Genomic DNA, 55,952 nt, shown 5'->3' with positions numbered 1-55,952 from the left:
GCACATTGGTTCGTCTTGTTCAGTTTTCAATGGTCCTTGTCCCCTTGAGACAACTATATCAGTATATCACCTACTTAGTGCCTTGTCAATACTTTTTAACTCCTTTTTTTACTTTTTTTGAAATTATTAAGAAAAGAGCAGAATTTGCCAAATCAACCTCAATCGGGTTTCTGGGCAAACTCAGGACTCTTTACTTATTTTTCAAAAAATAGAGAAGTGAAAAACGAACTTATAGCTAAAAATTAACCTGTCTTCCAAAATAAAAACGAACGAGCTTTTTTAGAAAATATTTTTTAAAAAATTTGGAAGGCAAAAGAAAATTTGATAATAATCACCACTCCTTTAGACTGGTAAGATAAACCTCTTCTCCTTTTCCTCTTGCCTGCAAGCCTTCCTCTGCTAGACTCAAAAGTTCTTTTGAAAAGTTAGCAATAGCGATCCTTGCCTGGAAGTCTAATTCTTTTTGTGAAAAATAGCGACGCAGTTGCTTGTAATTCCGACCGTATTGTTCAAAGAAAGGAGCTTGCTTGAGGTAGCTTTTAAACTTATCTAGGTTGACTAACAAGCCTAAATGAAAGGCTGCCGGTGCAAAGCTTGACTTAAGCGGTTGGGTACAGACACTGCGAAATTCAACGGTGCCACGAGTCGTCAAGTCTTGATACTGGTAACTCCGATGTTGCTGGAAGTCCTTTTCCACAGGTTTGATCTGGGCTTGTTTACCATCAATGTCATAGGCCAAAATAGCCTCTTGTTGGAGATAGTCTTTGGCCTGAATCGGACGGAAGTAATAGGTCTTGCCCTCTCTTTCGGCAGTAAATATGGCTGAGTGATTTAAATAATCAAAGAAAGAATTTTCGTCCTTAAAATCAGCCGCATTCACTCCAACATTTTCTGGGTAAATCCCATGCATGGACTCTTCCCAAAAAAGATCCCGTGAGATTTTGGTGGGCCAATTTTGTCCCCAAAATTCTGAATTAGCAAATAAGTAGGCCTTGGCCGCCTCGATTTGATTGAAGGCATTGATAACTTCGAGGTAGTTGCTACGAGAGACATCTAGTTGGACTTGACTACCGCAGATAAAGGCTCCATACTCAGGATAGGTGTGGAGTTCTTGCTCGTTATCAGCCAACTTTAAATACTGCATCAACATCTGATAGCGGGGGGCTTTTACCGGCTGATTATCATTCTTGTCCCAGTAGGGATGGACTCCATAACCTTGGAGGGCGTGATTGGCTGGTTGCAGAATGGCCTGGATTTCTTTTAAATAATTGTTAAAACGCTCCTCTACCTCTTGTATCCTTCGAGCTCGCCCAAAGGCAAATTCTAGCGTATTATAGGATACTTCAAAGAGGATTCGATCTTGGCTTTGAGGACAATAGAGCTGAATCGGATTCCCATCTAAGTCCTCTTGCTCCACTTGCATCTTCAAAAGAGGGGCAAGCCTTTCTAAGAGGCTCTTTGCTAAGGACAAATCAGTGGCTTGGCCGGCCAAGTTGACGATTGGAAATTCTAACTCAATCCCAACATAAAGGTCAGGCTGGGGCTTGAGATTTTCTAGATAGCGTTCTTTTAAGAGCTGCAATGAGCGTGACATAGACTTCCTCCGATGAGACTTTTGTCTATTATAACAGATTTGCCAGTCTTTGAAAAACAAAATTTGAAGGTCTGTACAATTTTCCCCCAAATTTAGAGCAAACGGAAGAAGCAAGGGGGAGAGTTTTGGTATTCAATTAAATCAATCTCTCAGCCAGCCGCCTAGTGCAGCGAACCACCCAAAAAACGCCTGCTTACGAAATTGTTTTTAAAAAAAGCAATTTCGTAAACAAGCGTCTACGCTTATCAGATGATGAGTGTTACCGCTAGGAAAACCTAGCGGTAGACCAGAGCTAGACTAAGAATAAAGACTATTCCATCATCATAACACTCAACAAAATTGATAAAAATTATACTAATTCGATGATTGCCATTGGCGCAGCATCTCCACGACGTGGTTCGGTTTTCAGGATACGAGTATATCCACCATTGCGCTCTGCATAACGAGGTGCCAAGTCAGAGAACAATTTTTGAAGTGCAGTTGTTGCTGTGTACTTTTCAGTTGCTTCATCGTAGTTTTCTGATGCAATTTCATTGCGGACAAAAGCAGCTGCTTGACGGCGTGCATGCAAGTCGCCACGTTTACCTAAAGTAATCATTTTTTCAACTGTTTTACGGATTTCTTTTGCACGAGCTTCAGTTGTTACGATAGACTCGTTGATGATTAGATCAGTTGTCAAATCGCGAAGCATTGCTTTACGTTGTGAGCTAGTGCGTCCTAGTTTACGGTAAGCCATGTATTCCTCCTTTATTTATCGTTTTTTAACCCAAGACCGAGATCAGCAAGTTTAACCTTAACTTCTTCCAAACTCTTACGACCTAGGTTACGAACTTTCATCATTTCAGGCTCAGATTTCTCAGTCAGATCAAAGACAGTATTGATTCCTGCACGTTTCAAACAGTTGTATGAACGAACAGAGAGATCCAACTCTTCGATAGTTCGATCCAATACTTGATCATCAGAACTCTTATCAGCTTCCTTCATCACATCAGCAGCCTTGGCTACCTCGGTCAGATTGGTAAAGAGATCCAAATGTTCGGTAAGAATACGAGCAGAGAGACCTAGTGCGTCTTCTGGAATGATTGTTCCATTAGTCATGATTTCAAGGGTTAGTTTATCAAAACCATCATTGCTACCAACGCGAGCTGGTTCAACTTGGTAATTAACTTTTGTCACTGGCGTATAGATCGAATCTACCGCAAGTGTTCCCACTGGCGCATCTTCTCTTTTATTTTCATCAGCTGGTACATAACCACGACCGCTCCGAACAGTCATCTTCGCTTTGAGGCTAGCACCTTCTCCAATAGTAAAGAGATAGTGGTCAGGGTTTACAATTTCAATATCACTGTCTGTCAAGATGTCCCCAGCAGTTACTTCTGCAGGACCTTCGACATCGAGCTCAATCATCTTTTCGTCTTGGACGTAAGATTTTACAGCAATGCCTTTGACGTTGAGAATAATCTGCATAACGTCTTCACGGACACCTGGAATTGTATCAAATTCGTGGAGAACACCTTCAATATTGATGGATGTTACCGCAGCTCCTGGCAAGGAGGCCAATAGAACCCGACGAAGAGAATTTCCCAAAGTTGTGCCATAGCCACGTTCAAGCGGCTCTACCACAAACATGCCGTAATCTTTATTTTCATCAATTTTTGTTATATTTGGTTTTTCAAACTCAATCATTTATATACTCCCTCTGAAACGAAAAGCAGTGTAATAGGTAGATGATTTATACACGGCGACGTTTTGGAGGACGAGCACCATTGTGTGGCACTGGAGTCACATCACGAATTGCTGTTACCTCAAGACCAGCGGCAGCAAGAGCACGAATAGCTGACTCACGACCAGAACCTGGACCTTTAACAGTAACTTCAACTGATTTCAGACCGTGTTCTTGTGCAGATTTAGCAGCTGCTTCTGAAGCCATTTGGGCAGCGAATGGTGTAGATTTACGAGAACCTTTAAAACCAAGAGCACCAGCAGATGACCAAGCAATCGCGTTACCGTGCACATCAGTAATCATAACAATAGTGTTATTAAATGTTGCGTGAATGTGTGCAATACCAGATTCGATATTTTTCTTCACACGACGTTTACGTGTTGGTTTAGCCAAGACTTTTACCTCCTTATATTATTTTTTCTTACCTGCAATCGCAACAGCCTTACCTTTACGAGTGCGAGCATTATTTTTGGTGTTTTGTCCACGAACAGGAAGTCCACGACGGTGACGGATTCCACGGTATGAACCGATTTCCATCAGACGCTTGATGTTCAAGTTCACTTCACGACGAAGGTCACCTTCCACCTTGATGGCATCTACTTCACGACGAATAGCGTCTTCTTGATCGGATGTCAAATCTTTGACACGAACATCTTCTGAAATTCCTGCAGCAGCTAGGATTTTCTTGGCAGTTGGAAGACCGATACCGTATACATAAGTAAGTGAAACGACTACACGTTTGTCATTTGGAATATCAACTCCAGCAATACGAGCCATGTTTTCTCCTTTCTAATTAACCTTGACGTTGTTTGTGTTTTGGATTTGCTGGGCAAATCACCATAACACGACCATTACGACGAATAACTTTGCAGTATTCGCAAATTGGTTTGACCGATGGTCTTACTTTCATTTCTTAATTCCTCCAAGTTTTTCCATTATTTAAAGCGGTAAGTGATCCGTCCACGAGTCAAATCATATGGACTCATTTCGACAGTAACACGATCTCCCGCTAAAATACGAATATAGTTTTTACGAATTTTACCAGAAACTGTTGCTAAAATCTGATGTCCATTTTCAAGCTCAACCGTAAACATTGCGTTTGGCATGGTGTCAACTACCTTGCCTTCAACTTCAATCACATCATCTTTTGCCACGCAAAAGTACCTCCCTAAATTTTGATTTATCGCCTCTGAGCACAGAGGTAACAATTATAAGTCAGACTATTTCATTCTACCACTAGTTGTCAAATTTTGCAAGCAGGAAAAACGCTTTTATTTTAAATTTGTCAAGACAGTCTGGATAGCCGCAAAGACATCCTTAATATCTTGATTGCCTTCGATATCATGCACCAAACCTTGGGCGCGATAATGTTCGATAATGGGCTGGCCTTGGGCGATATTAACATCTAAACGGCGTTTCACGGTTTCTGGCTTGTCGTCTTCCCGCTGGTAGTAGTCTGCTTCATTATAATCACCTGCTGGTGGATTAAAGACCTTATGGAAGGTTTCACCTGTTTCTTTATGAATAATCCGACCACTTAGCCGCTCCAAAAGGCAGGCTGGATCCACTTGAATATTGATGACTCCATCTAAGCTCAAGCCTAGTTCCTTCAAGGTTTCATCCAAAGCGTGGGCTTGCTCAATGGTCCGAGGGTAGCCGTCTAAAAGGAAACCAGCTTCTCTAATATCTGCTTGAGCCAAACGCTCCTTAACGATACCGTTGGTTACTTGGTCAGGAACCAATTCACCCTTGTCGATATAAGACTTGGCTAGCTGGCCCATTTCGGTCTGGTTGGCCATGGCCGCTCGGAACATATCTCCAGTTGAGATATGAGCTACTTGAAAGTTTTCAACGATTTTGGCAGCCTGTGTTCCTTTACCTGCACCAGGTAAACCCATAATTAAAAGATTCATGATTCTTCTCCTTTTTGTTTTTCCATAAACCTATTAAACCGGTTAATAAACTTATCCAAAAACAAAATAGAGAGGTCGGGACAAAAGTCCTAACCTCTAAATCGTAGCAGAAGGGCCAAGTCCAGAGCCAGGGGCTCTTTGGACGGCCTCTCCCAACGATTCTATTCTGTTGTTGTATCCATAAAGCCGGTATATTTTCTTTTCAGTAAATATCCTTCCAATTGCTTCATTCCTTCAATACCGGTCGCAATAATAATCAAGAGACTGGTACCACCGAGAGCCACAGCATCGGACAAGCCGAACATATCCTTGGCTATGATTGGTAAAATAGAGATGAAACCGAGGAAGAGCGAACCTACGGTCGCTAAACGGCGGAGGAGTTTGGACATATAGTCTTCTGTCCCCTTACCTGGACGAACTCCTGGGATATAGGCCCCACTCTTCTGCAAGTTTTCAGCAGTCTTCTCTGGATTGATCTGTACAAAGGTATAGAAGAAGGTAAAGAGAATGATGAGGAGGGCATACATGGCAATCCCCGTTGGGGTTGTCGTAGCCATGAGATCCTGAGCCACCTTGACCCACGGGGCATTGTTGCCCATGGCACTGAGGAATTGTAGGATGGCTGCCGGAGCTGTCGTAATCGAACTAGCAAAGATAACCGGGATAACTCCTGCTGGGTTGACCTTCAAAGGAAGGTATGAGCTAGAAGGAGCACCTTGGGCAATCTTGGTATACTGGATTGGAATTTTGTATTCCGCTTGTTGGACAAAAGTTGTGAAGTAGATAATGATTAAGACCGCTACAATCAAAATGCCAACAAAGATGAGGGACGAGGTAAATCGTTCCTTTGGAATATTGACAAAATAGTCAACATAAATTCCTTTAATCATATCTGGGATAGAAGCCACGATACCTGCAAAGATAATCATGGAGACTCCATTTCCGTATCCCTTATCGGTAATCTGATCTCCCAGCCAGGTTACAATCATGGAACCGGTCGTGAGGATAGCCCCGATTAAGAGATAGGTCTTCCAGTTGGGTGTTGCCACCAGTTTTGCACTGGAGAGGGTGTTAAAACCAGCCGTAATTGCGACGGACTGGGCAAAAGCCAAGACCAGGGAAATGTAACGGGTTGCTTGGTTTAACTTGCGGCGACCTACTTCACCTTGCTTACCCCATTCAACAAACTTAGGAAAGATATCCATTTGCAGAAGCTGAACGACAATGGAAGCTGTGATGTAGGGGCTGACCCCCAGGGCAAAGACCGAAAAGTTTCGCATGGCATTTCCCGAAACCAGACTGAGCATGTTCAGGAAAGAAAGTCCACTAAGAGCTTCTAAACTCTTAGCATTGACCCCAGGTACGGTAATGGTTGTACCAATACGGAAAACTAAAATGATAAAAATCGTAAATAAAATTTTAGACCGTACTTGCTTAATTTTTAGGGCATCTTTTAATAATTTAAAAAACATTTAGCCACCTCGCTTAGATGACTTCCACTGAACCACCTTTAGCAGTGATAGCTTCTTCAGCTGATTTAGAGAATTTCGCTGCCTTAACAGTCAGTTTCTTAGTCAATTCTCCGTTACCAAGGATTTTCACACCTGATTTTTCAGCTTTTACAATACCTGCTTCGATAAGTACAGCTGGAGTTACTTCTGCACCGTCTTCAAAGACGTTCAATTGGTCAAGGTTTACAATCGCATATTCCTTGCGGTTTACATTCAAGAAACCACGTTTTGGCATACGACGGAAGAGTGGAGTTTGTCCACCTTCAAAACCAAGGCGAACTCCGCCACCGCTACGAGCTTTTTGACCTTTTTGACCACGACCAGATGTCTTACCGTTACCAGATGAAGTACCACGACCAACACGGTTACGAACTTTACGAGAACCTTGAGCAGGTTTCAATTCATGAAGTTTCATTATTTATTTTCTCCTTTTGATAAATGCTAGCGCCCATGCTGGGAAAAAGGTGTCCCCAGCATCAACTCGCCTTATATATTTAGTTTTAGGGGCTGAGAATTTTTCTCATCCCCTAATGTATTTTCAATCAAGTTTGATAAACTTTTGTTTATTTAACTTCTTCGACAGTTACTAAGTGAGAGACCGCCTTGACCATTCCACGAATAGCGGCATTGTCTTCCTTAACAACTGAGCTGTTTAACTTGCCAAGACCAAGTGCTACCACAGTTTTACGTTGTGACGGGATGCGTCCGATTGGAGACTTAGTCAAAGTAATTTTAATTTGAGCCATGATATCTCCTTTCTTATGCCAAATCTGATACTGAGATGCCACGAAGGGCAGCAACTTCTTCAGCACGTTTAAGCTGTTTCAAACCTTCAACAGTTGCGCGAACGATGTTGATTGGAGTGTTAGAACCGAGTGACTTAGATGTAATATCTGCCACACCAGCCAATTCGATGACGGCACGAACAGCACCACCAGCTGCAACTCCAGCACCCTCTACGGCTGGTTTCAACAAGACACGAGCGCCACCAAATTCTGATGTTACTTCATGCGGGATAGTTGTTCCAACCATTGGCACATCAATCAGATTTTTCTTAGCGTCTTCGACTGCCTTACGAATTGCTTCTGGTACTTCTTGAGCTTTACCTGTACCGAAACCAACACGACCATTACGATCACCAACAACTACAAGAGCTGCAAAACGTAGACGACGTCCACCCTTAACAACCTTAGTAACCCGGTTAATCGCAACTACACGTTCTTCAAGTTCAACTGCATTGTCTTTAAATGCCATTTTTTAGTGTCCTCCCTCTTAGAATTTCAATCCGTTTTCACGAGCTGCATCAGCCAAAGCTTTTACACGTCCGTGATATAGATATCCACCGCGGTCAAACACCACTTCAGAAATACCTTTAGCAACTGCACGTTCAGCAACAAGTTTGCCGACAACAACGGCTTGTTCAGTTTTTGTTCCCTTAGAAACTTCTTTATCAAGAGTTGAAGCGCTTGCGAGCGTTACACCCGCTACGTCATCAATCACTTGAGCGTAGATGCCTGTATTAGAACGGAAAACGTTCAAACGTGGGCGATCAGCAGTTCCAGAGAGTTTTCCGCGAACGCGTTTGTGGCGTTTTTGGCGGACTTTGTTTTTATCTGGTTTCGAAATCACAATTTTCACCTCTTAAATATTGATTACATGCTTATTTAAGCATAGTGGAAACATTTTGACGGCCTGGATAATCCAGTCAGCAAAATTATTTACCTGTTTTACCTTCTTTACGACGAACGTATTCGCCAACGTAGCGGATCCCTTTACCTTTATATGGTTCTGGAGCGCGAAGGCTACGTACATAAGCAGCAGTTTGACCAACTACTTCTTTTGAAATTCCGCTCACTACGATTGTAGTTGGGTTTGGCAATTCAAAAGTAATTCCTTCAGGAGCTTCTACTTCATCTGGATGAGATTTACCAACTGAAAGTACAAGTTTCTTACCTTGAAGTTGAGCACGGTAACCGACCCCACGCATTTCAAGTTCTTTCTTGAAACCTTCTGATACACCAACAACCATGTTGTTGAGAAGGGCACGAGTTGTTCCGTGGATTGTTTTCATTTCTTTTGAGTCGTTTGGACGGTGAAGGGTTACTTCTGTACCGTCGATACGGATTTCAATATCTTTTGAGAACTCACGAGTCAGTTCTCCTTTAGGTCCTTTTACAGTAACCACATTGTCCTTGTTGCTGATTTCAACACCAGCAGGCAAGACGATTACCTTATTACCAATACGTGACATGTTTATTTTTCTCCTGTTAGATTGTCAGGCTCTAAAGCCAGTTTTCACGGGGATATAGTAGGAAAATTGCCTCCGGCAATATTCTTACCATACATACGCAATAACTTCTCCACCAACATTCTTTTGGCGTGCTTCCTTGTCAGTCAGCAAACCTTCAGATGTTGAGATGATTGCAATTCCAAGTCCGTTCAAGACTTTTGGAAGGTCGTCGCGTTTCTTGTAGATACGAAGACCTGGGGTAGAAACACGCTTCAAGCCAGTGATAACTTTTTCACCATTTTGTCCGTATTTCAAGAATACACGAATGATACCTTGTTTGTCATCTTCGATGTACTCGACATTCTTTACAAAACCTTCGCGTTTAAGGATTTCAGCAATCCCTTTTTTAAGGTTGGATGCAGGTGCTTCAAGCACTTCGTGGTTTGCTTGGTTAGCATTACGAATACGTGTCAAAAAGTCTGCAATTGGGTCAGTCATAACCATTTTTATTTTCTCCTCTTACTAGTAGTTTGAATCTTCACTTGCTAGTTAATCATGATACAAAGGACGTGAAAAGCAAAGTAAAAATAGGAAAATCGGCAATGGCTCGACCGAGCCTAGGCGATTGTCTCTTTTTTACACGGCTTTTAGTCCGTGTTCAAATCATCTGAATGATTTTGTATCCTGAACATATTATTGGATATCGGATTTTTTACGCTCTTTGCGTCAGATCTTACCAAGATGCTTTGGTAACGCCAGGAATTTGTCCTTTATATGCCAATTCACGGAAGCAAACACGGCAAAGTTTAAACTTGCGGTAAACTGAGTGCGGACGACCACACTTTTCGCAACGAGTGTAAGCTTGCGTAGAGAACTTAGCTGGACGCTTGTTCTTAGCAATCATTGATTTTTTAGCCATTAGATTTACCTCCTATTTTATTTTGCAAAAGGCATTCCAAGGCCTGTAAGCAATGCGCGTGACTCTTCGTCAGTGTTAGCAGTTGTAACGATAACAATGTCAAGACCGCGAGTCTTGTCAACGTCGTCAAAGTTGATTTCTGGGAAAATCAATTGTTCTTTCACACCAAGTGTGTAGTTTCCGCGTCCATCAAATGATTTTGTTGGAACACCATGGAAGTCACGAACACGTGGGAGTGATACTGAAACCAATTTGTCCAAGAACTCATACATACGTTCACCACGAAGGGTTACTTTAGCTCCGATCGCTACACCTTCACGAAGACGGAAGCCGGCGATTGATTTCTTAGCCTTAGTAATCAATGGTTTTTGACCTGAGATAAGGGCAAGCTCTTCAGCTGCTTTTTCAAGATTTTTAGCATTTGAAACAGCGTCACCAACACCCATGTTCAAAACGATTTTATCTACTTTTGGCACAGCCATAACAGATGAATAGTTGAACTTCTCAGCCAAGGCAGGAACTACTTCATTCAGATATTTTTCTTTTAAACGATTAGCCATTATACTTCTCCTTTCCTTCGTGATTAATCAAGCACTTCGCCTGATTTTTTATTATAACGAACCTTCTTGCCGTCTACAAACTTGTAGCCAACTCGACCTGCAACTCCATTTTTATCAAGCACTTGTACGTTTGATACATGGATAGGTGCTTCTTTTTCCACGATAGCACCTTGAGGGTTTTCGTTATTTGGTTTTTGGTGTTTCTTGACGATGTTTACGCCTTCAACAACAACTTTGTTTACTTTTGGAAGTGCGGTAAGGACCTTAGCTTCAACACCCTTGTCTTTACCAGCAATCACACGAACTGTGTCGCCTTTTTTTACAAACATTGGTTTCTCCTTTGATTTCTTACGCCCATAAGGGCACCCTGAAAGCTTCTTTCAGGGGACTGTTGTTTGTTTAATCGACCGAGCTCTTTAAAGGTAAAGAGACGGCCAATGATTATTAAAGTACTTCTGGTGCCAATGACACGATCTTCATGAAGTTTCCTTCACGCAATTCACGAGCAACTGGGCCAAAGATACGAGTTCCGCGAGGAGTCTTGTCGTCACGGATGATAACAGCAGCGTTCTCATCGAACTTGATGTATGAACCATCTTTACGACGAGCACCTGATTTAGTACGTACGATAACCGCCTTTACAACGTCACCTTTTTTAACCGCACCACCAGGAGTAGCTTGTTTTACAGATGCAACAATGACATCACCGATGTTGGCGAACTTACGTCCTGAACCACCAAGAACTTTAATGGTCAAGATTTCGCGAGCACCACTGTTGTCAGCAACTTTCAAACGAGTTTCTGTTTGAATCATTTAAGTTTTCTCCTTTCTGGCTTGATTAGATGATAACCGCTTCTTCAACAACTTCTACTAGACGGAAGCGCTTAGTAGCTGAAAGCGGACGAGTTTCCATGATCCGAACGATATCGCCTTCTTTAGCGGTATTGTTTTCATCATGTGCTTTGTACTTTTTAGAGTAGTTAATACGCTTACCATAGACTGGGTGGTTACGCTTAGTTTCAACTACAACTGTGATTGTTTTATCCATCTTGTCAGAAACGACACGTCCAACAAGGGTCTTACGTTGATTACGTTCCATTTTTAAAAATGCTCCTTTCCCAATCTATTATTTAGCTTCAGATTGCACGGTTTTAATCCGGGCAATTTGTTTTTTCACTTCTTTCAAGCGAGCGGTCTCTTCTAATTGACCAGTAGCTGCTTGGAAACGAAGATCAAACAATTCTTTTTTCAATTCATTTTCGCGCTTCGCAAGTTCTTCTTGAGAAAGACCACGAAGTTCTTTAACAAATGCTTGGATTTCTTTAAGTTTCATGTCCTCTCCTTATTCTGCTTCACGTTTCACGAATTTGCACTTAACTGGCAATTTGTGGCTAGCCAAACGAAGGGCTTCGCGAGCGATTTCTTCAGATACGCCAGCAACTTCAAACATGACTTTACCACGTTTAACTGGTGCTACCCAACCTTCAGGTGCCCCTTTACCAGATCCCATCCGCACACCGATAGCTTTAGCGGTGTATGATTTGTGTGGGAAGATTTTAATCCAAACCTTACCACCACGCTTCATGTAACGAGTCATAGCGATACGAGCAGCTTCGATTTGGCGGTTAGTAATCCAGTGGCTGGTAGTTGCTTGAAGACCGTATTCTCCAAATGCTACTTCCTTACCACCTTTAGCTTCACCACGCATTTTTCCGCGGAATTCGCGACGGTGTTTAACACGTTTAGGTACTAACATTGGTTATTTACCTCCTTTAGTGTTTTTACGAGCTGGAAGAACTTCTCCGCGGTAAATCCAAACTTTAACACCTAGTTTACCGTAGGTAGTGTCTGCTTCTTCCCAAGCGTAATCGATGTCTGCACGAAGGGTGTGAAGCGGAACAGTTCCTTCAGAGTATCCTTCGCTCCGGGCAATATCTGCACCGTTCAAACGACCTGATACTTGAGTTTTGATTCCCTTAGCTCCTGCACGCATAGTCCGTTGGATCGCTTGCTTTTGAGCACGACGGAAAGCCACACGTTGCTCTAATTGACGAGCAATTCCTTCACCGACAAGGTGAGCATCCAAATCTGGTGATTTGATTTCGATGATGTTGATGTGGACTTGTTTTCCAGTCAATTTGTTTAATTTTGCACGAAGTGCATCAACATTAGCTCCACCTTTACCGATAACCATACCTGGTTTTGCAGTGTGAAGGCTAACATTTACTTTGTTTACTGCACGCTCAATTTCGATAGTTGAAATCGCTGCGTCAGCCAATTCTTTTTGAATGAATTTACGGATTGCAAGATCTTCATGAAGGTAATCCGCGTATTCTTTTTCAGCATACCATTTGGCATCCCAGTCACGGATGATACCGACACGCATACCTATTGGATGTACTTTTTGACCCACGATTTTACCTCCTTATTTTTCTTCCACAACCACAGTAATGTGGGATGTGCGTTTGTTGATTGGTGAAGCTGAACCTTTAGCGCGTGGACGGAAACGTTTCATCGTTGGTCCTTCATTTGCGTAAGCTTCAGATACTACCAAGTTAGCTTTTTCCAAACCAAAGTTGTTTTCAGCATTAGCGATTGCAGAGTTCAACACTTTTTCGATAATGCCAGCAGCCTTGTTTGGAGTGAATTTCAAGATTGCGATTGCGTCAGCAACGTTTTTACCACGAATATTGTCCAAGACTAGACGAGATTTACGAGGTGAAACGCGCACTGTACGAGCCATTGCTTTAGCTGAAGTAATTTCTGCCATGTTTTTCTCCTCTCTTATCTACGTGTCTTCTTATCGTCAGCTGCGTGACCTTTATAAGTACGTGTTGGTGCAAATTCACCAAGCTTGTGACCTACCATGTCTTCTTGGATGTAAACAGGTACATGCTTACGTCCATCATAAACTGCGATTGTATATCCGATAAAACTTGGGAAGATAGTTGATCTACGTGACCAAGTTTTGATGACTTTTTTCTTTTCGTCGTTAGCTTGAGCTTCAACTTTTTTCATCAAATGCTCATCGACGAAAGGTCCTTTTTTAAGACTGCGTCCCATTTTTTATTTTTCTCCTTTAAAGATGTACCACAGCGGCTTACCTGCTCAAGCGACTTGAGCAAGGTTACCGAGCTGGCGGAAGTTATTGTTTAGATTATTTCTCGTTACGACGACGAACAATAAGTTTGTTAGACTTCGCTTTTTTGTTACGAGTTTTAAGACCAAGTGCAGGTTTGCCCCACGGAGTTGATGGTGCCTTACGACCAACAGGAGCCTTACCTTCACCACCACCGTGTGGGTGATCATTAGGGTTCATTACAGAACCACGAACGGTTGGGCGAATACCTTTCCAACGGCTACGTCCTGCTTTACCAAGGTTAACCAGTCCATGTTGTTCGTTTCCAACAACACCAACGGTTGCGCGGCAAGTTCCAAGAATCATGCGAACTTCACCTGATTGCAAGCGAACAAGAGTGTATTTACCTTCTTGTCCCAATACTTGGGCAGAAGCACCTGCAGCACGGACTAATTCTCCACCGCGACCTGGTTTCAACTCGATGTTGTGAATCAGGGTACCAACTGGGATGTTGGCAAGTGGAAGAGCATTTCCGACCTTGATATCTGCTTCTGGTCCTGAAACGATGCGTTGACCAACTTCAAGTCCTTTAGGAGCAATGATGTAAGCCTTAACCCCGTCAGTATAGTGAACAAGAGCGATATTTGCTGAACGGTTTGGATCGTACTCGATGGTTTGAACAACTGCTTCAACAGCGTCTTTGTTACGCTTGAAGTCAATCAAACGGTAGTGACGCTTGTGGCCGCCACCTTGGTGACGAACAGTGATGCGACCGTTGTTGTTACGACCAGCTTTGCTCTTAAGTGAAACGAGCAAGCTCTTTTCTGGAGTGCTGGTTGTGATTTCAGCAAAATCCAAAGAAGTCATATTACGTCGACCATTTGTAGTTGGTTTATAAACTTTAATTCCCACGTTATTTCCTCCTTAGATTATTCTTCTTCAGCTTCAGTAGCACCAAACAACTCGATTGCCTTAGAATCGTCTGCCAAGGTGATGATAGCTTTTTTAGTTTTGTTGGTAAAACCAGTATAACGACCAACGCGTTTTGCTTTTGGTTTTACGTTGATTGTGTTGACATTAGCCACCTTAACTCCTTCAAAAGCAGCTTCAACAGCTTGCTTGATCAAAAGCTTATGTGCGCGAGTGTCCACTTCAAATACGTATTTACCTTCTTCATAGAGGGCCATAGAACCTTCTGTGATGATTGGCTTTTTGATTACGTCATACAAATTCATTATGCAAGAACCTCCTCGATTGTAGAGATAGCTTCTTTAGTAACAAGAAGTTTGTCGCTGTTTGCGATATCAAGAACACTTGCAGTTGCTGCAGTTGCAACCTTAACATTTGGAAGGTTACGAGCTGAAAGTGCAGCAAATTCATTTCCTTCTTCGAGAATGACAAGTACTTTTGAATCAATGCTAAGTGCTGCAAGCACTTTTGCGAACTCAGCAGTTTTTGGAGCTGTAAATGAAAGGCTTTCTACAGCTACGAATTTGTTGTCAGCAACTTTTTCAGAGTAAACTGATTTAAGTGCTAGTCTACGAACCTTTTGTGGAAGTTTGTAGCCGTATGAACGAGGAGTTGGGCCGAATACGACACCACCACCACGCCATTGTGGAGAGCGGATAGAACCTTGACGAGCACGTCCAGTTCCTTTTTGACGCCATGGTTTGCGTCCACCACCTGATACTGCTGAACGGTTTTTGACAGCGTGGGTACCTTGACGAAGGCTTGCACGTTGGCTGACGATAACGTCAAAAACAACCGCTTCATTTGGCTCGATACCAAAGACAGCATCGTTGAGCGCTAGTTCACCAGCTTCTTTACCAGTTTGGTCAAATAATTTTACGTTTGCCATTGTGACTGTTTTCCCCTTTCTTTATTATTTACCAGCTTTAACTGCTGATTTGATAGTGATAAGAGATTTCTTAGCACCAGGTACGTTTCCTTTGATTAAGATAACGTTTTTCTCTGGAACAACTTGTGCGATTTCAAGATTTTGAATAGTTACGCGGTTGCCACCCATACGTCCAGCCAAGTGTTTGTTTTTGAAAACACGGTTAGGCGCAACTGGTCCCATTGAACCAGGACGACGGTGGTAACGAGAACCGTGAGCCATTGGTCCACGTGATTGGCCATGGCGTTTGATAACACCTTGGAAACCTTTACCTTTAGATGTTCCTGTTACATCAACAACATCGCCAGCTTCGAATGTTTCCACTGTGATTTCTGAACCAACTTCCAAGCCTTCAATGTTTTTGAATTCACGAATGAAGCGCTTAGGAGCCGTATTAGCTTTTGCTACGTGACCTTTTGCAGGTTTGTTACTCAATACTTGACGAAGATCGTCAAATCCAACTTGAACAGCGTTGTAACCATCTGTTTCAACTGTTTTCACTTGAAGGACAACGTTTGGAGTTGCTTCGATAACAGTTACAGGAATTAGTTCGCCAGATTCAGTGAAGATTTGAGTCATTCCCACTTTTTTCCCTAAGATTCCTTTTGTCATGAGAAAATGTTTCCTTTTCTATTTTTTTATTCAAAAAGTTTTTAACGAGCGTTTTTTATGCTCCTAGATGAAATTAAAGTTTAATTTCTACGTTTACACCACTTGGAAGATCCAATTTCATCAAAGCATCAACTGTTTTTTGAGTTGGGTTGATGATGTCGATCAAGCGTTTGTGGGTACGCATTTCAAATTGTTCGCGAGAGTCTTTATATTTGTGAGTCGCACGAATGATTGTGTAGAGGCTACGTTCAGTTGGAAGGGGGATTGGACCCGCAACTTCTGCCCCTGTACGAGTAGCAGTATCTACGATTTTTGCAGCCGCTGTGTCAAGTGTACGGTGTTCGTATGCTTTCAAACGGATACGGATTTTTTTGTTTGCCATCTTTTTCTCCTTTTCGTCTATTTAAGATAATAGGCTAGCTCCACAAGAAAACCGAGACGCTTTTGCGTGGCAATGCAACCGAGCGTGTCGCAACCTCTTGCATCAAAGCTAAAGACTGTTTTTCACAGCACCATAGTATGATACCACACGCGCGGCAACATTGCAAGGGATTTTATCAACTTTTTAAAAGTTTTTCTCTGAAAATGCTTTCCCTGGAAAGCTGCTGATTTTTTAGAGAAAAATAACCTAATTTTTAGTAAACATTTATGGAAGAAAAAAGGGCGACAGTAGTCACCCTTAAAAAGAAATTCTTTCAACTTCTATACCTTTTAAAAATTCCTCTTAGAAGAATTGTAGCCGTAGCGCTCAAGGAAGTCCTCGCGGAATTCCAAGAGGTTGTCATCGAGAATGGCCTGACGCACCTTCTTCATTAAATTGACAAGGAAATAGAGGTTGTGATAGCTGGTCAGGCGGATACCGAAGGTTTCGTCAGCCTTGAGTAGGTGGCGAATGTAGGCCCGGCTGTAATTCTTACAAGTGTAGCAATCACAATCGTGGTCAAGGGCTGTAAAGTCTTCGGCGTATTGGGCATTTTTAATGACTAGACGACCCCTACTTGTCATACAGGTCCCATTTCGGGCAATTCTGGTTGGTAAGACGCAGTCAAACATATCAACACCTCGAATAACTGCATCAATCAAGCTATCGGGCGCTCCCACTCCCATGAGGTAGCGGGGCTTATTTTCTGGTAAGAGCGGAGTGGTAAAGTCCAGCACCGCATTCATCTCCTCATGGGTTTCACCGACAGCTAGGCCACCGATAGAGTAGCCAGGAAAGTCCATGCTAACCAAGTCCTGCGCAGACTGGCGGCGCAGGTCTTCAAAACCAGCCCCCTGGACAATCCCAAAGAGGCCTTGGTCCTGGGGACGACGGTGGGCTTTGAGCCCCCGTTCTGCCCAGCGACTGGTCCGTTCAATTGATTTTTTAACATAGTCATAGGGCTGATAAAATTGGGGGCATTCATCAAAGGACATCATAATGTCCGAGCCCAGATTGTTTTGAATGGAGATGGCTTTTTCTGGTGACAAAAACATTTTGGAGCCATTGAGGTGATTTTTGAAAGTGACCCCTTCTTCGGTGATGTTGCGGCTGTCCGCCAAGGAATAAACCTGAAAACCACCGCTATCGGTCAAAATAGCTTGATCCCAGTTCATAAACTTGTGCAGACCACCTGCCCGCGCAATCAACTCGTCTCCCGGCCGCAGCCAGAGATGATAGGTGTTGGATAGGATAATACCCGAGCCCATCTCCTTTAACTCCTCTGGCGACTGGGTCTTAACGGTAGCCTGGGTGCCGACCGGCATAAACATAGGGGTAGGGAAGGTCCCATGAGGGGTGATAATTTCTCCCAGACGGGCACCGGTGTGTTTTTCTTTTTTTATCAAGCGATATTGAATCGGTGATTCTGACATTTCTTAACCTCCAAAACTAGGAAAGACAGTCCTAGTTTGATAACGTCTTATTCTATCAAAAAAAGCGGTCCCTGTCATTAGTTTTATGATATAATATTTTCTATTGGAGGTGGCTATGAATCTAACCGAACTTCGCAATCATGCCCGATTGACTATGCGGCAAATCGAGGGATTCTTTCCCCTATTTCTTCCGCCTATTTTTATCAATTTTCTACACTTAATGCTGGCTCCAAGGGCCGCTACAGTAGAGGAAAATGCCCGACTGACTTGGGAGCAATTTTTACATCAGGAGCTTAATCGCCAAGCCTTTCCCCTTGTCTTAAGCTTTATTACCTCTATCTTTTTGATTTCAGCCAGTTTTGCCCTGCTGGATGTCATCCACAAAAAGAAAGAGAAGGTTGGGATTAGAGACGCCTTTTCAGGCTTTAGCAACGACAAACTCAGATACATCTTTCCAGCACTTATAATGAAAGAACTGGCCCTTATCTTATGGAATGGGCTGATTTGGTGGGGAAGTCTCTTGGCAGCCTTTTCCAGCTACAAGATTAGTTTGGTCTCCCAAAAACTGGGTATCGGTCAAACCAGCAGCGGCCTTCCCAAGGAACTAATGGAGGTCATCTCTGCTTATGGCCCCAACCTCTTTTTAGGTCTAGTCTTGCTAGCGCTTGGCCTAGCCCTACTCTTACCCCAACAGTATGCCTATTCCCAGCTCATCTATCTGGTCTATGACAAATCAAATGAAGCCAACTACCCAGGGAGTTGGCAGCTGCTGCGAGAAAGCCGGCAGTTGATGAGAGGCTACAAGGGCAAACGTTTTGTGCTGGATTTAACCTTTATTCCCTGGCAAATCCTAGCCTTTCTGACCATGGGGCTGGCTAATTTTATAGTTTACCCCTATATTGCCTTGAGCCAAATCTTCTTTTATCAGCAGTTAAAAATAGCTAAAAGCTTCGAAAACAAATAGGAAGGGCCACTGATGGAAGAAGGTAAAAAAAGGCTGGGACAGGGGACTTCAACCTCGAAGATAAGTTGAGAACTAGGCCTTTGTTTTTTGTCTACAAATTGAGCTGGCTCCTAGGAGCTGGGACTGTAAGGATTGCTTTTAGGAAGTGCTTTGTTCCACCTCTTTTTGGCTGTAAATTTAACCCTGCCTAGGAGTCTAGACAGGGTTCTTCTATTATAAGTCTATTGGTCCTTGCTAGGGAAGCCAACCAACTACCATTCGATGGGGTCCTCTTCTGGTCTGATTTGGTTAATGCTGGAGAAAAAATTATTTTTGGTGACGGTCAAGTAGGTCATACCGAAGTCTTCCTCCAACATTTCCATCAGTTGTAGGCAAGATTTGGCCGCCTCAATACCCCCTGCATCCTTTTGGCAGAGGGAAATAATGGCCGTGTAACATTTTAAATAAAGATATTCATAGGTAAAGGTGATGTATTTGGACTTCTTAAACTCCTCTGTCAAGAGTTGGATAAAATAGTTGGCGTCCTCGTAGGCTGCTAGAGTATGGAAATATTTAAGGGCATGAAAGATGCAATAAATAAAGACCCTGGCATCATAGGCCACCCTATCCGAATGATCCAACAGGATTTGAAAGGCCTGTTTGGTCCGAAAACGAACCATGTCAATAGAGCACTGGGGCAAGACAAAAGGGTAAATCGTCCATTCTAAATCGCCCCAGGTGTCAATCCGAGCCAGGTAGGTCTTGAGTTGATCAATTTCTTGCTCCAGAGAGGCTCCCTGCTTGGTTAAATTTTGCAGATGAATCTTGGTTAGACAAGCAAATAAATTTTTCAAGAAAGGGTTGTCTGAATAGCTAAGGCCTGCTGACTTTTTAGCAATTTGCGACATCTTATAAAAATCTTCGGTACTATAAATATTATTGATGTCCTCGCGCATTTCTCCCAGGAGACGATTGACGCTTTCTCCTTCAAAGTAATTGAGAAAATCATCCCAGCTAGCTCCGATACGAACCAGGAGCCGACCGAAATTTTCTAGCGTAATTCCCGATTGATTTCTTTCAAACTTACTGAGAAACTGGGGACTGATAATGTCACCAGCTGCTTCCTTGAGATTAAATCCCCTATCTTGGCGTAACTTTCTAAAAGCTGCACCATAAGTTGTCAATGAATTCGACATCCTAAAAACCTCCATTAAAAAAATTACTTTTCCATTATAAAATTTTAATGAGATTTTTGCGAAAAATTATGATAATACTTTAAAAAATAATCCTTGCACAGAATTTTTCAAATGATTTGACAACTTTAGATTAAAAAGGGAAAGTTTTTTACTTTAATAGCGGTAATGACGACTAAAAACTCATCAATTTTCCCCCAGCACCAGACGGCTGTGCTCTTGCTTGATGCAGCGGTTCATGACAATATCTTCTCGTCCTGCTTGGCGCAAAATGTCTTCTGCTTCTTGACTTTGAAGCCCCAGCTGCGCCCAGAAAATCTTGGCGTCCGTTTCGATAAAATCACGCGCCACATCTGGCAAAAACTCGCTGCGGCGATAAATATCAACGATATCCACCGCAAAAGGAATGTCCTGCAAGCGAGCATAGACCGTCTCGCCTAAAATTTGCTGCCCTGCCGCCCGCGGATTGACAGGGATAATCCGATAACCGCGCGCCTGCATTTCCTTGCTGACGCGGTAGCTAGTTGTTTCTGTCCGATCGGATAAACCAACAACCGCAATCGTTTGGCTGTTTTTCAGATAGGCCTTGATGACTCCGTCGCTAGGATTTTGAAATGAATAGGTCATATTTTCCTCCAGATAGCTACTTAGCTTCGTACCAAGTCTTGCCTGCATTTTCATCGACTTCTAGCGGTACCGCTAGCTCAATCGCTTCTTCCATGATTTGCTTAACTAGAGCACGAATAGCTTGGAGCTCCTTATTGGGCACTTCAAGCACAATTTCATCGTGCACCTGCAGCAGCATGCGCGTTTGGAAGCTTCCTTCTTCCAAGGCCTTATCCAAGCGAATCATGGCAATTTTGAGAATGTCCGCTGCGCTCCCTTGGATAGGTGAGTTGATAGCTGTCCGCTCGGCAAAGCCGCGCACGTTAAAATTGCGGGAGTTGATATCAGGAATTTCCCTGCGGCGGTGAAAGAGGGTCTCAACATAGCCCTTGTCGCGCGCCTCGCGGACCACATTTTCCATGTAATTTTTGATACCTGGATAGCGCTCAAAATAGGTATCGATGTAAGACTTGGCTTCCTTACGGCTGATGCCTAGGTTATTGGACAAGCCGAAGTCTGAGATACCGTAGACAACACCGAAGTTAACAGCCTTGGCATTACGGCGGTCGTTAGGCGTCACATCTTCTGGCTTTTCAATGCCAAAGACCCGCATAGCAGTCGAGGTATGAATATCTGCCCCATGCTTAAAGGCCTCAATCAAATGCTCATCCCCAGAAATATGGGCCAGAACCCGTAGCTCAATTTGCGAATAGTCCGAGCTAAGCAGGACACTATCCTGCCAGTCAGGCACAAAGGCCTTACGGATAAGCCGGCCCTGCTCCAAGCGGACGGGGATATTTTGCAGATTGGGGTCAACACTGGATAGGCGGCCAGTCTGGGTCAAGTCTTGCACATAGCGGGTGTGAATCTTCCCATCTGGCAAAATGGACTCTTGCAGACCAATGACATAGGTGGATTGAATTTTAGAAATTTGGCGGTATTCCAGGATTTTGGCCACAATCGGTGCAATCGGCGCCAGTTTTTCTAAAACATCCACTGCTGTCGAATAACCGGTCTTGGTTTTTTTGGTATAGCTAGTTGGCAAGGCCAAATCCTCAAAGAGGACGCCCCCCAGTTGTTTGGGTGAATTGATATTGAACTCTCGGCCTGCCAGTTGATAGATTTCCTGAGTCAAGTCTTTCAGAACTTGCTCATTTTGCTCCTGCATGGCTGCCAAGGTCTCTCGCTCCACCTTGATGCCAGCGATTTCCATCTTAGCTAGGACATAGGCCAGGGGCTGCTCCATCTCTAGTAGTAGGTCCAGCTGGTCCTGCTCTTCTAAGCGTTGGAGCATGACCTGCTCGGTCTCAACCAAGACAGCCACCTTTCTAGCCAGGTGCTCTAGCCAGACTTCCTTTTCTGGTAGGGCTCGCTTGGCCCCCTTGCCATAGATGGCCTCATCTGGACTTAGTTGGGTTTGACCGTAGAGCTTGGCAATGGTGGTGATTTCATTATTTTCAACTGTCGATAGGAGGTACTTGGCCAGGCGGCTGTCAAAGGCAGCTGGTGGCAAATCCACTCCCAAGTTGGCCAGCAAAACCTTGGCCCGCTTGTAGTCATAAACCTTGAGGGGCTGGCTTTCCAAAAATTCCTTAAAGAGGGGCTGGCTTAGCAGGCTCGAATCTTGGCTGACATAAATCTGCTGGGCATTGCCCCAGGCAAAGCCCAAGATTGGCTCGCTATGGTAGTTGTCTCCCAATATCTCAAAATGGAAAAAGCTATCCCCATCTAACATCTGCTCTTGGAGGGAGTCAACCTCCTGATAGGCAACTTTAACAGCTGCTACTGCTGCTTGATTTTCGGCAGTAGCTAGGTTTTGCTTGAATTGTTCAAAGCCCATTTCTTCATAAAATTGGAGGAGTTCCTCTAGCTGGGGACCTTGATAGAGAAGCTCATCCAGACCGATTTCAAGGGGAGCCTGGAGGTCAATCGTCGCTAGGGTCTTGGATAAGAAGGCCTGTTCCTTATCCTTTATCAGATTTTCCTTCATTTTTGAGGCTTTTAGTTGGTCAATATGCTCATAAATCCCTTCTAGGGATCCGTATTCTAAGAGGAGTTTGAGACCGGTCTTTTCACCGATTTTAGTCACTCCAGGAATATTGTCCGACTTGTCCCCCATAAGGGCCTTGAGGTCGATAAATTGCTGGGGCGTAAGACCCATTTTTTCCATAAGGTAGGCAGGGGTAAACTCCTCAAACTCGGCTACGCCCTTCTTGGAAATCTCAACCACAGTATTTTCATCGGTCAGCTGAATCAAATCCTTATCCCCACTGACAATGGTCACAACATAGTCTTGGGCCTCGGCCATCTTGTCCAGGGTTCCGATAATATCATCGGCCTCATATTGGGCCAGGTCATAGTAGGCAATCCCCAGCTTATCTAGCAGCTGACGAATAAAGGGGAGCTGCTCTCGAAACTCATCTGGGGTCTTGGCCCGTCCCCCCTTGTAGTCAGCATAGAGCTCTGTCCGAAAGGTGGTCTTGCCGGCATCAAAGGCCACCAAGATATGGCTGGGCTCGATGCGCTCCAAAAGGTGATTGAGCATGAGGTGGAAGCCATAGATGGCATTGGTATGCAGTCCTGACGGACTTTTAAAGCGATCAATTTGGTTGTAAAGGGCAAAAAAAGCCCGAAAGGCGACGGAAGAACCGTCAATCAAGAGTAATTTTTTCTTTTTTTCCATAGTCTTATTATACCACGAAAGAGACTCTAGCGACTCTTTGAAAATCAAAATGTCTGCCCTTAATCAATCCCCAACAAAATCTCTCCTAGCCTAAGCCAGTACGAGGCGGCTGACAGCCCCAAGAAGGAAAAGATAGGCTAGTCTAGAACTGTGGATAGCTGACTTGCAAGGACAAGAGGGCCCAACCTTCTCTTTAGAAGCTCTAAACCTAGTCTCCTTTAAGTAAAAAGCTGAAAATGGAGCAAAAAAAGACTACCTGATTGGGTAGTCTTTTAGGGAGATTTATTATGAAAAAGTTTGTAGTTTTTCAACTACATATAGAAAAGTTTAGGATATTGTCAGATAAAGTTAGGAGGTCTTCATCTGATGGTCTTAGTATAAACTCTCTAACTTAAAGAAAACTTAAGATAGAAAAAACTTAGACCAATTTTTTGATATCTAGCAGCTGGGAAATCTGCTGGCTCTCCTCTAACTTATAGGGAGCAAAATTGATGCTCTTAAGACCGCTATTGAGGGCGGCATCCACATCCAGAGGTCGATCCCCGATATAGTAGCAGTTTTCAGCTGCCAGCTGGTACTTGTCTAGCAGGTAAAGTAGGGCCTCGGGGTGGGGCTTACGCTTAAATCCACGGTCTGCCGTAACAATCTCCCGAAAATAAGTATCCAGCCCCAAATCCTTCATCAAGCGAAAGGCATTGTCCCCCTTATGGGTATAGATAAACTGCTCAATCCCCTCTTTTTGGGCCCAGGCCAAAATTTCTCTGGCCCCGTCTAGGACCTCAATCTCATGGTTGCGCGTCTCTAGGCTTGCTGCATAAAGGGGGTAGAGGTCCAATCCCTTTTCTTGCTGCAATTCTTTAAAGAGGCGACCGACCGAGGTTTCAAGGATATAGGCCTTGATTTGCTCGCGGTCAAAGGCTAGGTCATGAGCAGCATAGGCCACTTCTAGGCTATTTAAGATAGCACCGTAGGAATCAATCAGAGTTCCATCTAAATCCCAAATAAAAGTTTTTGTCATCATGTCCTCATCTATTATTTATTTTTTTAGATCCTTTAGGAAAAGGTCTTTAGGGTCTTTAACTTCTGGCGATAGTGGCTGGATAAAAAGAACCAGCGAAAACCATTATCCAGCAGGGTGGCCGTCCAAACCCCCTCTAGGCCCAAACCTAGGCTAATCCCCAGAACATAACCCAGCACTATCCGAATCAACCACATGCCAAGACTGGTGGCATAAAAGGGGAGCTGGGCCTGACCTAAGCCCTGCCAAAGGGCGGTATAAACCAGAGTCCCTGCCGTCATGGGAACGCCCAAGAGGGAAAAGAGAATGACCGATAAGCTGGCCTCAATAACGCTGGCCTTGCTTGTAAAAAGCAGGGTCAAGGGCTGGCCCAGGATAAAGACCGTCAGGGCCACCGCCAAGAGCAGAAAGAAGGTCAGGTAGTAGGCCTTGTTTTTAATGGTCTGAATGGCTGACCAGTCTTCCTGGCCAAAGGCTTGGGCGATTAGGATAACGGTGGCTGTGGCTACCCCAAAACCAGGCACATAGTTGAACTGACTGAGCACCTCACCGATAGCATTACCAGCCACTGCATCCGTCCCAAACTTCACCACAATAGCCACAATCACCACATCTCCTGCCCGCATCATCAGGCGCTCTCCTGCTGCCGGTAGTGATAGGGCTAACAGCTTAGAATCCAAGGACCAGGACCAGGGAGCTAAAGGGATATTAAGGCGGCGCCAGAGGAGCCAGGCCCCGATTAGCCGCGCTAAAATCGTCCCCAAGGCGACCCCAGTAATCCCTAGGCCCAAGCCAAAGATGGCTAGGCTGGAAAAAATCACATTCAAGATATTACTGATTAGACTAGCATACATGGGTAGGCGGGGATTATTGGTCACCCTGACCAGGGCCCCCAAGCTGGTCATCAAGCCCAGCAGGAAAATACTGCCACCAACCAGGGCCAAGAAGTGGCCTCCCGCCTGGGCTACTGCTTCTTCTGTCCCCAAGAGACTCAGGAAAAACTGGCCAGCAAAAATGGAGAGCAAACCCAAAACAAGGCTTAAAAAGAGGGTCAGTTTGAGGGCCTCGGTCGCTTGATAGCTCAAGGAGGCTGGATTTTTTCGCTCTAGATTTTTAGAAATTAAGCTAGAGACAGCAGCCGCCAGGGCGATAAAGATAGCCTGGTAGATGGTGATGATATTTCCAGCCACCGAAACTCCTGAAATGGCGACAACACCTAGGCTAGAGACCAAGTAGCTGTCAATCATATTCATAAACATTTGCAGAAAATTCTCGGCTATGGCTGGTAAGGCGATATTCATGATTTTCTTATAGCTGGTCATTGTCTGATTAGGACTTACTGGTACTGGTCTTTCCATATTCCTCCATCATCTACTAGATGAAAAAAGCTGGGATAGGGCTATCTCAACTTTTTCATGCTATGGGTTGGTCTTACTTACAGGCCTAGGTAGGCTTCAACCGCAGCCTGCATCTGGTCTGCCTGGGCCTGCGTTTTGTGTAAAACTGGCGCTGTTTCCAGGCCATCAACTGCCGGTGGCAGGCTGACACCAGAAAGCTCTTGTAACTTAGCTAGGGCCTCAAAGTCAGTCAAGTCGCTAGCGCCTGTCACAGCTTGGACAGCTACCCTAGGGAATTTATAGGGGCTGGCTGTGGAGGCGATAACCGTCGGACGCGAATCGCCCGTTTCCTTGAGGTACTTTTGGTAAACAGCTGAAGCTACGGCTGTGTGAGGGTCTTCAATATAATCAGAAGTTTGATAGACCCTCTTGATTTCAGCCAGGGTCTCAGCCTCGGTCGCATAGTCGGCCGCAAAAAGTCCAAGAATTTCTGGATCAAAGTCAGTCAATTCGTACTGGCCATGCTGGTTAAGAGTCTGCATCAGGTCTGCTGTTTTTTCAGCATTGTTACCCAAAAGGTGGAAAATCAAGCGCTCTAGGTTAGAAGAAACCAAGATATCCATAGAAGGACTGCTGGTGACCTTGAAGCTACGTTTTTTATCATAGACCTGGGTCTTGAAAAAGTCGGTCAAGACATTGTTTTCATTTGAGGCACAAATCAGCTTGCCTACTGGGAGACCAATCTTCTTGGCATAGTAAGCCGCCAGGATATTTCCAAAGTTTCCAGTAGGAACGGTGAAATTAACCTCATCTCCTGCCGCAATCTGGCCAGTCTTGACCAGCTGGGCATAGGCGTAAACATAGTAGACAATCTGTGGTACCAGACGCCCGATATTCATAGAGTTGGCTGATGAAAACTGCATCTTGTGGTCTGCTAGCTGCTGACGCAGAGCTGGGTCATTAAACATCTGCTTGACATTGGTCTGGGCATCGTCAAAGTTGCCGTCAATTGCGACTACATGGGTATTGGCACCCGTCTGAGTCGTCATTTGCAGCTCCTGCACCTTGCTGACTCCGTCCTTGGGATAGAAGACGATGATTTCTGTTCCGGCAACATCCGCAAAACCAGCCATGGCAGCCTTACCAGTATCACCGGAAGTGGCTGTTAGAATGACGATTTTATTTTCCAAACCATGCTTCTTGGCTGCTGTGGTGATAAAGTGGGGCAGAATGGACAAGGCCATGTCCTTGAAGGCAATAGTGGAACCATGGAACAATTCTAAATTGTACTGGCCATTTAGCTTGACTAGAGGAGCGATACGCTCATCATCGAACTTGCTATCATAGGCTTGCTCGATACAGTAGTCTAGCTCTGCCTCGGTAAAGTCATCCAAAAAGGCTGACAAAATCAATTTGGCAACTTCTTGATAGGAAGCGTCTTTCAGCTTGGCAAAATCCAAATCCACCTTTGGATAGGCAAGGGGGGTGAAGAGGCCCCCGTCGGTAGCTAGGCCCTCTAAGATTGCTCGACTAGCAGTCACCGTGTTTTTGGCATCACGCGTTGATTGATAAACTAAGGTCATAATTTCTTTCCCTTTCATGCTATATCTATCATCATACCATATTTTGAGCCAGAATTGTGAGAATATTGAAAATTCCTTAAAGTAAAAGCTTCTTTTTTAGCCTCTCCGACCATAAATTCATTGCTCAAACCATCAAAACATGATAGAATATGGCAAAACTAGGAAAGAGGAGGGAAGCCTGACAATCCAAAACAAGTAAATGACTGCTAGTGGTCAGGCCAGTGCTAGTCCAGCCAATAGCCAGCTCTGGTCTGGCTCTGCTGTAACCATGGACAAGGCCAGAGTTGGCAACTGCAAATCAAAGTTGCAAATAGGAATAATTGGCATAATTTTAATTAAGAGAGGTAGAAAATGACTAAAAAAAGTATGGGCTTGGGCGGTTCAGTTGTTTCAAATAATATTTTGACTGGTGCCGGAAAAATGAAATGGTTTATTCGAGAAGAATTTTTAAATAATCTTGATAACGGTTGGCGGATTTTATCGGATATTGATACTGATGAATATTTGTCAGACCCTGCAAACATGTCCATATGTGATTGGAGGACTGTTTTTGAGCTAGAACCTGCTGTTATGGCAATATTTGATTTGCCCATAGGGACAGAAGTAACTCTGATATATGGGGGCGAAGAGAAGTATTTTGTCGATAGTCGGACCGGAGAAAGGATTTTATAAGAAAAACGCAGATTAGTTTCTGCGTTTTTATGTTTTCTCCTTTTCCTGGCCCTTGTCATCTTCTTCTTGGGCTAGGGCTGAAAGGGTGGTGGTGAAGATTTGATTCCTAGTATCGCGATCCAAATCAACATAGTAGGCGTAAAAAATATCAATGACCACCAATACAGGAAACTGGGGCGAAATGTTATTGCCCTGGGCCAGCAATTTTTTCATGGCAACCAGGACCAACTCGTCGCACTGCTCACGCAGGTTTTCACTGTTATTGGAAGTGATAAGAACGGTCCTTGCTCCTGCCTTTTTGGCATTGCTGATGGCATTGACAATTATCTTGGTCTGGCCTGACATAGAAATGCCAATAACCAGACAGTCTTGATTGACCATCACAGCATTCATGCGAATCATATGGGCATCTGTAATGGCCTTACAGACCATGCCCAGCCGCATAAAGCGAAATTCCATCTCCTGGGCGACCAAGCCTGAGCTCCCCTGCCCGTAGATATAGACCCTCTGGGCGGTGTTGAGCATCTGGCCCACGCGCAGAAATTGCTCCTCGTCGATAAGAGAAAAGGTCTTGCTCAGCAATTCTCCATAGTCTGACAGGACATTTTTGGTCAGATTACGACTGACATTTTTATTGGTCTGGCTGGACTCCTGAAACTCATAGATAAACTGGCGATAGCCCTTGAAACCACACTTTTTAGCAAAGCGAGTCAGAGAGGGAACAGAGACATAGAGCCGCTCAGCCACTGCCTTGGCTGACAGATCATCATCGCCAAGGTCGCCTGATAAAAAGTAGCTGGCGATTTTCTTTTCCAGATGGGTCAGACTGCCTGAAACAGACTCGATAATCGGTAGAATATTTTTTTCCAAAGATACCATGGGAAACTCCTCAATAACTTGCTAGTCTTATTCTAGCATTTTACCAGCAAAATTTAGGGATGTTTGCTCTTAAAATGATAATAGGCCCCCAGCATACCAGCTGTATTTTGATAGTGGGCAAAGGCTAGACTGGTCTTGTCCGCAATGCTGGGCACCAGATTTTCCTCCAGGGCTTTTTCCAGCATGGGGCCTAAAAGAGCCTGCTGGGCCATGATCCCACCACCTAAAATCACGACTTGAGGATTGGCAACATAGCAGATATTGGCAATTCCCTTGGCCAAATAGGCCACCATGCGCTCAATCCCTTGAAGGCAGAGAGTATTGCCTGCGGCTGCTTCTCGGAAAATTCGCCGGCCGTCCCAAGAGGCTGGCCTATCACTATGCAGGTCGGCCACATACTCTACCAGAGCTGTGGTAGAAGCCAGGTCCTGAAATTCTCCGTCGGGAAGGTGGAGATAGCCCACCTCGCAGGCCGAATGACTAAAGCCATGAAAAACCTGGGAATTGATGAGCAAGCAACCACCGATGCCTGTCCCAACTGTCAGACAAAGCGCCACCTCTGCTCCCTGGCCACTGCCTGATTTGACCTCGGCTAGGCCAGCACAGTTGACATCATTTTCAATCTCACAGGGCAGGGAAAATTTCTCTTCCAAGACCTTTTTAAACTGGGTGCCAGCATAGTTGGGAATTTGCGGGCCAGCATAGAAAATCTCCCCCTTGTCGGGGTCGACCATGCCAGCCGAGGACAGACAAAGGCCTACTAATTCTTCCTTTTCCAAATAAGTGGCCACAATCTTCTCAACCTTGCGCAGAATTTCTGGGCCACCCTTATGGGCTTCTGTTGCCATTTCATGACTTTCCAGTAGCTGTTCACTTTCATCAAGTAAGCCATACTTGATACTGGTGCCACCGATATCGATTAGAACATACTTTTTCATCTTCTACCTCGGTTTTGCTTATAAAAATTTTTCTTTTGCCAGTCGAATCAAGCGGGCTGCTTCTTCAACAATTGGTCGATCAGCCTCGACAAGAGGAGCTAGCGGAGCTCGAACAGAACCAATATCCAGACCCTCATTGATTTTTAGGACCTCTTTAATGACGGCATACATATTTCCCTGAGCAGAAGTCAGCTGGCCAATAATGGCATTGATGCGATACTGCAAGAGTTGCGCTTGCTCCAAGTCCTTATCCGCAAGCAGCTGATTGAGCTTCAAGAAGAGCTCAGGCATGGCACCATAGGTGCCCCCAATCCCTGCGGCTGCTCCCATGATACGTCCAGCCAGAAACTGTTCATCGGGCCCATTAAAGACCAGGTGGTCTTCTCCGCCTAGACTAGCAAAAATCTCGATATCCTGGACTGGCATGGAGGAATTTTTAACACCGATTACCCGCTCATTTTTCAACATTTCCTGATAAAGACTGGGGGTCAGGGCGACGCCTGCTAGTTGAGGGATATTGTAGATAACAAAGTCTGTATTTGGTGCTGCATGACTAATATCGTTCCAATATTGGGCAACTGCATATTCGGGCAAGCGGAAGTAAATGGGCGGAATGGCTGCAATGGCATCCACACCCAAACTTTCTGCATGCCGGGCCAGCTCCATACTGTCACTAGTATTATTGCAGGCCACATGGGCAATAATGGTCAGCTTGCCCTTGGCAACCGCCATAACCTCTTCCAAGACTAGCTTTCTGTCTGCTAAGCTTTGATAGATACATTCGCCAGAAGACCCATTGACATAGAGCCCTTGGACTCCTTTAGCAATAAAGTACTCCGTCAAGGCACGCACGCGCTCTGGACTGACCTGACCAGCCTCGTCATAGCAGGCATAGAAGGCAGGGATAATCCCCTGATATTTTGTTAAATTTTTCATTTTTCTTTTTTCTCCAATCTTATTCTTGTCCGTATTTCTCAAGGATGGGCTCCAAAAATTTTAGCTGCAAGAAGGCTAGGCCAGCAAAGCCGATGAGAAAGAAAAGCAGGCTCAAAAGCAAGAAGCTAAGCACAGACCAGCTAGCTAAGAAGAGGATGACCCCAAGTAGGCCCACCATGGCAAAGGACCCTAGGAAATGAAGGCTAGCCATCAGCATACTAGCCTGGGCCAGGCCTTGAAAACTCATCTGGTAGCGAGCAGCCAGCGGATAGGCATATAAAAAGAGGATGGTCATAAAAACAAGGACCGCAATGGACAGGACCTTGATCAACTGAAAAGGTAGGTCCTCTATTTTTCTAAAAAGCAGGAGATTGAGTAGGCATAAAAAGACTACCAATAGCTCCAAACTTCCTACTTGCAGGCCTCGTTTCCAATTTTTTCGCAAGGCCCCTAGATAGGTCTTAAGCACACTGACCCTACGCCCCTTCTTAATGGCAAAGAGGCTTTGATACAGACTCATCTTAGCTATGCCAATAGTCACAAGAGGCAGACAAGAAAGGAGAAAAAGCAGATTCAGACTAGCCAAATCAAAGATTTTCTCCGCTATTCTCATCAGGAAATTGTCCGTATTAAAGACAGACTTGATTAGCTGGGCTCCCCTGTTTCTCATTTTTCTTCCTTTCTAAGGCTTAGTCTGACCAAGAAATCTTGACCAGACATTTCTTGACCCGCTGCTTGCCTCCTCCATAAAGGCTGGGTTGGTGGGCCTCCCCAGGCAGAAAGAGAACAAAATTTCCCTCCCTCAAAAGTAGAGGACAGGCCTCTTTACAGGTCACAAAACCGATGTCTGTTTCTGTATCATAGGCTTGAACGACTTCTTCTACAAGCTGACCGTAGTTCAGCTTCTCACTACCTGCCAGCAAAAAATGAAGGTCTGCATACTTCTCATGAAATTCATATTGCTTGCTGGACTCTTGATTGAGCTGGTTGTCCTGGATAAAGAGCAAGGCTTGCTTTCCATCAATCTCATACTTGCCCAGCTCATAGCTGGCCAAGTCATGCTCCGCAAGGTAGGCAAGCACCTTATCAAAAGATGACTGCAAGCCTCGATAGCGAGCAAGATTTTTTATCTCATCAAAAATCATTACAAATCCTTTTCTATTTCAATAGCTCCACCAAGAGACCACTCTCAGTAGAAAAAATTTTCTAACCGGCCAACAGGTAGCAATTTTTCACAAAGGAACTTTACCTGAAACGAGGCCTGGTGCTGAAGGATTTACTGACCTAGGACAAGGCATAGGTCCAAGGTGTTGGAAGTGTCGATTGCTCCAAGACAAGGCAGCTCGACGCTGCTTGTACTTGGGTACAGCAAGGAGAGCTAAGGAAGTATTGGAGCAATTGGGGATGATTAACCCTTGACAGCCCCCATAGTAATCCCCTGCGTAAAGGACTTTTGAAAGACCAGAAAGACCACGACAATCGGTACCGCCGCAAGGGCTGCTCCTGCCATAATCAGGCCGTAGTTGGTGGCCATTTCCGCCTGCATGGTCGCCACACCCAGAGAAATGGTCAGATTTTGCCGCGAAGTCAGCATGACTAATTGCATAAAGTAATCGTTCCAAGTGTTGATAAAGGTGAAAATCGCAAGGGCCGCAAAGCCGGGCTTGACGATTGGAAAGGCTACGCTCCAGAAGGTCCGAATCTCTCCACAACCGTCAATCTTGGCTGACTCCAGCAATTCCGTCGGGATATTTTCGGAAAATTGCTTCATGAGAAAGACCCCAAAAGGCCAACCGACTAGGGGCAGAATGACTGCCGCCAGCGTGTCATGAATACCCAAGAAATTGACAATCCGCACCAAGGGTACTAGGACAACCTGCTTGGGCAGGGCCATGGCCGCAATAAAGGTAGCAAAGAGGAGACGCTGCCCGTAAAAACGTTTCTTGGCCAAGACATAGCCTGCCAAAGACGAGGTAATGCAGACCAAAAACATGGTGGTCAAAGAGATAAAGACACTGTTCCACATCCATTGCAGGGCGGGATTTTGCACCATGAGCTGTTCAAAATTTTCCAGCGTTGGCATGCTGGGCCACCATTGAGGTGGAATGACGATGGTATCCGGCTGGGCCTTAAAGGCCCCCGTCAAAATCCAGTAGAAAGGGAAAATAAAAAGAATTGTCAAGACTAGTAAAACAATGGTTGAAACAACCGTAAAAGCGGTTAATTTTTTCTTTTGCATCTTCTTCTCCTTTCTCTAGTATTCGACATCATTGCCAAGAATCTTGAATTGGGCAAAGCTAATCAGGGCAATCATGACTGCTAAAAAGACACCCATGGTATTGGCATAGCCATATTCAGAGAGCTTGAAGGCTCTTTCATATAGGTAGTACATGAGGGTACTGGTTGAGTAGTTGGGCCCGCCAGAAGTCAAAAGCTGGATGAGGGCAAAACATTGGAAAGAGTTAATGGTGGTAATGATCGCAATGTAGAGGGTGGTTGGCAAAAGGCTTGGCCATTTGATTTTCCAGAAAACCTGAAATTCTGTTGCTCCATCCACCCGCGCCGCCTCCATTAGGGAATTATCAATATTTCCCATGGCTGCGATATAGAGGATAATGGGCTGGCCGACAGAGGTGGTCAGCAAAATAATGATAATGGCAAGCAAGGCCCAGTGCTTATCTCCCAGCCAAGATATGTTTTGCTCAATCACATGCCCTGACTTGAGCACAAAGTTGAGAATCCCTGATAGGGGGTCATAGATCCATTTCCAAACAACCGTAACCGCCACACTCCCTGTAACCACTGGCAGGAAGAAAACGAAACGATAAAAGGAACGCGCAATGGCATTTTGATGGTAGGTCTGGGAGGCTACAAAGAGCGAAAACAAAACAACAATCGGTACAGAGCCAATCACGATAATAATCGTATTGATTAGCGACTTGACAAAAACAGGGTCTTTGAACATCCGAATATAGTTGTCCAAACCGACAAAATTAAAGGAAGTCATGGAATAGTTAAAGAAACTAGTCACAAATCCCATAATCATCGGCGCCAATACAAAAATGACAAAGAAGAATAATATCGGTGCCAAAAACGCATAAGAGATTAAAGATTCTCTCATTCTTAATTTATTAACCTTCACATGAAACACCTCATTTAAGATACAAAGGGCGTCAAACGCAAAGTAAAAATAGGGAATGGGACGAAGGAAGCCCGGTTCCTAGGAGCATTCGTCTTTTTTACACAGCGTTTAGCCCGTGTTCAATTCTAAGATACAAAGCCCGTATAAAAAACGAGAGAAATTTAGGAAACCTGACGAAGAAGCTCTAGCTTCTAGGAAGGTTTGTCTAATTTCCGAAGTTTTTAGGGCGTGTTCAATTACAAGATACAAAGGGCGTTAAGAAATCCGTATAAAAATAGGCGGCCGAACTGGACTTGCTTGCAAGTCCCTAGTGAGACCCCCGCAAGGCTGACTAGACTGGTGACAAGTCACAAGGTGACGCCGATAACTGTCAGTCAGCTACTGCGCTTAGATGTTCACCAGTTTTTAGCTTGCGAACTTTTTACTAGGATTTTAGCCCGTGTTCAATTACAAGATACAAAGCTCGTTAGCAGACGCAAGCAGTATCGGAAAGTAAACTTCCTCGCTACTGAACGAAAATTCTGATAGGAATTTTCTATGCGCTGCATTAGCTCGAATTTCAAAAAATATCGTTTTGAAATTCTCACGTCAGCAGATACTTTCTGTCTAGCACTTTGTGTTGACAGGAAACGAAAGCCACTAGCGTGTCCTTGCTAAAGTCTGCACTAAACTGCCTTCTTTTGCAAAAGACCCTCTTTTCTTTCGGTTGGATGACTCTCAGAAAAGAGGGCTTTCATTTGATTACTTATGATTACTTACTTGATTTTTTAATGGTTTCATTTGCTTTTTCAGTAAAGGTCTTCAAGGCAGCTTCCACTTTTTCATCGCCATTGGAGACAGACTGAAGCATTGGGAACCAGAGTGTTCTCATTTCAGCAAATCCGTCAATCGTATTGTAGTATGGAGAGTAGTATTGGGTCCAGGAACTGATGGTTTCCATCCGTTTGTCGTCATAGAGTTTACCATAAGAGCTACGAACTGGGAAAGCTCCTGTCCGCAGGACATTTTTTGGTCCCCATTCCTTGTCGTCTGCGATAAATTTCACAAACTTCTTAGCTGCTTGAACCTTCTTTTCGTCCTTGTTATTAAAGACACCAAAGCCGTTTACCAAGTATTCTAGAGCAGGTTTGCCGTCTTCTGAAGGGAAGGGAACTTCCACCACTTCAACGCCACTGGCCTTGAGCAATTTTGCTTGGATACCGTTTTGTGCAGGGGCCCAAAGCAGGGTGTAGGAGGTTTGACCGTTGGCAAAGTTTTGAATATCTGCCCCACCGTCAAATTGGGAGCCGTTATTCATCAGGCCGTCCTTAATCCAGCCCACAGTTTTTTCTAGCCCCTTGACGTACTTGGCGTCGTCAGTTGTGTACTTGCTGACAGCGTCATCGGTTACAGAGCCACTGTAAAGGTTGGCTAGAAAGGCGCGTGTCCCTTGGTCGCCACCTTGACCATTACTGAAAAGAGAACCTGGTGTGTAGCCCTTGTCTTTCAGAGCTTTCAAGACTTTTTCAAAGTCATCTGTAGTCCAGCCCTCTTTGACCAGGTCTGCCACGCCAGCATCTTCTAGCATTTTCTTGTTCAAAGCCATGTAGAATGGGGCAGAGCTGATTGGATACATATAGGCCTTGTCGCCTGCCTTGCTGGACTTGATGATTTGTTCGTTATTGACATCTTTGACAAAGTCATCTGTAAACAAGTCGTTCAAGTCAGCCAATTTCCCATTTTTACCGTATTCGATAATCCGACCCGGTGCATCAAAGAGGACATCTGGTGCGGTTCCTGCCTCGACTGCGGTTGTGATTTTTTCTGGTCCAGACTTGAAGTCGATTGTTTCTAGCTTAACCTTAATATCTGGGTTGGCTTTTTCAAAGGCTTCAATAATTGATTTTTCATAGGTACCGACCCCGTCACTATCTTTCTCCTGAGTAAAGACAGGGAAGGCCCACCAGGTGATTTCTGTTTTGCCAGAAGCATCCGAGTTTTTAGCATTTCCGCCAGAATTTCCACAGGCTGCCAAAGATAAAACAGCAGCTCCTGTCAACAATGAACAAAATAGTTTCCTGAATTTCATTCTTCTTTCTCCTTAAAAATATTGTTAATTTAATTTACAAAACAATCCGTTTTTGACTGTCAAAGTCAAATAGATGGGCCTTTGGCAATTTAAAGGTGAAGCGAACCTTGCTGCCCGGTGCAGCATAGTAGCTGGCATCTACCTTGGCTGAAAATTCTTGCTGGCCTAGCTTACAGTAAAGGACCGAATCGCTACCCAAGAGCTCTGAAACGACCACCTCTGCTTCGACCACACTGGCTGGAAAGGCCTCTTCGACAATCAGGTCAGCAGAAATATCTTCTGGCCGCAGACCCAAGATGACCTTCTTACCTTGATAGCCCTTGTCGGTCAAGAGTTTTTGCTGGCCTTCTGGCAGACCAATGGTGAAGCCTTGAGCGTCTGTCAGCTGGCTCCCGTCCACTGTCACCTCGAAGAAGTTCATGGCTGGACTACCGATAAAACCTGCGACAAATTTATTGGCTGGCTCATTGTAGAGGTCTTGAGGGCTACCAACCTGCTCGATACGACCAATCGTTCCTGTCCCAGCATCATTTTTGGTGGCAGACATGATGACAATCCGGTCGGCTAGGGTCATGGCCTCGGTCTGGTCGTGGGTGACATAGATGGTCGTTGCCCCAATCCGGCGGTGGATTTTGGCAATTTCGGCCCGCATGGATACCCGCAATTTGGCGTCCAAATTGGACAGGGGCTCATCCATCAGAAAGACCTTGGCATCGCGGACAATCGCCCGGCCCATGGCCACCCGCTGGCGCTGACCACCAGACAAGTCGGCTGGCTTACGGTCCAAAAATTCTTTCAAGCCCAAAATATCAGCCGCTTCCTGAACCTTCCTGTCAATCTCGTCCTTGCTGTACTTGCGCAGTTTGAGGCCGAAGGCCATATTGTCGTAAACCGTCATGTGCGGATAGAGGGCATAGTTTTGGAAAACCATGGCAATATCCCGGTCCTTGGGAGCCACATCATTGACCAGGTCCTGGTCGATATAGAGCTCCCCTTCTGTGATGTCCTCGAGCCCTGCAATCATCCGCAGGGTCGTTGATTTTCCACAGCCTGAAGGACCGACAAAGACGATAAATTCCTTATCCTTGATGTCCAAGTCGAAATCTTCTACCGAGTAAAAGTCACTATTGGGATATTTTTTATAAAGATTTTTTAATGTTAAGCTGGTCATATTCTTCCCCTTATTCCTTTAGTGCCGCTACAAAGCGCTCCGTAATTTCTTTTGGTCTGGTAATGGCTCCGCCCACGACAATCCCTCTGACCCCCAGAGCATGAATTTGCTTGACTTCCTTGGGATAGTGAATCTTGCCCTCAGCAATGACATCTAGCCCTGCATCACATAATTTTTTTATCAAGTCTAGGTCGGGACCAGCCTCCTTGCGGCTATAGGAAGTGTAGCCCGATAAGGTAGTGCCGACAAAGTCCACTCCTGCCTCAACCGCTGCCAGGCCTTCCTCAAAGGTACTGATATCTGCCATCAAGAGTTGGTCAGGGTATTTGTCCTTGACCTGCCGGATAAATTCAGTCACACTCAAGCCGTCATAGCGTTCCCGCTTGGTGCAGTCCAGAGCAATAACGGCGATGTTTAAAGCGGCTAACTCATCCACTTCCTTCATAGTCGCTGTAATAAAAGGCTCTTGCGGTGGGTAGTCCCGCTTGATGATCCCAATAATGGGTAGAGCGGTCACCTGCTGGATTTCCTGGATATCTCTGACACTATTGGCTCGAATTCCAAGAGCTCCCCCCTCTTCAGCCGCCTTGGCCATGAGGGGCATGACCCCGCCCTCCTCGGTATAGAGCGGTTCATGCGGTAAAGCTTGACAGGAAACAATCAGGCCGTCTTTAATCTTGGTGATTAGCTCAGTCTTACTTATTTTTGACATCTGCATTCTCCTTATCTCTGCTGACCCCAATATATAAAGCGCTTTCATTTTAGGCAAAATTTTTTAGCCCTGGCATTTTATAGGGACTGGAATCAGACTTAACATCTTCCTTTCATCAAGGGAGATAGCCTCCTTTTTATATTTTTTAGAAATGTAAGCCCTTACATATTCACATTTTAACATTATAATTATTTATTTTCAATAAGACCCGTCCATAAAGAAAGTATTTTCAGCAAAAAAGGGCCATCTGTATATTTTTGGCCCATCTCTTTAAAATTTATTTCTTAATCTGAAAGTATTTTCAGGCCCAAGCAAAAAGAGGGGCTCCCCCCTTCCAGCCTTCTAACCTCGTCTTGGAGCCGCTAAGCCAGCTAAGAACTAGCTTAAATCCTTGATAAGCTCTAGCAGAGCCAGCATGTCCTTGGCCCGATAGTCAGCCTGACTCTGGTCAATCTGCATTCGCTCCTCCTCATAGGCAATGACCCTTAGACCCGCTCTTTTGGCCGCCAAGATACCATAGTAGGAATCTTCGATAGCCAGGGCCTGACTGGCCTCAAGTTTGGCCTCTTTAAGGGCTGCCAGATAAACCGCTGGATGGGGCTTGCTGGCGGTAAAGTCAGCCCCACTAATCAGAAAATCAAAGGAATCCGTCAAACCACAGGCTGCTAGCACCTCCTCAATATGCTCTCTTGACGAAGAGGAGACCACCGCTAAGATTAGGCCCTTCTTCTTAGCGTAGGCAATGATTTCTAGAATATCCTTACGAAAAAGGGCCTCATAGTCTAGCTGGTAATACTTCTGCTGGGCTATCTCTGCTAGCCTAGCCTCAAGCTCCGCAAAGGAAAGCTCTGTCTGGCTCAAATTCTTGATAGCTTCTAGCAGGTCTTGCTGACTCCGGCCCACCAGCTGAGAAAAATCCTCATGGGTCAAGCTATCCGGCTCCTTGGCAATAGAGCGAATCATCTGGCTTTGCAGCTGAAAGTCCAGATATTCTGTATCAACAATCACTCCGTCCATATCGAAAAAAAGGGCTTTTAACATTCCATCCTCCTCATTATCTTTCTACTAGTATAACACAAGAAAATCATAATCTCCTTCTAAGGGCTAGTCTAGCCAGTTCCTAGACCAGGAACTAGACCATTATAAAACCCCACTCAACAATGAGTGGGGAGGCTGATAAGCGTATTAAGTCCTTACAAGGGCTAGCTTACTTAAGCCGGCCTGGGCGTTCCTTATAGCCATAGTAGGCATCCTCAATGATTTCTTGCATGTGGTCAACCATTGGCAGACGTGGGTTGGCTGGAGAACATTGGTCCTCATAGGCTAGGAAGGCCAGATGACGGGCTTGCTCTTTCCATTCTTTCTCGTCAATACCTTGGTCCTTGAAGTTCATCTTGATACCAACACGCTCACCCAGCTCATAGACAGCCTTGGCATAGGAAGCCACACCTTCTTCTGGTGTAGAGGCTGGTAGACCTAGCAGTTTGGCAATATCTTGATACTTCTCATCTGCCCGGTAGTAGTTGTACTTAGGCCAGGTAGCTGTCTTGGCTGGACGGGTACCGTTGTAGCGGATAACGTAAGGCAAGAGAATGGCATTGGTCCGACCGTGAATGGTATGGAACTGGGCCCCAATCTTGTGGGCCATAGAGTGGGAAATTCCTAGGAAGGCATTGGCAAAGGCCATTCCCGCCATGGTAGAGGCATTGTGCATCTTCTCGCGTGACTCGAAATCGGCATTCTTGACCGAACTTTCCAGATGTTCAAAGACCAGCTTAATGGCTTGGAGGGCCAAACCGTCAGTATAGTCATTAGCCATCTGCGATACATAGGCTTCTGTCGCATGGGTCAAGACATCCATTCCTGTATCGGCCGCCACAAAGTCAGGTACGGTCATAACCAGCGCTGGATCGACAATGGCCACGGTTGGAGTCAAGCTGTAGTCAGCAATTGGGTATTTACGGTTATTGGCCTTGTCAGAGATAACGGCAAAAGGTGTCACCTCAGAACCGGTACCAGAAGTGGTTGGGATACCGATAAACTTGGTCTTTTTGCCTAGTTCTGGGAATTTAAAGGCCCGTTTACGGATATCCATGAACTTTTGAACCAGGTCATGGAAGTCGACTTGGGGTTGCTCATAGAAGAGCCACATAACCTTGGCCGCGTCCATCGGTGAGCCCCCGCCCAAGGCGATAATGGTATCTGGCTTGAAGGAGCGCATAATCTCTGTACCACGGTAAACCGTTGTAATATCAGGGTCTGGCTCAACATCGGCAAAGATTTGGTAGACCACCTTATTGCGGCGGAGCTCCAACTGCTCGAGGATTCTTTCTAGGAAACCAAGCTCAACCATAGAATGGTCGGTGACAATCATGACCCGTTCAACATCGCGACATTTTTGGAGATACTGAATAGAGTCACGCTCAAAGTATGTTTTTGAAGGAACTTTAAACCATTGCATATTATTTCTACGTCTTCCTACTTTCTTGATGTTTAAGAGATTGATAGCACTAACATTATCACCAACTGAGTTGCGACCATAAGAGCCACAGCCCAGAGTTAGGGAAGGTAGAAAGGCATTATAAACATCACCAATTCCACCAAAAGTAGAAGGTGAATTGCAGATAACCCGAATGGCCTTAACAATTTTACCAAATTCCTTGGTCAGGTCTTGGTCTGCTGTATGGATAGCTGCGGAGTGACCCAGACCATCAAACTCGACCATTTGACGGGCTTTTTCTAGGCCGTCGGCGCGTGAGTCAGACTTGAGAACAGCGATGACTGGTGAGAGTTTTTCACGAGTCAGAGGCTCTTTAGGACCGACCTCCTTACATTCAGCAGCCAGGATATTGGTCCCTTCTGGCACTGAAAATCCTGCCTGCTCGGCAATCCAAACCGCTGATTTCCCGACAATATTTGGGTTCAATTTAGCCCCAGCACAGTTTTTGCTGCCAGCCTTGGCTCCAAAGCAGAATTCCTCTAGGAGGGCCTTTTCTTTTTTATTGACGAAATAGGTATGATAGGATTTAAACTCGGCCACAAAGTCATCATAGATTTCCTTATCGATAATGACAGCCTGCTCAGAAGCACAGACCATTCCATTATCAAAGGACTTGGACATGACAATGTCATGAGCGGCCTGACGGATATTGGCAGATTTCTCAACGTAGGCAGGGACATTTCCCGCTCCAACACCCAGGGCTGGCTTCCCACAAGAGTAGGCCGCCTTAACCATGGCATTTCCCCCAGTCGCAAGGATAGTGGCAATCCCCTCATGCTTCATCAGAGCATTTGTTGCTTCCAGAGACGGGGTCTCAATCCATTGCACACAGTTTTCAGGTGCTCCTGCCGCTACAGCTGCATCTCGAACAATCCGAGCCGCATGGGCAGAAGACTCTTGGGCAGATGGGTGGAAGGCAAAGATGATTGGATTACGAGTTTTGAGGGCAATCAGTGATTTAAAGATAGCTGTTGAGGTTGGATTGGTAGTCGGAGTAATCCCACATACCACCCCAACGGGCTCAGCAATCAAGGTCAAACCGGTTACATCATCCTCATCAATAATCCCTACGGTCTTGGTGTGACGCATGTTATTGACCACATGCTCACAGGCAAAGAGGTTTTTAGTCGCCTTGTCCTCAAAGACCCCCCGACCCGTTTCCTCTAAGGCATGCAGGGCCAGCTGTCCGTGGGCATCTAGCGCTGCTACCGAAGCCTTGGCCACGATAAAATCGACCTGCTCTTGGTCTAACTTGCGCATTTCCTCTAGGGCCTGGAGACCCTTTTGCACCAGCTCATCAACGTGCTTTTCAGCAGCCAGTACCTTGTCTTCTTGTGTTACAGTTTTCTTATCAGCCATATATTCCTCCATGAGTTGTTAGCGATTAACAAAGACTGCTTCTCCTTTTTATCTTTGTTAACTTTTTCACAAATTCATTATACCCTATTTCAGTAGCTTTGTAAACACTTTCAGCTATATTTCACAAACTTTACATCTTTTGATTGTGAATTTTTTATCAATCTTTTGATTTCCCTAACTTTTTAGAGCTAGTTTGTGAAATAGCCGATAAAATTTTTTTATTTCACAAGGTTCGGCTTCCAATCCTTTCCAGACAATGAGAGGTAAATTCTCGCATCAAACTGAAAAATGATTTGAGAGGGGAATCAGAGAGTAAGAAAGCGGTTGCATAAAAAATACAAAAATAGAGGACTGAATAAAAGTCCTCTATTGAAGGCTAATCCTCTCCAACCACCAAATCATAGGGGAAATAATCTACTTCTTTGAAATCATCTGGATTTAATCCCATAATCTTACAAATAGCGCCTGCTTCAAAGCACCAATAGCCAAAAAAGCTTTTAATGTTTATCTTATGCAAATCATACCAACCTGAGTCCCGCTGTCCTTGATACCATTCTTTTTCCAGATAAAACTGTAATAATTTAGTCGCTTCCGCCGAACTATCCGCTTGTGTGATTTTCTCAGTGAAAACATAAGGGCGCGGAAACATAAAATCATTACGAATTTCCCAACTAGGCTGGCGATAATGAATCAAATAGTCAATCAGATAATCCACAGGGTCATCTTTTCTCACCAAGTCAACCAGTTTATCAAAAACCTCATCATCAATCTCTAAGAGAATACCAATGGATAAAGCCCAAAGCATACTGTCATATCCACTGTTACTGTACCAGATTGGTAGTAAACTTTCCACAAATTTAAGATATTCTTCTTTAAAAGTTTCAAGTGGAAAACCTGCCGAATAAGTGGCTAACATAACTTCTCTCGCATACAAAGAAATCGTCCTCTGAGTATTTTTAACAATTTCTTTATTAGAGAGAGAATACCGACTAACTCCTTCTGCCTCATCTTGTTCTAAATTCTCAATTTTTTTCTCTCTTATCAATAAATCCCTTTGTCATTTCAATGAGATTTAAATATTTTTCTTCTGTGCTGCGTCTATCTCTTATTTCCATTTCTTCCTCCTAAGGCCACAGAGCCCTTTCTTTTACGCGAATGACTTTACCGGTTTCGTTTAAGACTTCCTGCATCTGAAAGGTCTGGGCCTTGGAGATGAAATGATAAAATTTGTTATTAAGGGTTAATCCTCTTCCACCACCAAATCATAAGGAAAATAATCTACTTCTTTGAAATCATCTGGGTTCAAGCCCATAATCTTACAAATAGCGCCGGCTTCAAAAGACCAGTAACCGTAGTAATTGTCAATATTGACCTTATGTAAGTCATACCAACCTGTGTCACGGTGTCCTTGATACCATTCCTTTTCCAGATAAAACTGTAATAATTTAGTTGCTTCTACCGCACTTCCTGTCTGGGTGATTTTCTCGGTGAAAACATAAGGGCGCGGAAACATAAAATCATCGCGAATGGCCCAATCTGGTTGGCGATAGTGAATCAGATAGTCTATCAGATAATCCACAGGGTCATCTTTTCTCACCAAGTCAACCAGTTTGTCAAAGACTTCATCATCAATCTCTAAGAGAATACCAATCGATAAAGCCCAAAGCATATCTGTATATCCACTATTACTATACCAAGTGGATATCAAACTTTCCACAAATTTAAGGTATTCTTTTTTAAAAGTTTCAAGTGGAAAACCTGCCGAATAAGTGGCTAACATAACTTCATTTTGATGTAATGAAATCGTTTGTCGAACATTTTTAATTACTTCTAAATTGGGTAGCCTATTCTTTGGAGTACCAGCTTCTTCATCTTGTTTCAACTCTTCAATATATTGAAAGTCTTCTTCAATAAATCCAGAATAAACTGTGATAAATTCTGTTAATCTTTCTTCTGTACTGCGTCTATCTCTTATTTCCATTTCTTCCTCCTAAGGCCATAGAGCGCCTTCTTTTACGCGAATGACTTCACCGGTTTCATCCAGAACTTCCTGCATCTGAAAGGTCTGGGCCTTGGAGATGAAATGATAAAATTTGTTATTCAGGGTTAATCCTCTTCCACCACCAAATCATAAGGGAAATAGTCCACTTCTTTGAAATCATCTGGATTCAGTCCCATAATCTTACAAATAGCGCCGGCTTCAAAAGACCAGTAACCGTAGTAATTGTCAATATTGGCTTTGTGTAAATCATACCAACCAGAATCACGGTGTCCCTGATACCATTCCTTTGCTAAGTAATCCACTAACAATTTTGTAGCTTCTTCCGAAGTGGTCGTTTCAGTGACTTTCTGAAGAGTACCGTAGTGCATAGGAAACATAAAATCGTCGCGAATGGCCCAATCTGGTTGGCGGTAGTGAATCAGATAGTCAATTAAATAGTCCACTGGATCATCTTTTCTCACCAAACCAACTAATTTATTAAATACTTCATCATCAATATCTAAAAGAATACCGATAGACAAGGCCCAAATCATTTCTATATAGTCACTATTGCTTTCCCAAATTAGTATTAAACTATCCACAAATTTAAGGTATTCTTTTTTAAAAATCTCTAGTGGATATCCTGCTGAATAAGTACCAATCAAAATACTCAACTGATAAATACTAATATCATTATAAGTTAGTTTTAGCACTTGTTCTGTGGGATTTTTATATTTTTGGATTCCAGCACTTAAATCTTCTTTTAGGTCTTGCACTTCTTCTTGTAATTCATTAAGGAATTCTTTTCTAATAGTTATACTATGAACAAGCTTTTCTTCTGTACTGCGTCTATCTCTTATTTTCATTTCTTCCTCCTAAGGCCATTGGGCACCTGCTTTTACACGAATGACTTTACCGGTTTCATCAAGCATTTCCTGAACATGATAAGTAGTAATATTGCCAGAATAATCTACTTTAGAGACAACCATATCTATATCACCTTTTCTCAATGCTCGTCTGATTTTCATTTGTTCAACTTCATCTAAACCGAATAATCTCTTTTCAATCCATTTTTTAGACATCTGTGGCCCTGTTTCTGTATGAGCATTCAACTGGCTGCTGCCAAACTTAGCCTCATTGATGACATAAGAAGGTGGTGGGGTGCTGTTCTTATAAATCCCGTCAATCCCCTTGACCGTCGCTTCGTTAATACTTTCTGGCGCTGGGCGACCAATCCGCTCCAGGTGGTAGCTCTCGCCATGAGGGCCAACCTTATCCCGTACTTGGAGTAAGTGCTGGTCGGCCAGGATTTCTCCCACATTCCCCTTTTGGGTCGTGGTCGCAACCTCAGGGTCAAAGTCCTGAATCCGCTTGTCCAGCTTCTGGAAGTGTTCAACTGTAATCGGACTAGGACTTCCAGCCCCTTCCAGCAGGCCGTCTATATAGACCTTCTCCACTCCTTGGGCATTCTTATAGCGCCAAGTCTGGGTCCCGTCGCTCAAATGCTCGATAGAAAACTCATTGCCCTCCACCTTGAGCCATTCTCTAGGGTGAGGAGCACCGCTGGGCCGGTTGGTGGCCACAAAGTCCGTCACTGTCTGCTTATGGTTGAGCTTCATCTCCTCCCACTGGCTGTAGCGTTCGATTTTCTCCACCTTAGGCGCTTCGACATCGATGTTGGCCTTGGCATAGAGCTTCTTACCGATAGCGCCTAAGCCGTGGGTCAGGGCCCGACTACCAACAAACTGGCCTACAGCTCCCAGGGGGTCGTCCTGGGCTAGCCGGACCGTCCGAGCTACGTCCACCACATCATCTGTATAGTTGGCTAGCTTGGCTACGGTCTGCATGGTGGTGCTCATGGTCTGGCCCTTATTAGCTAGGGACAGGGTTCGGGTCGCTAAGCCTCCGGTCAGACCGGTCAAGACAGCATCCGCCGCTGCCCAGGCCCGCTCTTCTGGGGTCAAGACCGTCCCTGAAAGGGTCTCCCCGCTAATGGCCTGGATGCCCGAATCCGTAGCTACAATAATAGTCCCAGCTCCTGTTAACCAAGGAGCTAGGGCAGGGGCTGCTGTACCTCCACTGGCGATAACGCCTCCAATAATCAGGACACCACCGACCACCTTGACACCTAGAACCACCCAGCCTAGCCAGTCCTTATTGGCTTCCTTAAAGGTCGAACGGGCTTGCTCATACTCGCCCAACTGAGTCGGAAATAGGGCCTCTACCAGCTCGGGCTCTTTCAGCTTCTTGAGCTCCTCATATTGCTTGCGACTCTGTTTTTCAATCGTCTTCAAGTGCTCCTTGGCCAGCTTGAGCCGGCCATCATAGAGGCTCTTAGCTGCCTGAATAGGAGACTGGGGACTATTGATAATGTCCTTCAGCGTGTAATGCTCGGTAACCTTGACCTTCTTTTCCTTGGCGGGACTGTAACCGTTATAGTCATAAGTGGTGACCGTCGTTTCATAGGTTAGGTGCTTACTCTTATAGGTATTCTTACCCTCATTGACTTGGTTAAGCTTGGTTAAGGACTTATCTAGACCTTCAAAGAACTTCCCATCAATATTCTGCATGATTTCCCGATGGGCCCGTTTGGCCGCCTCCAAACGATGTATAGCATGGTGCTCCGCATCAAGAAAGGTCTTCTCGGGCATGTCCTTGCCCAGAGTAGCCTCCCCAGTTGCGATATAGAGGTCGGACAGGCCTGCTGACTCCACGATTTGGGCCAGCTCCTGAGCATTCTTCAAAATATTAGTCACACAGCTGACATTGTTCCAATTTCCCCCAGAACCTGCGCCAGTCCGAGACCCCTTCTCAAAATCGGGCTTGTGGGAATAATACTTGGTCATCTGGTCCCCTCCTTTTGTCCATTGCGCATGAGGAGCTCGCTCGACTTGGCCCCCTGCATCTTATCCTTGATTTCCCCACCCTGAATGGACTCCTTAAAAGCAGAGACGGCTTGGCTAGGGTGGGCCTTAATGTAGGCCCGCTCTTCTGCACTTATCTCTGGGCTGGACAGGTAGCTATTGGCAATGTCCAAAGCTAGGAGCTTATCGGTATCGATAAACTTGCTATAGGTCTCTTGGGTATGGCCATAGATAACCTCTGTCAAGGTCTGAAAGGTCTGAGCCTTAGAGATGAAGCGGTTCAGCTTGTTGGCCCCTTCTGAGGCCATGCGGTTGTGGACTTCCCCTTGAGAGGTCAATCCAGGGAGGCCCTCGACCACAGTCTTGAGCTTGGTACTGAGTTCGTTAGCTGTCGTCGTCAAGGAACGAATTTCTAGCAGCAGGGCTTCCTGCTGGGTCAGTTCGATACTGATTTTTTCTGCCATCTTATAGCCTCACTTTCAAGTCTTGGACCAGTAGGTCTCGTAATTCCTCACCATCGATGGAGCGAATCTGCTCCTCAAGAGGGTCAAACTCATAAAGGCCAGAAGGTGCCTCAAAAAAGAGGCGGTCTTTTATAAGCTCATCTCTTCGATAGCTTTTAAGGTGCAGGGCTTCTGCCTGCCCATAGTAGGTCTCTAAACGAAAAGCGGAAAAAGCTTCCCAGCTATAGTAGCTGTAGTTCTTGTGCTTCTTCTCCAAGTCCTGCAATAATGGGTGACCGTCTTTCAAATGAGCCAAAAAAGCCACACTATGCAAGGTCTCCATGACATACTGGTTATCGTCCAGTCGCTGGATAACTGTCGTCAACCACCGATTACCATCAACTTCCTGGGCACAAAAATAGTGATTATCTACCTGACAATGGTAAAGGGCCTTCTGATAACCCTCTAAAAAGGCGCCATAAGTAGCACACTCCTCGCTAGGCTCATTGTCAACGATAAGGCCCATTTCTGTCAAATCCTGATAGCCCTTTTCTAAGGTTCTACGCAAGCTTTCCAGACGAGAAGCTCCTGCTTCTTGCGGCAAGGGTAGAAAGAAAAGGTCGTCCGACTCCTCGTTCAGGATATGTAAGGCATAGAGAGCCTCTAAGGTAAAAGTTCTCACCCCTGCTCAATCTCCTTAATGGCCTTGGCTTCTGCCGTTGAGTTAAGGAGGGTTTCAAGACCCGCAATCGTCGTCTCCAGCTCTGCAACAGCTTCCGCAAAGTCTCCTTGATATTGTTTGAGCAAGTCCTTTAGTCCCAGATATTCTTTTTTGGCCTTGCCCTTCCAGAGCTTGTCTTGACTCTCCATTTGGGTGATATGGTTGGGAATGCTGGTTTGAATCAAATTTTTGGCTGCCTTAGCCTCAGCCAAAAGATTAGCTAGATTGCTATTGTCATAGACCACTGTGTCTGCTGTATAGCGGTCTTGATAATCGTTAATATTAGTATTCATCTCTACTCCTTACCAGTACAACTTCTCCAAGAGGGGCTTATCCTTATTATACTCATCCCTAGCTCGGCTAATCTTACTATCTAGACTAGCAATTTTAGACTCTAGCAGATTGTAGAGATTGATAAAGGAGGTATTGGCATCACGCGCAAAATCTCGGTACTGCTTCATGGTTTTGACATCTTTTTTTAAATTGCTAGGTAGGACATCAATATAGTGGTATCCTTCTTCTCCTTCTGCAAGTTCAATGATGTCCTCACAGTAATCTAGAAAACTGTTAATCTCCTTCAAATTTTGTCTAGTGCTTAGAGAATGATTGACAATCTCATTTTTTACCTTTTCATACTTAGCTTTATCCGCCTTATAGCCAGAAATCGCACTTTTTAAAGCTGCATCACTAGTCATTCCTACTCCTCTCTTTATCACAAGTTACCAGACCCAGCATGCCCTAGCCTTGGATTTTAAAAAATTAAAGGAAAGTTTCATTATCAACTGGGGCTCTCTTTGCTGCTTTCGTCACAAAAAGACTAAGCCAACTTAGAGCAAATCCCTCCTTCTTGATAATCAAACTCCCCTTAGCTGTTCCTGTTTACAGAAGCTAGTCTTATTTCTGTAAAAAAACTGAAACATTCTAAATCTATCATAACACGCTAATAAAGAATATGCAATCTCAAGCCGAATTTTCACAGCTAAGACAAAATAAAAGTCCCATCCCCTTGGAAAAACAAAAACGGTAGAAAAAACTACCGTTTGCTTATCTTATGGTTTTACTGGGCCCTGGCTGGCCTGGTCTAGGGCCTCCTTGATGGTCTGGGCATAGAGCTGGCCACCTTGGGCGATGGAGTTGCTCTCAGAGCCAAAGTGGACCTGGTCTGTGCCCTGCCAGATGTCTGGATTATCCTGGGCCACCTGGTACCAGTCGGCCAGATAGACATAGTCATACTTCTTGGCTAGTTCCTGCTCATACTGGCGGGTCTTGGCCAGGCTACTATTTTCATCGCTAGCCACTCGGCCGTCATAGGGGGTGACTAGGATGAGGCGGTGGCCCTTGGGTAGCTGGTCTATCAGCTGATTAAGGGCCTCCTCATAGTTATCAACGGTATTGGCTCCTAGGGCTAGGACCACATCTTGTAGGAGGATTTTATTGCTGATAGCCGTTTGGTAGACTTCCAGACCAGAGGCTAGGTTACGGCTGACAACCGCATCTAGCTGAATCCCTGGTATGGTGGTCTCCAGCCACTGACTTGCCCGCAGGGCTACCGAATCCCCAATCAGGCTGACCCCGGCTGTCACATTGTACTCCGTAGCCTGGGCCTGGTCAATCTGACTGCGGGTCAAATCGAGCTTGTTCTTAGCCTGGTTGAGGCCATTGACCATCAAGCTTTCTTCAAAGGCCCCAATCTTAGGGGCGGTCGCCATAATCAGCAGGGTCAAGAGAGTCAAAGGCAGCAGGCTATAAAAGATGGGCCGGCTAATCTGAGTGGCATCTAGCTTGAGGAAGGTCAGCTGGGGCCTGCGTCCTGCTAGGCTAGGCTCTAAGACATAGTAGGATAAAGCCGCTAGGCCAAAGGACAAGATGGTGGTTAAAATAACCGCCAAGAGATTGTTCATCAGCTGGCTAAAAATAATATAGAAGGGCCAGTGAAAGAGGTAGACCCCGTAGCTAGTATCCGCAACAAAGCCCAGCCAGGCTGGTTCTTGTCGATTGGGAGTCTTGTCATGGAGAATCCTAGTCGCTAAAATCATCTCTAGAGCCAGGACCGTAGCCAGCAAGAAGCCAAAGAGATAGGTCCAAATCTGGTCAAACTTAAGCAGGAAACTTAAGACGACTAAAAGAGAAAAACTCAGGGCTAGACGTAGCCAGGCCTTCTTAATCGTCCAGGCTTCTTCCATCTTCTTGAAATTCACTCCGACACTTGCAACCCCCGATACCGTAGCCAGGGCAGCTCCGGCAAAGAAAGGAAAGATATGGGTCCAGCTAGCAAAATAAATGCTCGTGAAGTTCTTGGTGAAAAAGGCCCCTAAAAACATGGCTAAAAAGCTAGCCAGAAAAAGACCGGTGGATAAGAGAAAGATAAAGCCCCGCAGTTGGCTGATGCTCTGACTTTTTTTGGCCAAAAACCAAACTCCCAAGCCCCAAAAGAGGTAGAAATGAACCTCTAGGGCCAAGCTCCAGCTATGAATAAAGAGGTGGGGGATAAACTGGCTCTCGTAATTTCCCCCGGACATGATTTCAAAGAAATTAGTCACAAAGCCAAGGCTGGCTGCGATTTGACTCCCAATCCCTGCCACAAAGTCCTTGCGGACCAAAAGGGTAAAGGGCATGATAAGCAAAATCATAAAGACCAAGGGGGGAACAATCCGATAGAAACGCCGCTTGAAAAATCCCAGCAAATCAATAGCTGAACTCCTGGCAAACTCATCAATCAGGAGGGAGGTAATCAGAAAACCTGAAAAGGCAAAAAAGATATCCACGCCAATAAAGCCTCCAGGAAAGAGACCCTGGAAGAAGTGATAAAGTAAGACCAGGATAAGACCTGTTATTCTGACTAGTGAAAACCACTTAATGCGCATTTTGATAAATTCCTTGCTTGAATGTTCCTTCATAGACGACCTTGTTTTCTGTCGTCAGCTTGCCCTGCCCTTGGGCCTGGCCATTGACAAATTCGCCCTCGTATTTCCAGCCGGCAGCCGAGTTAAAGGTCCCCTGGCCGTGAAAGAGGCCATTTTGGAACTGCCCGCTGTAGCTATCCCCATTTTTAAAGGTCAGATGCCCCTGACCATTCATCTTGTCCCGAACCAGGCTCCCATCATAGTGGATGGCCCCATTTTCTAGGCTCAAGACCCCCTTACGTGGTAGGCCAGAGGTGAAGACAAAGATAGCCGATAGGACGATGACGGTTAGGGCTAGCCATTCCAAGTGCTGTCTGATGATATAGACCCTGTAGCGGTCATAAAGTTTTCTTAGTTTATCCATTTCTACTTCATTTCTAACTTGGTCAGCCAGGCCTGGCACCCCTTGACAATCAAGTCATAGGTCTCATCAAAGTCCCCTGTGTACCAAGGGTCTGGCACACTTCGATCCGCAAATTGGTAGAGCTTATCCTGGCAATTCTTGGGTAGCATAGCCCTTAAATCATTGAGATTGGACTCGTCCATGGCGATAATATAGTCAAACTTGGCAAAATCCTTGGCCGAGATTTGCTGGGAGCTTTTATGAGGGTCATAGCTGATTCCATGCTTTTTAAAGATTGCTTGTGTACCTCGGTGGATGGGATTGCCATGTTCCCAACTAGAGGTGGCCCGGCTTTCGACCTCAATCTGATCGGTCAAGCTTTTCATTACAAATTCAGCCATGGGGCTCCGGCAGATATTGCCTAAACAAACAAAAACTATTTTCTTCATTAAAAAATACCTCCCTTCTATTATAACAAAATAAAGAAAAAAACCAGCTTTGGACTGTCTGTAAATCTCAAGTTTTTCCCCAAGGCAAAAAAAGCAAACATCAAAGAGAGGCCAGTCAGCTTTTTAAAAGCCCAAAAATAAAGACCGCAAGCCCTGCCATAAAACGGCCATGCTTTGTTTAAAACTGCTGATTTTTGTCTGAAAGGGGGTATTTGAGCAAGAATTTTTATACAAAATATCTCGGCCTGTCCGACTTGGGAACTCTTTTATTGACGGGCTTTCAAGCCTATATTACAATATTTTTATTAGGGAGAAAATCAAGCTGTTTATAGGCTAGATTGATAAGAAGGATTTTATGAAAAAGTTAAAAAAAGTTAAAAAACACTGGGTCGCTGTGTCTGTGGGGCTTGCTGCTTCGACATTCATGGTTGCCCCTGTTTCTGCTGACCAAGAGGGACCGATCGAGTCTGACTCGACCACAAGGGACCAGCTAATAGGAGAGCTGGAAGCCCTGCCCCAAAAGGCAGAAACAGAACTTTCCAATCAAGACAAGGCTTCTGACCTAGACCAGGCAGGGGCTTTTTCTGCTGCTTCTGAGCCAGCTGAGTCTGGCGACTCTGCTCTAGAGGAGCCCCTAGCCAAGCCAAACCTGGCTCTGACCAAGGAGTCTGATTTGCAGCCTGAGCTAGAAGCAGAAGGAATAGCCGACCAGGCCGACGAAAGTAGGCAGCCAGAGTCGAGCGACCAATTGAGTGATCTGGAAGCCCAGCTCAAGGAAAAGGCCCTACCCCAGCTGACTGTTGACAACCAGTCCAGCAAGATGCAGGCGGCAATAACAGATGACAACCGCCAGCTGGTCAGCAAGGCCCAGATTGAAAACTACGACTATGAGGTCAAATACGACCAGAAAAACCGCTGGTACTATGTAGATGCCCTGGACTTTGGCCTTGATAGTTCCGACAATGACGACGATTCAGCCGCCATCAATCGGGCCCTTCAAGCGGCCAATCAAGTCCTGATGGCTGACTCGGCAGGCAAAGAATACCGGGGCGTGGCTGTCAAGCTGAGCGGCCGAGTCAATATTGCCCGCGATCCTGGCCATATTGACCATTATGAGATTCGGACCTTCGGTCCTGGCGTGGCTGAGATTGCCAAGGGTAGCCTGGGAGATTTGACTGATTTGGGAAAAATTTCTGTCCAAGATTACCAAAAACTAAACATTGACTCCGACGGCTTAATCAAGTATCAAAACAGTAAGGGCCAAACAGTGACCGGCCTTATCCTGCCTATCTATCGCAAGGAAGGACGCTGGGGGCAGATTAAAATCGATGCCAGCCTGGCCCATGTGACCGGCCTCTTTGGTGATGGCATGGGGACAACTAGTATCGAAACCGAGCGGGTCCAGCTGGGCCAACCCTGGGACAGCAATGAAAATGACACCGACAACCGCGACCATGCCCTGCTTTTAGTCGAGGAGCAGGAGGGCTTTCTTATCAAGGACCTTTCCGTCCACATCAAGCCCCCCAAGGGTAGCCTGGCCCAGGAGGAAAAAAACTTCTACCTGCGTGGCATGCCCTACTATGGGAAGATTGACGGAATTTTGGTCAATGACTCCAGCTACGTGACGGTAGACGGGGTGGAGGCCAGCGGGGCTAATAAGGCCGGTATCCGCTTTGGCTCTAGCCACAACAGTGTCTCCCACATTTACAAGTGGGGGCGCTTCCGCTCTATCAGCAATCTGCTTGCTAACAAGGCCGAGGGTTATAGTTTTGATAGCCTCAAACTAGGCCGCTATAATAAGGTCATCAATAGTAACAGCCATAACAATCGAGTGGCCGGAGTCAACTTTTCCTATCAGACTAATTTTCTCATTCAGTCAACGACCGCCTCAGAAAATGGCCACCCAAGAAGTGGAGGCACCGGCTATGGCTTTGCCTCCGAAGCTGGCTCTTATAATAAGGGCATTGTCTTTCGCAATAATCTGACTAGCCATAACTACCGCAAGGGCATGGACATTCATGATGGAGACCAAATCTTAATCGAAAACAATGTCTCCCATGGCGATCGCCTGCTGGGTATTTCGGTCTATAATCGGACCTTCCCCATGGAAAATGTCATTATCCGCAAAAATCTGATTAGTCAGGATAAGGGCAATCGCATGGCCTTTAACGATGTCGACCTGGAAGGGCGCTTCGATCGGGGCAGTGATTACATCCAGTACGAGGCCATCCACCTCCAGACCAACGAGAAGTTTCGCGACCTCAGTCCCGAAGGGACTACTGGTTATTTCGAAATCAGTGCCAATACCATTCAGGGCCTGGATACGAGCGGTCAGACCCTCAGCCAGCAAGCCTATACCACCAATGCTATCCTAGTCCGCATGCAGGAGCCCTATCTCAACTATTTCTTAAATATCAAGCAAAATACCATTCTCGGTGACTCGGTCCACTCCATCATCAAGATGATTAACAATGCCAATGACAACCTCAATGGCAGTAATAGCCAGACCGAGACCAGCAAGTTTGCTAACGGCCTAGGCTATGGGGCTGGAGCAGTGACGATCAGTCAAAACCGGATCCAGGTCAAATCGGTCCTGGGATCTCCAGATAGCTACATCTCACCGATTTATCTGGCTGACTCCACCTCCAACCGCCTGATTAAGGATAAAAATCTAGTAGCCTACCAGGATAAATTCCGCGGTTCTCTTCTAATAACCGAGAATCAATTTCACTTTGGGGAGTCTAGGATGAGTGGTGCAAGCAACAGCATGCCCCTGATTTATCTGACGACCAATGCCGAGGGCATCATCATGCGGGACAACCTCTTTGACTTTGGCCAAATCTATCGAGACAGCAAGCAGCAGGCCAAGCCCTTGATTTACGCTACGGGAAATACCGGGCCAACCATTCAGGCCCGCCCAGATGGCTTTGTCCTTAACTTGACCCAACAGCCCTCCAACCTGCCCAATAGTCTGCGCCAGACCCAGCCCTTTGTCTTTTTAAATAATCAGCTAAAAATAGCCGGGATTAAGCAAGAGTCTGACCTCAAACTAGAGGCCCTAAGGACAGAAAATCTGGTCCGCTACCTCTACAACAATCTCTTTACTAGTCAGGACCAAGTCCCTGTCGGCCAAGTCCAGGGACAAAAGCTAGACGCTAATGGCAATAGTCTCTACCAGAACCAGGCGCAAAAGATTCAGGCCCAGGACCTAAGAGATAGTGCCCAGCTCAACCTCCAGGCTAGTCGTTTTAGCAAGGACCAGCCCAGCTTGATTTCCTCTAGCGAAAGGGCCCTCTCCTACAGGACCGACTACATCATGGATGACCAGCTCCTGGCTGGTGTCGTCCTTGAGGAGAAAAAGGGCAGTCAGGGTCGGATGCGGGTCCAACTCCAGACTGCCAAGATCGAGCATGCTCCTCTAACGGCTGACGGGGAGCTGGAAGCCTATCAACCCTATCCCAATCTGAAAAAGCTCTTTAGCCTGAAAAATCTCAAGGAGGCGACTGACAATCCTCGTATTCCTGGCCTCCTGCGGGGGGACTATGTCACCGGCAAGGGCGAGGTTCTGACAGCCTCCAAGACCTACCATTATAGTGGTCCCCGCTCGACAGAGGCTAGCACCCAGATTAGCCACCGCTATGAGCACCTACCTGTGGCCCTTAAAACCGGTAGCTCCTATCTCTTTCAAAACCAGGACCTGCTTAGCCCGGCCCAAAACCGCATCCTGCGGATTGGAACCCGAATCCCGACAGCCTCTAGCACCAGCGAAACCCTGCCCCTAGACTTTGAGACCGAATACCGGCCTAGCCAGAATCTCCAAGTAGGGGAAAGTCAGGAACTTCAGGCTGGAAAACCAGGACTAAAACAGGTCCTCTACCGAGTCTTGAAGGATAATAAGAGCCAGGAACTAATCACTAAAGAAGCTGTCTCTAGCAAGCTTTTACAGCCAGCCCAAAAACGGATTGTCCTGGTCGGCACCAGGCCTACTACTAGGACCCAGGAAAGGACCGTAACAGAGGAAATCGACTTTGAAACAGCCCGCATTCTGGATGAAAAGCTGGAAAAAGGACGAGAAATCGTCCAAACCCCAGGAAGCAAGGGACTTAAAACCCTGACCTATCTAGATACCTTGGACGCCAACGACCAGGTCCTGGAAAGCAAGAAAATCTCTGAAAGCATTAGCAGACCGGCCGTCAACCAAGTTATCCGAGTTGGGAATAAAGAAGTCCTGACTACGAGGGAAAGAACGGTAACAGAAGAAATCGACTTTGAAACAGCCCGCATTCTGGATGAAAAGCTGGAAAAAGGACGAGAAATCGTCCAAACCCCAGGAAGCAAGGGACTTAAAACCCTGACCTATCTAGATACCCTGGACGCCAACGGCCAGGTCCTGGAAAGCAAGAAAATCTCTGAAAGCATTAGCAGACCGGCCGTCAACCAAGTTATCCGAGTTGGGAATAAGGAAGTACTGACCACCAGAGAAAGGACCGTAACAGAAGAAATTGACTTTGAGACAGCCCGCATTCTGGATGATAAGTTGGAAAAAGGACGAGAAATCGTCCAAACCCCAGGAAGCAAGGGACTTAAAACCCTGACCTATCTAGATACCCTGGACG

The 55,952-nt window shown here is 45.2% G+C and carries 64 protein-coding genes (1 of these 64 cut by a window edge); 4 read left to right on the top strand and 60 right to left on the bottom strand.

What is annotated here, in order from left to right; all coding sequences use genetic code 11:
• A partial coding sequence (locus C4K46_RS09975; protein WP_209629068.1) for a hypothetical protein occupies positions 1 to 212 on the top strand: 212 nt, incomplete at its 5' end.
• Positions 213 to 331: 119 nt separating this feature from the next.
• Here the strand turns inward: C4K46_RS09975 and C4K46_RS09970 are convergent.
• The 31 genes from C4K46_RS09970 to tgt form a co-directional block, all read right to left on the bottom strand.
• Complete coding sequence (locus C4K46_RS09970; protein ID WP_209629066.1) at positions 332 to 1,594, bottom strand: glutamate-cysteine ligase family protein; 1,263 nt, start codon at positions 1,592 to 1,594, stop codon at positions 332 to 334.
• Positions 1,595 to 1,943: 349 nt separating this feature from the next.
• Positions 1,944 to 2,330: a 50S ribosomal protein L17 gene (gene rplQ, locus C4K46_RS09965; protein ID WP_209629064.1), complete on the bottom strand. Its 387-nt coding sequence runs from the start codon at positions 2,328 to 2,330 to the stop codon at positions 1,944 to 1,946.
• Positions 2,331 to 2,341: 11 nt separating this feature from the next.
• Positions 2,342 to 3,280, bottom strand: coding sequence for a DNA-directed RNA polymerase subunit alpha (locus C4K46_RS09960; protein ID WP_209629062.1), 939 nt, complete (start codon positions 3,278 to 3,280; stop codon positions 2,342 to 2,344).
• 46 nt (positions 3,281 to 3,326) lie between these two features.
• Positions 3,327 to 3,710, bottom strand: coding sequence for a 30S ribosomal protein S11 (rpsK, locus tag C4K46_RS09955; protein ID WP_001118385.1), 384 nt, complete (start codon positions 3,708 to 3,710; stop codon positions 3,327 to 3,329).
• 18 nt (positions 3,711 to 3,728) lie between these two features.
• Positions 3,729 to 4,094 carry a 30S ribosomal protein S13 gene (gene rpsM / locus C4K46_RS09950; RefSeq protein WP_209629060.1) on the bottom strand — a complete coding sequence of 122 codons (366 nt, stop codon included), beginning with the start codon at positions 4,092 to 4,094 and terminating at the stop codon, positions 3,729 to 3,731.
• 16 nt (positions 4,095 to 4,110) lie between these two features.
• Entirely contained in the window at positions 4,111 to 4,227 is a 117-nt protein-coding gene (gene rpmJ / locus C4K46_RS09945; RefSeq protein ID WP_001808836.1) for a 50S ribosomal protein L36, read from the bottom strand.
• A 25-nt stretch (positions 4,228 to 4,252) separates the two neighbouring features.
• Positions 4,253 to 4,471 carry a translation initiation factor IF-1 gene (gene infA / locus C4K46_RS09940; RefSeq protein ID WP_001029883.1) on the bottom strand — a complete coding sequence of 73 codons (219 nt, stop codon included), beginning with the start codon at positions 4,469 to 4,471 and terminating at the stop codon, positions 4,253 to 4,255.
• Between the two features lie 117 nt (positions 4,472 to 4,588).
• Positions 4,589 to 5,230 carry an adenylate kinase gene (locus C4K46_RS09935; RefSeq protein ID WP_209629058.1) on the bottom strand — a complete coding sequence of 214 codons (642 nt, stop codon included), beginning with the start codon at positions 5,228 to 5,230 and terminating at the stop codon, positions 4,589 to 4,591.
• Positions 5,231 to 5,391: 161 nt separating this feature from the next.
• A complete protein-coding gene (secY, locus tag C4K46_RS09930; protein ID WP_209629056.1) occupies positions 5,392 to 6,702 on the bottom strand; it encodes a preprotein translocase subunit SecY in 1,311 nt (436 codons plus the stop codon).
• 13 nt (positions 6,703 to 6,715) lie between these two features.
• Complete coding sequence (gene rplO / locus C4K46_RS09925) at positions 6,716 to 7,156, bottom strand: 50S ribosomal protein L15 (RefSeq protein WP_209629054.1); 441 nt, start codon at positions 7,154 to 7,156, stop codon at positions 6,716 to 6,718.
• Between the two features lie 148 nt (positions 7,157 to 7,304).
• Positions 7,305 to 7,487 carry a 50S ribosomal protein L30 gene (gene rpmD, locus C4K46_RS09920; protein WP_209629052.1) on the bottom strand — a complete coding sequence of 61 codons (183 nt, stop codon included), beginning with the start codon at positions 7,485 to 7,487 and terminating at the stop codon, positions 7,305 to 7,307.
• 13 nt (positions 7,488 to 7,500) lie between these two features.
• The gene (rpsE, locus tag C4K46_RS09915; protein WP_209629050.1) at positions 7,501 to 7,995 is read right to left on the bottom strand and encodes a 30S ribosomal protein S5; all 495 of its coding nucleotides are present in this window, start codon (positions 7,993 to 7,995) and stop codon (positions 7,501 to 7,503) included.
• Between the two features lie 18 nt (positions 7,996 to 8,013).
• The gene (gene rplR, locus C4K46_RS09910; protein WP_209629048.1) at positions 8,014 to 8,370 is read right to left on the bottom strand and encodes a 50S ribosomal protein L18; all 357 of its coding nucleotides are present in this window, start codon (positions 8,368 to 8,370) and stop codon (positions 8,014 to 8,016) included.
• Positions 8,371 to 8,455: 85 nt separating this feature from the next.
• Positions 8,456 to 8,992: a 50S ribosomal protein L6 gene (rplF, locus tag C4K46_RS09905; RefSeq protein ID WP_209629047.1), complete on the bottom strand. Its 537-nt coding sequence runs from the start codon at positions 8,990 to 8,992 to the stop codon at positions 8,456 to 8,458.
• 84 nt (positions 8,993 to 9,076) lie between these two features.
• Positions 9,077 to 9,475 (bottom strand): 30S ribosomal protein S8, encoded by a 399-nt coding sequence (rpsH, locus tag C4K46_RS09900; RefSeq protein ID WP_209629045.1) that lies wholly within the window; start codon positions 9,473 to 9,475, stop codon positions 9,077 to 9,079.
• A 229-nt stretch (positions 9,476 to 9,704) separates the two neighbouring features.
• The gene (locus C4K46_RS09895; RefSeq protein WP_001085697.1) at positions 9,705 to 9,890 is read right to left on the bottom strand and encodes a type Z 30S ribosomal protein S14; all 186 of its coding nucleotides are present in this window, start codon (positions 9,888 to 9,890) and stop codon (positions 9,705 to 9,707) included.
• 17 nt (positions 9,891 to 9,907) lie between these two features.
• On the bottom strand, positions 9,908 to 10,450 hold the full coding sequence (gene rplE / locus C4K46_RS09890) for a 50S ribosomal protein L5 (protein WP_209629043.1): 543 nt from the start codon (positions 10,448 to 10,450) through the stop codon (positions 9,908 to 9,910).
• A gap of 23 nt (positions 10,451 to 10,473) precedes the next feature.
• On the bottom strand, positions 10,474 to 10,779 hold the full coding sequence (rplX, locus tag C4K46_RS09885; protein WP_209629041.1) for a 50S ribosomal protein L24: 306 nt from the start codon (positions 10,777 to 10,779) through the stop codon (positions 10,474 to 10,476).
• Between the two features lie 115 nt (positions 10,780 to 10,894).
• Positions 10,895 to 11,263, bottom strand: coding sequence for a 50S ribosomal protein L14 (rplN, locus tag C4K46_RS09880; protein ID WP_209629039.1), 369 nt, complete (start codon positions 11,261 to 11,263; stop codon positions 10,895 to 10,897).
• 25 nt (positions 11,264 to 11,288) lie between these two features.
• Positions 11,289 to 11,549, bottom strand: a complete 261-nt coding sequence (gene rpsQ, locus C4K46_RS09875; RefSeq protein ID WP_018371352.1) for a 30S ribosomal protein S17 — start codon at positions 11,547 to 11,549, stop codon at positions 11,289 to 11,291.
• Positions 11,550 to 11,576: 27 nt separating this feature from the next.
• Positions 11,577 to 11,783 (bottom strand): 50S ribosomal protein L29, encoded by a 207-nt coding sequence (gene rpmC, locus C4K46_RS09870; RefSeq protein WP_209629037.1) that lies wholly within the window; start codon positions 11,781 to 11,783, stop codon positions 11,577 to 11,579.
• Between the two features lie 9 nt (positions 11,784 to 11,792).
• Entirely contained in the window at positions 11,793 to 12,206 is a 414-nt protein-coding gene (gene rplP / locus C4K46_RS09865; RefSeq protein WP_000960948.1) for a 50S ribosomal protein L16, read from the bottom strand.
• Positions 12,207 to 12,209: 3 nt separating this feature from the next.
• Positions 12,210 to 12,863 (bottom strand): 30S ribosomal protein S3, encoded by a 654-nt coding sequence (rpsC, locus tag C4K46_RS09860; protein WP_209629035.1) that lies wholly within the window; start codon positions 12,861 to 12,863, stop codon positions 12,210 to 12,212.
• Between the two features lie 12 nt (positions 12,864 to 12,875).
• Positions 12,876 to 13,220, bottom strand: coding sequence for a 50S ribosomal protein L22 (gene rplV, locus C4K46_RS09855; RefSeq protein ID WP_209629033.1), 345 nt, complete (start codon positions 13,218 to 13,220; stop codon positions 12,876 to 12,878).
• Positions 13,221 to 13,234: 14 nt separating this feature from the next.
• Positions 13,235 to 13,513 (bottom strand): 30S ribosomal protein S19, encoded by a 279-nt coding sequence (gene rpsS, locus C4K46_RS09850; RefSeq protein WP_000533765.1) that lies wholly within the window; start codon positions 13,511 to 13,513, stop codon positions 13,235 to 13,237.
• A 94-nt stretch (positions 13,514 to 13,607) separates the two neighbouring features.
• Complete coding sequence (gene rplB / locus C4K46_RS09845; protein ID WP_209629031.1) at positions 13,608 to 14,441, bottom strand: 50S ribosomal protein L2; 834 nt, start codon at positions 14,439 to 14,441, stop codon at positions 13,608 to 13,610.
• Positions 14,442 to 14,458: 17 nt separating this feature from the next.
• Complete coding sequence (locus tag C4K46_RS09840; protein WP_209629029.1) at positions 14,459 to 14,764, bottom strand: 50S ribosomal protein L23; 306 nt, start codon at positions 14,762 to 14,764, stop codon at positions 14,459 to 14,461.
• Positions 14,764 to 15,387, bottom strand: coding sequence for a 50S ribosomal protein L4 (gene rplD, locus C4K46_RS09835; RefSeq protein ID WP_209629027.1), 624 nt, complete (start codon positions 15,385 to 15,387; stop codon positions 14,764 to 14,766). Before rplD ends, C4K46_RS09840 begins: the two co-directional genes overlap by 1 nt.
• A gap of 24 nt (positions 15,388 to 15,411) precedes the next feature.
• Entirely contained in the window at positions 15,412 to 16,038 is a 627-nt protein-coding gene (rplC, locus tag C4K46_RS09830; RefSeq protein ID WP_209629026.1) for a 50S ribosomal protein L3, read from the bottom strand.
• A gap of 73 nt (positions 16,039 to 16,111) precedes the next feature.
• The gene (rpsJ, locus tag C4K46_RS09825; RefSeq protein WP_209629024.1) at positions 16,112 to 16,420 is read right to left on the bottom strand and encodes a 30S ribosomal protein S10; all 309 of its coding nucleotides are present in this window, start codon (positions 16,418 to 16,420) and stop codon (positions 16,112 to 16,114) included.
• Between the two features lie 329 nt (positions 16,421 to 16,749).
• Positions 16,750 to 17,892 (bottom strand): tRNA guanosine(34) transglycosylase Tgt, encoded by a 1,143-nt coding sequence (tgt, locus tag C4K46_RS09820; protein ID WP_209629022.1) that lies wholly within the window; start codon positions 17,890 to 17,892, stop codon positions 16,750 to 16,752.
• Positions 17,893 to 18,007: 115 nt separating this feature from the next.
• Here tgt and C4K46_RS09815 point away from each other — a divergent pair, with 115 nt between their 5' ends.
• Positions 18,008 to 18,856: a DUF975 family protein gene (locus tag C4K46_RS09815; RefSeq protein WP_209629020.1), complete on the top strand. Its 849-nt coding sequence runs from the start codon at positions 18,008 to 18,010 to the stop codon at positions 18,854 to 18,856.
• Positions 18,857 to 19,107: 251 nt separating this feature from the next.
• Here C4K46_RS09815 and C4K46_RS09810 read toward each other — a convergent pair whose 3' ends face one another.
• The 6 genes from C4K46_RS09810 to thrC form a co-directional block, all read right to left on the bottom strand.
• Positions 19,108 to 20,031, bottom strand: a complete 924-nt coding sequence (locus C4K46_RS09810) for a helix-turn-helix domain-containing protein (protein ID WP_209629019.1) — start codon at positions 20,029 to 20,031, stop codon at positions 19,108 to 19,110.
• A 183-nt stretch (positions 20,032 to 20,214) separates the two neighbouring features.
• Positions 20,215 to 20,655: a CoA-binding protein gene (locus C4K46_RS09805; protein ID WP_209629017.1), complete on the bottom strand. Its 441-nt coding sequence runs from the start codon at positions 20,653 to 20,655 to the stop codon at positions 20,215 to 20,217.
• Positions 20,656 to 20,671: 16 nt separating this feature from the next.
• Positions 20,672 to 23,317: a DNA polymerase I gene (gene polA, locus C4K46_RS09800; RefSeq protein WP_209629015.1), complete on the bottom strand. Its 2,646-nt coding sequence runs from the start codon at positions 23,315 to 23,317 to the stop codon at positions 20,672 to 20,674.
• A 418-nt stretch (positions 23,318 to 23,735) separates the two neighbouring features.
• Positions 23,736 to 24,335, bottom strand: a complete 600-nt coding sequence (locus C4K46_RS09795; RefSeq protein WP_209629089.1) for an HAD-IA family hydrolase — start codon at positions 24,333 to 24,335, stop codon at positions 23,736 to 23,738.
• Positions 24,336 to 24,370: 35 nt separating this feature from the next.
• The gene (locus tag C4K46_RS09790; RefSeq protein WP_209629087.1) at positions 24,371 to 25,657 is read right to left on the bottom strand and encodes an MATE family efflux transporter; all 1,287 of its coding nucleotides are present in this window, start codon (positions 25,655 to 25,657) and stop codon (positions 24,371 to 24,373) included.
• A 113-nt stretch (positions 25,658 to 25,770) separates the two neighbouring features.
• A complete protein-coding gene (gene thrC / locus C4K46_RS09785; RefSeq protein WP_209629013.1) occupies positions 25,771 to 27,255 on the bottom strand; it encodes a threonine synthase in 1,485 nt (494 codons plus the stop codon).
• Between the two features lie 351 nt (positions 27,256 to 27,606).
• Here thrC and C4K46_RS09780 point away from each other — a divergent pair, with 351 nt between their 5' ends.
• A complete protein-coding gene (locus C4K46_RS09780; RefSeq protein ID WP_245335195.1) occupies positions 27,607 to 27,927 on the top strand; it encodes an immunity protein Imm33 domain-containing protein in 321 nt (106 codons plus the stop codon).
• Between the two features lie 27 nt (positions 27,928 to 27,954).
• Here C4K46_RS09780 and C4K46_RS09775 read toward each other — a convergent pair whose 3' ends face one another.
• The 23 genes from C4K46_RS09775 to C4K46_RS09665 form a co-directional block, all read right to left on the bottom strand.
• Positions 27,955 to 28,806: a MurR/RpiR family transcriptional regulator gene (locus C4K46_RS09775; protein ID WP_209629011.1), complete on the bottom strand. Its 852-nt coding sequence runs from the start codon at positions 28,804 to 28,806 to the stop codon at positions 27,955 to 27,957.
• Between the two features lie 53 nt (positions 28,807 to 28,859).
• On the bottom strand, positions 28,860 to 29,744 hold the full coding sequence (locus C4K46_RS09770; RefSeq protein WP_209629009.1) for an ROK family protein: 885 nt from the start codon (positions 29,742 to 29,744) through the stop codon (positions 28,860 to 28,862).
• 18 nt (positions 29,745 to 29,762) lie between these two features.
• Positions 29,763 to 30,680, bottom strand: a complete 918-nt coding sequence (locus C4K46_RS09765) for a dihydrodipicolinate synthase family protein (protein WP_209629007.1) — start codon at positions 30,678 to 30,680, stop codon at positions 29,763 to 29,765.
• 19 nt (positions 30,681 to 30,699) lie between these two features.
• Positions 30,700 to 31,350, bottom strand: coding sequence for a DUF624 domain-containing protein (locus C4K46_RS09760; protein ID WP_209629004.1), 651 nt, complete (start codon positions 31,348 to 31,350; stop codon positions 30,700 to 30,702).
• A gap of 19 nt (positions 31,351 to 31,369) precedes the next feature.
• Complete coding sequence (locus C4K46_RS09755; RefSeq protein ID WP_209629002.1) at positions 31,370 to 31,825, bottom strand: NanQ anomerase/TabA/YiaL family protein; 456 nt, start codon at positions 31,823 to 31,825, stop codon at positions 31,370 to 31,372.
• Positions 31,826 to 32,088: 263 nt separating this feature from the next.
• A complete protein-coding gene (locus C4K46_RS09750; RefSeq protein ID WP_209629000.1) occupies positions 32,089 to 32,919 on the bottom strand; it encodes a carbohydrate ABC transporter permease in 831 nt (276 codons plus the stop codon).
• Positions 32,920 to 32,934: 15 nt separating this feature from the next.
• The gene (locus C4K46_RS09745) at positions 32,935 to 33,822 is read right to left on the bottom strand and encodes a carbohydrate ABC transporter permease (protein WP_209628998.1); all 888 of its coding nucleotides are present in this window, start codon (positions 33,820 to 33,822) and stop codon (positions 32,935 to 32,937) included.
• A gap of 751 nt (positions 33,823 to 34,573) precedes the next feature.
• Positions 34,574 to 35,890 (bottom strand): ABC transporter substrate-binding protein, encoded by a 1,317-nt coding sequence (locus tag C4K46_RS09740; protein WP_209628996.1) that lies wholly within the window; start codon positions 35,888 to 35,890, stop codon positions 34,574 to 34,576.
• 34 nt (positions 35,891 to 35,924) lie between these two features.
• Positions 35,925 to 37,061: an ABC transporter ATP-binding protein gene (locus C4K46_RS09735; RefSeq protein ID WP_209628994.1), complete on the bottom strand. Its 1,137-nt coding sequence runs from the start codon at positions 37,059 to 37,061 to the stop codon at positions 35,925 to 35,927.
• A gap of 10 nt (positions 37,062 to 37,071) precedes the next feature.
• Positions 37,072 to 37,773 (bottom strand): N-acetylmannosamine-6-phosphate 2-epimerase, encoded by a 702-nt coding sequence (locus C4K46_RS09730; RefSeq protein WP_209628993.1) that lies wholly within the window; start codon positions 37,771 to 37,773, stop codon positions 37,072 to 37,074.
• 378 nt (positions 37,774 to 38,151) lie between these two features.
• A complete protein-coding gene (locus C4K46_RS09725) occupies positions 38,152 to 38,814 on the bottom strand; it encodes an HAD family hydrolase (protein WP_209628991.1) in 663 nt (220 codons plus the stop codon).
• Positions 38,815 to 38,980: 166 nt separating this feature from the next.
• Positions 38,981 to 41,632, bottom strand: a complete 2,652-nt coding sequence (adhE, locus tag C4K46_RS09720) for a bifunctional acetaldehyde-CoA/alcohol dehydrogenase (RefSeq protein ID WP_209628989.1) — start codon at positions 41,630 to 41,632, stop codon at positions 38,981 to 38,983.
• 376 nt (positions 41,633 to 42,008) lie between these two features.
• Positions 42,009 to 42,677, bottom strand: a complete 669-nt coding sequence (locus C4K46_RS09715; protein WP_209628988.1) for a PoNe immunity protein domain-containing protein — start codon at positions 42,675 to 42,677, stop codon at positions 42,009 to 42,011.
• Positions 42,678 to 42,872: 195 nt separating this feature from the next.
• A complete protein-coding gene (locus tag C4K46_RS09710) occupies positions 42,873 to 43,613 on the bottom strand; it encodes a PoNe immunity protein domain-containing protein (protein WP_209628986.1) in 741 nt (246 codons plus the stop codon).
• Positions 43,614 to 43,738: 125 nt separating this feature from the next.
• Positions 43,739 to 44,479, bottom strand: coding sequence for a PoNe immunity protein domain-containing protein (locus tag C4K46_RS09705; protein ID WP_209628984.1), 741 nt, complete (start codon positions 44,477 to 44,479; stop codon positions 43,739 to 43,741).
• Positions 44,480 to 44,488: 9 nt separating this feature from the next.
• Entirely contained in the window at positions 44,489 to 46,459 is a 1,971-nt protein-coding gene (locus tag C4K46_RS09700) for a hypothetical protein (RefSeq protein WP_209628982.1), read from the bottom strand.
• On the bottom strand, positions 46,456 to 46,941 hold the full coding sequence (locus tag C4K46_RS09695) for a hypothetical protein (RefSeq protein ID WP_209628980.1): 486 nt from the start codon (positions 46,939 to 46,941) through the stop codon (positions 46,456 to 46,458). The genes C4K46_RS09700 and C4K46_RS09695 overlap by 4 nt, the downstream gene beginning before the upstream one ends.
• Before the next feature lies 1 nt (position 46,942).
• Positions 46,943 to 47,602, bottom strand: coding sequence for a hypothetical protein (locus C4K46_RS09690; protein ID WP_209628978.1), 660 nt, complete (start codon positions 47,600 to 47,602; stop codon positions 46,943 to 46,945).
• A complete protein-coding gene (locus tag C4K46_RS09685; protein ID WP_209628976.1) occupies positions 47,599 to 47,934 on the bottom strand; it encodes a hypothetical protein in 336 nt (111 codons plus the stop codon). Before C4K46_RS09685 ends, C4K46_RS09690 begins: the two co-directional genes overlap by 4 nt.
• A gap of 9 nt (positions 47,935 to 47,943) precedes the next feature.
• On the bottom strand, positions 47,944 to 48,336 hold the full coding sequence (locus tag C4K46_RS09680) for a hypothetical protein (RefSeq protein WP_209628974.1): 393 nt from the start codon (positions 48,334 to 48,336) through the stop codon (positions 47,944 to 47,946).
• Positions 48,337 to 48,690: 354 nt separating this feature from the next.
• Complete coding sequence (locus tag C4K46_RS09675) at positions 48,691 to 50,505, bottom strand: acyltransferase family protein (protein WP_209629084.1); 1,815 nt, start codon at positions 50,503 to 50,505, stop codon at positions 48,691 to 48,693.
• Positions 50,495 to 50,908: an MORN repeat-containing protein gene (locus tag C4K46_RS09670; RefSeq protein WP_209628972.1), complete on the bottom strand. Its 414-nt coding sequence runs from the start codon at positions 50,906 to 50,908 to the stop codon at positions 50,495 to 50,497. Before C4K46_RS09670 ends, C4K46_RS09675 begins: the two co-directional genes overlap by 11 nt.
• 2 nt (positions 50,909 to 50,910) lie before the next feature.
• A complete protein-coding gene (locus C4K46_RS09665) occupies positions 50,911 to 51,336 on the bottom strand; it encodes a low molecular weight protein-tyrosine-phosphatase (protein WP_209628969.1) in 426 nt (141 codons plus the stop codon).
• Between the two features lie 355 nt (positions 51,337 to 51,691).
• On the opposite strand from C4K46_RS09665, the gene C4K46_RS09660 reads away from it, so the two are divergent.
• Positions 51,692 to 55,952: the 5' portion of a G5 domain-containing protein gene (locus C4K46_RS09660; protein WP_209628967.1), read on the top strand. Its footprint extends 908 nt past the window's final position; 4,261 of the gene's 5,169 nt are visible here — the first part of the coding sequence; it begins with the start codon at positions 51,692 to 51,694; the stop codon falls past the right edge of the window.

The sequence above is a fragment of the Streptococcus oricebi genome (assembly GCF_017883985.1).
Classification (GTDB): domain Bacteria; phylum Bacillota; class Bacilli; order Lactobacillales; family Streptococcaceae; genus Streptococcus; species Streptococcus oricebi.
This window is presented reverse-complemented; position numbering and strand designations above follow the sequence as displayed.

Bases quoted from the DNA above. Each gene is read 5' to 3' on its own strand.
- C4K46_RS09760 (WP_209629004.1), bottom strand. From the start codon at position 31,350: ATGAGAAACAGGGGAGCCCAGCTAATCAAGTCTGTCTTTAATACGGAC.
- C4K46_RS09680 (WP_209628974.1), bottom strand. From the start codon at position 48,336: ATGACTAGTGATGCAGCTTTAAAAAGTGCGATTTCTGGCTATAAGGCG.
- C4K46_RS09670 (WP_209628972.1), bottom strand. From the start codon at position 50,908: ATGGATAAACTAAGAAAACTTTATGACCGCTACAGGGTCTATATCATC.
- rplV (WP_209629033.1), bottom strand. From the start codon at position 13,220: ATGGCAGAAATTACTTCAGCTAAAGCAATGGCTCGTACAGTGCGCGTT.
- rplE (WP_209629043.1), bottom strand. From the start codon at position 10,450: ATGGCTAATCGTTTAAAAGAAAAATATCTGAATGAAGTAGTTCCTGCC.
- C4K46_RS09770 (WP_209629009.1), bottom strand. From the start codon at position 29,744: ATGAAAAAGTATGTTCTAATCGATATCGGTGGCACCAGTATCAAGTAT.
- C4K46_RS09775 (WP_209629011.1), bottom strand. From the start codon at position 28,806: ATGGTATCTTTGGAAAAAAATATTCTACCGATTATCGAGTCTGTTTCA.
- rpsS (WP_000533765.1), bottom strand. From the start codon at position 13,513: ATGGGACGCAGTCTTAAAAAAGGACCTTTCGTCGATGAGCATTTGATG.
- adhE (WP_209628989.1), bottom strand. From the start codon at position 41,632: ATGGCTGATAAGAAAACTGTAACACAAGAAGACAAGGTACTGGCTGCT.
- C4K46_RS09740 (WP_209628996.1), bottom strand. From the start codon at position 35,890: ATGAAATTCAGGAAACTATTTTGTTCATTGTTGACAGGAGCTGCTGTT.
- polA (WP_209629015.1), bottom strand. From the start codon at position 23,317: ATGGAAAAAAAGAAAAAATTACTCTTGATTGACGGTTCTTCCGTCGCC.
- C4K46_RS09960 (WP_209629062.1), bottom strand. From the start codon at position 3,280: ATGATTGAGTTTGAAAAACCAAATATAACAAAAATTGATGAAAATAAA.
- C4K46_RS09665 (WP_209628969.1), bottom strand. From the start codon at position 51,336: ATGAAGAAAATAGTTTTTGTTTGTTTAGGCAATATCTGCCGGAGCCCC.
- rplP (WP_000960948.1), bottom strand. From the start codon at position 12,206: ATGTTAGTACCTAAACGTGTTAAACACCGTCGCGAATTCCGCGGAAAA.
- rpsQ (WP_018371352.1), bottom strand. From the start codon at position 11,549: ATGGAACGTAATCAACGTAAGACCCTTGTTGGACGTGTCGTTTCTGAC.
- C4K46_RS09730 (WP_209628993.1), bottom strand. From the start codon at position 37,773: ATGTCAAAAATAAGTAAGACTGAGCTAATCACCAAGATTAAAGACGGC.
- tgt (WP_209629022.1), bottom strand. From the start codon at position 17,892: ATGTCAGAATCACCGATTCAATATCGCTTGATAAAAAAAGAAAAACAC.
- rplO (WP_209629054.1), bottom strand. From the start codon at position 7,156: ATGAAACTTCATGAATTGAAACCTGCTCAAGGTTCTCGTAAAGTTCGT.
- C4K46_RS09840 (WP_209629029.1), bottom strand. From the start codon at position 14,764: ATGAATTTGTATGACGTAATCAAAAAGCCAATCATCACAGAAGGTTCT.
- C4K46_RS09810 (WP_209629019.1), bottom strand. From the start codon at position 20,031: ATGTCGAATTCATTGACAACTTATGGTGCAGCTTTTAGAAAGTTACGC.
- thrC (WP_209629013.1), bottom strand. From the start codon at position 27,255: ATGACCTTAGTTTATCAATCAACGCGTGATGCCAAAAACACGGTGACT.
- rplC (WP_209629026.1), bottom strand. From the start codon at position 16,038: ATGACAAAAGGAATCTTAGGGAAAAAAGTGGGAATGACTCAAATCTTC.
- C4K46_RS09735 (WP_209628994.1), bottom strand. From the start codon at position 37,061: ATGACCAGCTTAACATTAAAAAATCTTTATAAAAAATATCCCAATAGT.
- C4K46_RS09685 (WP_209628976.1), bottom strand. From the start codon at position 47,934: ATGAATACTAATATTAACGATTATCAAGACCGCTATACAGCAGACACA.
- C4K46_RS09780 (WP_245335195.1), top strand. From the start codon at position 27,607: ATGACTAAAAAAAGTATGGGCTTGGGCGGTTCAGTTGTTTCAAATAAT.
- C4K46_RS09750 (WP_209629000.1), bottom strand. From the start codon at position 32,919: ATGCAAAAGAAAAAATTAACCGCTTTTACGGTTGTTTCAACCATTGTT.
- C4K46_RS09970 (WP_209629066.1), bottom strand. From the start codon at position 1,594: ATGTCACGCTCATTGCAGCTCTTAAAAGAACGCTATCTAGAAAATCTC.
- rpmC (WP_209629037.1), bottom strand. From the start codon at position 11,783: ATGAAACTTAAAGAAATCCAAGCATTTGTTAAAGAACTTCGTGGTCTT.
- C4K46_RS09805 (WP_209629017.1), bottom strand. From the start codon at position 20,655: ATGACCTATTCATTTCAAAATCCTAGCGACGGAGTCATCAAGGCCTAT.
- C4K46_RS09895 (WP_001085697.1), bottom strand. From the start codon at position 9,890: ATGGCTAAAAAATCAATGATTGCTAAGAACAAGCGTCCAGCTAAGTTC.
- rplN (WP_209629039.1), bottom strand. From the start codon at position 11,263: ATGATTCAAACAGAAACTCGTTTGAAAGTTGCTGACAACAGTGGTGCT.
- C4K46_RS09700 (WP_209628982.1), bottom strand. From the start codon at position 46,459: ATGACCAAGTATTATTCCCACAAGCCCGATTTTGAGAAGGGGTCTCGG.
- C4K46_RS09935 (WP_209629058.1), bottom strand. From the start codon at position 5,230: ATGAATCTTTTAATTATGGGTTTACCTGGTGCAGGTAAAGGAACACAG.
- C4K46_RS09710 (WP_209628986.1), bottom strand. From the start codon at position 43,613: ATGGAAATAAGAGATAGACGCAGTACAGAAGAAAGATTAACAGAATTT.
- rplQ (WP_209629064.1), bottom strand. From the start codon at position 2,330: ATGGCTTACCGTAAACTAGGACGCACTAGCTCACAACGTAAAGCAATG.
- rpmJ (WP_001808836.1), bottom strand. From the start codon at position 4,227: ATGAAAGTAAGACCATCGGTCAAACCAATTTGCGAATACTGCAAAGTT.
- secY (WP_209629056.1), bottom strand. From the start codon at position 6,702: ATGTTTTTTAAATTATTAAAAGATGCCCTAAAAATTAAGCAAGTACGG.
- rpsJ (WP_209629024.1), bottom strand. From the start codon at position 16,420: ATGGCAAACAAAAAAATCCGTATCCGTTTGAAAGCATACGAACACCGT.
- rpsE (WP_209629050.1), bottom strand. From the start codon at position 7,995: ATGGCATTTAAAGACAATGCAGTTGAACTTGAAGAACGTGTAGTTGCG.
- C4K46_RS09695 (WP_209628980.1), bottom strand. From the start codon at position 46,941: ATGGCAGAAAAAATCAGTATCGAACTGACCCAGCAGGAAGCCCTGCTG.
- C4K46_RS09815 (WP_209629020.1), top strand. From the start codon at position 18,008: ATGAATCTAACCGAACTTCGCAATCATGCCCGATTGACTATGCGGCAA.
- C4K46_RS09790 (WP_209629087.1), bottom strand. From the start codon at position 25,657: ATGACCAGCTATAAGAAAATCATGAATATCGCCTTACCAGCCATAGCC.
- C4K46_RS09765 (WP_209629007.1), bottom strand. From the start codon at position 30,680: ATGAAAAATTTAACAAAATATCAGGGGATTATCCCTGCCTTCTATGCC.
- C4K46_RS09725 (WP_209628991.1), bottom strand. From the start codon at position 38,814: ATGTTAAAAGCCCTTTTTTTCGATATGGACGGAGTGATTGTTGATACA.
- rpsH (WP_209629045.1), bottom strand. From the start codon at position 9,475: ATGGTTATGACTGACCCAATTGCAGACTTTTTGACACGTATTCGTAAT.
- rplD (WP_209629027.1), bottom strand. From the start codon at position 15,387: ATGGCAAACGTAAAATTATTTGACCAAACTGGTAAAGAAGCTGGTGAA.
- C4K46_RS09755 (WP_209629002.1), bottom strand. From the start codon at position 31,825: ATGATTTTTGATGAGATAAAAAATCTTGCTCGCTATCGAGGCTTGCAG.
- C4K46_RS09705 (WP_209628984.1), bottom strand. From the start codon at position 44,479: ATGAAAATAAGAGATAGACGCAGTACAGAAGAAAAGCTTGTTCATAGT.
- rplF (WP_209629047.1), bottom strand. From the start codon at position 8,992: ATGTCACGTATTGGTAATAAGGTAATCGTCTTGCCTGCTGGTGTTGAA.
- rpsM (WP_209629060.1), bottom strand. From the start codon at position 4,094: ATGGCTCGTATTGCTGGAGTTGATATTCCAAATGACAAACGTGTAGTC.
- rplX (WP_209629041.1), bottom strand. From the start codon at position 10,779: ATGTTTGTAAAAAAAGGCGACACAGTTCGTGTGATTGCTGGTAAAGAC.
- C4K46_RS09675 (WP_209629084.1), bottom strand. From the start codon at position 50,505: ATGCGCATTAAGTGGTTTTCACTAGTCAGAATAACAGGTCTTATCCTG.
- C4K46_RS09795 (WP_209629089.1), bottom strand. From the start codon at position 24,335: ATGACAAAAACTTTTATTTGGGATTTAGATGGAACTCTGATTGATTCC.
- rpmD (WP_209629052.1), bottom strand. From the start codon at position 7,487: ATGGCTCAAATTAAAATTACTTTGACTAAGTCTCCAATCGGACGCATC.